This is a genomic window from Leucobacter sp. GX0328, assembly GCF_053567315.1.
In genome coordinates, this window is sequence record NZ_JBSGPC010000002.1 from 507,220 (window position 1) to 562,796 (window position 55,577).

Here is a 55,577-nt window from a genome sequence, read left to right on the forward strand (position 1 = left end):
GAAGAGGCTCTCGCAGCCTCGGCCGGCGAGAAGTCGGTCGACGCGACCATCACCGACGAGGCCGCCATCATCGGCGAGCGCATCGTCCTCCGCAAGGTCTCGCGCATCGAGGCCCCCGCGACCTCGGTGTACCTGCACCAGACCTCGAAGGATCTGCCCCCGCAGATCGGCGTGATCGTCGGGTACGAGGGCGACGACGCGGATGCTGCTCTCAGCATCGCCCGTCACATCTCGTTCGCCGACCCGGTGTACCTCAGCCGTGAGGACGTGCCGGAGGCCGACGTCGAGAAGGAGCGCGCGCTCGTCACCGAGATCTCGAAGAACGAGGGCAAGCCCGAGGCCGCACTGCCGAAGATCGTCGAAGGTCGCCTCACCGCGTTCTTCAAGCAGGTCGCGCTCAACGAGCAGGTCCACGCGCTCGACGCCGACAAGCGCGAGGTGAAGAAGTTCGCCGAAGCCGCAGGTATCACCGTGACCGGTTTCGTTCGCGGCAAGGTCGGGGCCTAACCCCGCATTCAGACCCGGGTCGGTCGGGATATCATCCCGCCGGCCCGGGTCTTGTGCTGCCAGGTGACGGCAGCGCGCCTACAATTGTCTGAGCCTCGCCGCAGGCGCGCCCGCAGGCCGCAGCCTCGGCCCGGGCCGAGATCGATCCGCATCATCCCGAAGGAGATCACATGTCCGAGACCCCCGATCGCAAGCGCCGAGTACTGCTGAAGCTCTCGGGCGAGGCATTCGGAGGGGGCACGCTCGGCGTGAACCCGGACGTGGTGAGCCAGATCGCCCGTGAGATCGCCGCGGCGACCGACGAGGTCGAGGTCGCGATCGTCGTCGGCGGCGGCAACTTCTTCCGCGGCGCCGAACTCTCGCAGCGGGGCATGGACCGTGCCCGCGCCGACTACATGGGCATGCTCGGCACCGTCATGAACGCGCTCGCGCTCCAGGACTTCCTCGAACAGGCCGGGGTGAGCAGCCGCGTGCAGTCGGCGATCACCATGACGCAGGTCGCCGAGACCTACATCCCGCTGCGCGCCATCCGCCACATGGAGAAGGGCCGCGTCGTGATCTTCGGCGCCGGCGCCGGCCTGCCGTACTTCTCGACCGATACGGTCGCGGCGCAGCGCGCGCTCGAGATCCACGCCGAAGAGGTGCTCGTCGCGAAGAACGGCGTCGACGGCGTCTACACCGCCGACCCCAACAAGGATCCGAACGCGACGCTCATCGAGGACATCTCGTACAGCGACGCCCTCGTGCGCGGCCTCAAGGTCGTCGACTCGACCTCGTTCAGCCTCTGCATGGACAACGGCATGCCGATGCGCGTGTTCGGTATGGAGCCTGCGGGCAACGTCACCGCCGCGATCCGGGGCGAGAAGCTCGGTACGCTGGTGCACCGCTAAGCGCTGCACGGCACCGCTAGACTGGGAATATTGACCACAGGAGCAAGGAGAACACCGTGATCGAAGAGGTCTTCGCAGACGTCAAGGACCGCATGAACAAGGCCGTCGAGTCCGCGAAGGAGGGCTTCGCCACGGTGCGCACCGGCCGCGCGAATCCCGCGCTGCTGCAGAACGTCCTCGTCGATTACTACGGTACGCCGACTCCGCTGCCGCAGCTCGCCTCCGTGCAGAACCAGGACGCCCGCAGCCTGCTCGTCACCCCCTACGACAAGGGCGCGATGAAGGACATCGAGCAGGCCATCCGCGACATGCCGAACCTCGGCGCGAATCCCTCCAACGACGGCACCGTCATCCGTCTCGCACTGCCCGAGCTGACGCAGGAACGCCGTAAGGAGTTCGTCAAGATCGTCAAGAGCAAGGCCGAGGATGCACGCGTCGCGATCCGCAATGTGCGCCGCCATGGCAAGGACGAGTTCGACGCGCTCAAGAGCGAGGTCGGCGAGGACGAGGTCGCGCGCGCCGAAAAGGAGCTCGAAGCGGTGACCAAGCAGTTCATCGACCAGATCGATGACGCGCTCAAGCGCAAAGAAGCCGAACTCCTGGAGGTCTGACACGTGGCGGGCTCGGAGCGGCGCGACGATATCCGGGCGCATTTCGAATCGACTCGGGCGCAGCTCGAGGAGACGAACGCCCGCATCGAAGCACGCGCCGGTCGCAATCTGGTCTTCGCGGTCGGCACGGGCCTGCTCTTCGGCGCGGTCTTCCTCGCCAGCCTGTTCTTCCTGAAAGAGCTCTTCGTCGTGCTGGTCGCGGCGCTGGTCGCCGTCGCGCTCGTAGAGCTCGCGGCCGCCTTCCGCACCGCGGGCAGGCGCGTGCCCCGCGTCGGGGTCGTGCTCGGCGGGCTCCTGGTCGTCGGCGGCGCCTACTTCTTCGGAGCGGAGGGCATGCTGCTCGGCCTCTTCGCCGGCTCGGCGCTGCTCATCCTGTGGCGGGTGCTCGAAGGCGTTCTGCCGGGCGGCATCGTTCCGCGCCGCACGCTCGTGCGCGACGTGTTCTCGGGCCTGTTCACGCTCGTCTACGTCGCGTTCCTCGCGTCGTTCACAGTGCTGCTCGTCGACGGCGCCCGCGGGGAGTGGTGGGTGTTCTCGCTCGTCGCGGTCGTGGTCTCGGTCGATGTCGGCGCGTACGCCGCCGGCGTGACGATGGGCAAGCACAAGATGACGCCGCGCATCAGCCCGAACAAGACGTGGGAGGGCTTCGCGGGAGCGGCCGTCGTCGCGATGGGCGTCGGAGTGCTCACGTCGGTGTTCGCACTGCATCAGCCCTGGTGGCTCGGTCTCGTGCTCGGAGCGGTCGTGCTGCTGACCGCGACGGGCGGCGACCTCACCGAGTCGCTCATCAAGCGCAACCTGGGGGTAAAAGACATGAGCTCATGGATTCCGGGCCACGGCGGCTTCCTGGACCGCCTCGACTCGCTGCTGCCATCGGCAGTCGGCGTGTACGGCATCGCGCTGCTCGCGGGGGCCGTCCAATGAGCGGGAGCACTCAGCCTCGCACCGGGCGGACCCGGCACAATAGTGGGGTGCATACGGCTTTCCCCCTCGCGACCGCCCGTGAACTCGGCTACCAGCCCGACCAGGTCGAAGCGTTCCTCGAGCGCGCCCGATCGAGCTACGAAGGCGGCGCCGGCAGCGGCGGCGCCATGACGGCCTCCGAGGTGCGCAACGCCTCGTTTTCCGTGAAGAAGCGCGGCTACTCCGCGCGTTACGTGGACGCCGCGCTCGACCGGCTCGAAGAGGTCTTCTACGAGCGCGAACGCCGGGCCGAGGTGCGCGCCAACGGCGAAGAGGCGTGGTGGAACGAGACCCGCCGCCTGCTCTCCGAGGTCCGGGGGCGCATGCAGCGCCCGCGCGGCCGTCGCTTCCGACGCCGGGGCGTCTTCGCGACCGGATACCGCCGTTCGCAGGTCGACGCCTTCCTCGACCGCGTGGCCGACATGTTCGAACGCCGCGAGCTGAGCATCGCACCGGCAGAGGTGCGCGATGTGGTGTTCCATTCGCAGTGGCGGGGCTACGACGAGGATCAGGTCGATGCCGTGCTCGACGCCGTGGTGGAACTCATCCTCGCAACGCGGTAATGCGATTTCGTTGCCATACCGCGCCGTTTCGAGATAGAATCGTTACATTGTGTCTGTTGTGAACTCTCATCCCCGCTCATCCTGGTCGAAGATCCGTGCTGCGTTCGCGGTGACCGGGGTCATCGTGCTCTTCGGCACCGCAGTGGTCGCCCCCTTCGCGATGCCCGGCGGCGAGACCGATGCCGAGGCGCTCGCATTCGAGACCCGCATCAACCAGGAGTTCGTGCCGAACGAGTTCCCTGAAGACGACATCATCTACCCGGAGATCGAAACGGTCGAGCTGCCCGATCCCGCCGAAGTCGAGCGCCAGAAGCGCGAGGCCGAAGCCGCTGCCGCCGCCGAGAAGGCGGCGAAGGAGGCGTCCTCCTCGCAGGCGACCGCTCCCGCCCGGTACACGGGCGGCGGTGCGCCCGCGGAATGGATGGCGGCCGCCGGCATCGCGGAGAGCGACTGGGGCTACGTCGACTACATCGCGAGCCGCGAGAGCGGTTGGAACCCGAACGCCACGAACGCCTCCTCGGGCGCGTGCGGCGTGATCCAGGCGAACCCCTGCAGCAAGGTGCCGGGTAACGGATACGACCCCGTCGACAACCTGCGCTGGGCGAACGGCTACGCGGTCGGCCGCTACGGCAGCTGGGCGCAGGCCTACGCGTTCTGGACCACCAACCACTGGTGGTGAGCCGACCCGTGGCGCGCAATCGCCGCGTGAACAAGTATCAGCGCGCAGCGCAGGCGGAACCCCGCGACGTGACCCGCCTGGCCTACGGCGGCGCCCGCAAGGAGCGGCATCGCGGCTCGGAATGGTTCGTGCGCGACATCCCCGCGCATCGCGCCGAGAAGGTCTACCGCTGCCCGTCGTGCGGTACCGAGATCCCTGTCGGTCAGGCCCACGTCGTGGCCTGGAGCGCCGAGCACTTCTTCGGCGATGAGGCGGCGGTGCGAGACCGCAGGCACTATCACGCGCACTGCTGGCGACTGGGCTGAGCAGTCCCTGCAGGGATCGCCGGAGCGCGGGGCAGCCCGTCGGTGTGGCGGGGGAGCCCCGGCCTAGAAGAGCGTCGGCGGCGACGCCGGGGTCTCGAGGGAGACCTCCGGTGACGGGGGAGGCGGGGCGGCGCCTGCGAGACCGGGTCCGTGGTCGGGCGCCCGGCCCGCCTGGAACGCGGTGGCCGCAGCTCGCGCACGGTCGTCGGCCGCCTCGTTGAGCGGATGGCCGGCATGGCCCTTCACCCACTCGAACTGCACATCGCGGCCCGCGAGGGCGGCATCGAGCTGCTCGAGCAGGTCGCGGTTGAGCACCGGCTTGCCGTCGGCCTTGCGCCAACCACGCCGTTTCCATCCCGGCATCCACTGCGTCACGGAGTTGATGACGTACTGGCTGTCGCACAGGATGCGCAGCGGTTCCGCAGCGCGCGGTGCCGTCGCATGCAGCAGGTCGAGCACGGCCATGAGCTCGCCCTGGTTGTTCGTCGCGCGCGGCCATCCGCCGGCCCGCCACTGCGTTTCGTCGACGAACCAGGCCCAGCCCGCGGGGCCGGGATTGCCGAGGGCCGAGCCGTCGGCGGCCGCGATGATCCCCACCGTCACTCGCCGTTCTCGTCGGCGAGGGGCCGATCGACGGCATTGCCGGTCGCGGTGCTCATCTTCTGCGCGTTCGTGATGACTTCGCCGAGGCTCTCGAAGTAGCGGGCCACCGCGCCGCGCTCGACCTTCAGCTGGGTCATACGATCCTCCGCGGCGGCGAGCACGCGCTTCGCGCGCTCCTCTGCAGCGGCGAAGGCGACCTGCGAGCGTCGCTCGGCCTCGAGCTTTGTCTCGGCGGCCTGGCGCTCCGCTTCAGCCCGGATGTTCTGCGCGTCGCGCGTCGCCTCCGAAGTGATGCGCTGGTACTCCTCGCGTGCGGCATCCAATTGGGCCCGAAGCTCGGCGAGCTCCGTCGTCGTCGCCTCGATCTCGCGACGCGACGCCTCGTCGGCCGCGCGCTGGCTCTCGGCGAGACGCCGGGCGTGCTCCTCCTGCTCGCTGCTCGAACGCTGTGCGAAGGCGATGGACTCGGTATCGATCGATTCCCGCAGCGAACGCAGCTCGTCCTGCGCCGCCGCCCGCGCCTGCGCGAGATCGGTCTCTTCGCTGTGGCGGAACTCGGCGAGCTCCGCGACCGTGTTCGCCCGCAGCAGGTCAGTCTCCTCGATGACGGCGGCGCGCTTCGCGGCGACCTCGCGGTCGATCGCGGCACGGGCCGACTCGAGCTGCACGCGCAGCTCCTCCTGCTGCTGCTCCGCTGCTGCGGCGAGGGCGCGCTCGTGCTCCTCGCGCTCGCGGGCGATGTCGGCGTCGAGCTTCGCGCGCTCGCGTTCGATGCGCAGCTCGAGCGCCTCGCGCTCGTGCCCGAGGGCGGTGGCGGCTTCGTCGCGTTCGATGCGCAGCGCATCGGCGGCGGCGATGCGCTCGTCCTCCAGCTGCTGCCGATGCGTCGACAGCGCGGCGGCGACGCGCTCATCGTGCATGGTGCTCTCATCCGCGATGCGAGCGGCATGCGCCGCTGCGGCAGCGGCCAGTTCGCGCGCCTGCTCGGCCGCCTGCTTCGCGAGCCCGGCTTCGTGCTCCTCGCGCTCCGCCGCGATCAGCGTGCGGTGCTCGTCGCTTTCGGCCACCAGACGATCCTGATGCGCGGCGAGCTCGGCGCCGATGCGCGCGTCGTGGGCCGACCTCTCGGCCGCGAGCTCCGCGGCCTGCGCGTCTCGTTCAGCGGCGAGCGACTCCGTCTGCGCTTCGCGCGCAGCGCGGAGCTCCTCAGCCTGTGCGTCGCGCTCGGCGGCGAGGGCGGCGTCGTGCGCTTCGCGCTCCTCGAGAAGCGCGGCGTCGTGGGCCTCGCGCTCGTTCGTGAGATCGGCGCGATGCTGCACCCGCTCGCTGCGGAGGGCGTCGTCGTGGGCCTCGCGCTCCTGCGCGATCTTCGATTCGTGGGCTTCGTGCTCCTGCGCGATCTTCGATTCGTGCGCTTCGAGTTCCTGCGCGATCCGCGACTCGTGCTCCTCGCGCTCCACGGCGAGCGTGCGTTCGTGGGTGTCCCGCTCCGCGCCGATGGCCTCTCGGTGCGCCTCGAGCTCCGCCGCGATGCGCGCCTCGTGCCCCGTGCGCTGCGACGCGAGTTCGACTTCCTGCTCGGAGCGCAGGCGGTCCAGTTCGTTCTGCGCGGCCTCGGCCGCGCGCTCCCGTTCCCGCTGCGACTGCGCTGCGAGCGTCAGCGCCTCCGTGCGCTGGGCCTCGACCTCCCGGGCGATGGACGCCTCATGGGCCCCGCGCTCCTGCGCGATGCGGGCATCGTGAGTCTCCCGCTCCGCGGCGATCGCCTGCTCGTGCTGCTGCCGTTCGGCCGCGAGCGCGGCGTCGTGCTCCGCGCGTTCCTGGGCGATGCGCCCGGTCAGCGTCTCGATCTCGGCGCGCAACTCGCGCTGGTTCGCCTCGAAGCGCGCCTCGAGCTCGCGCTCGCGCTCGGTGTAGCGCTCCTCGAGCGCGGCCTCCTCGCGCTGGCGCTTCGCCTCGAACTCCGCGCGGGCCCGCTCGCCCTCCTGAGTCAGGCGGGCGCGTTCGCGCTCGGCCTCCCGCAGATCATCGGCGCGGCGGCGTTCGAGCTCGTCGGCGTGGCGCTCGGTCTCGCTCCGCAGCTCTTGCGCCGCACTGCGGGCTTCCCCCGAGATGCGTTCTGCTTCGGCGGTGGCCCGCGCGAGGGTCTCCTCGGCCGCGCGCCGTGCGGTCTCGAGAGCGGCAGACGCCTCGCGCTCCGCCGAACTGCGCACCAGCGCTGCGGAGCGCTCGGCTTCCGCGACCAGGCGTTCGCGCTCGTCGTTGGCCTCGCCGGTTTGGCGCGCCACGTCGTTGCGCGCGCCGGTGAGGATGATCTCGGACTGCTCGTGCGCGGTCGCGAGCAGCTCGTCGGCCTTCTGCCGCGCCTCCTCGAGCATGCGCGCGCTCTCCTCCTCCGAGGAGCGGCGCAGCTTCTCGGCATCGAGGTCCGCCTGCGCCATGAGGTGCTGGGCGTGATCCTCGGCGACCTTGAGGCTCTTCTCGACGCGCAGCCCCAGCCCCGAATAGCCGCTCGCCCCGAGCTCGGCCACCTGCTCCTGCAGCTCGGCGATCAGCCGTCGCTGCTCATCCCCGGTGCGGGTGGCCTCCTGGTGCGCCGCCTGCATCGACGCGAGATGCGTCTGCAGATTCGCGACCTGACCGGTGAGCGCGCCGACGCGCACGTCGACCTCCTCCCGGTTGTAACCCCGGAAAGCAGGCGAGAACTGCTGAGCTGATTCGGACAAGTGTCCTCCGAACGAGATGTGTGGTGGCGTCGTACGCTGCGTCCGCGATGCAGGTAACCCGTCGAACATGATAGTTCACTTCGCTGCCCGGGGGCCGGGACGGTGAACGGTTTCCACGACATACACCGATTCCTCCGCTACCGTTGTAGGGATCAAGATCCATTGCCGTGCGCATCCGCGCCGGCAGGGCCCCGAACATTGCCAGTCGAGGGGTCGACGAAATTCTGAGGAGCCCTTTTGCGGTATGTGCTTGCGATAGTCGCGCTCGTGTTCTCGGGTGTGCTGCTGCTGCTCGGGATCGGTCAGCGCACCTTCCTCGCCGGGCCGGCCGAGATCCGCTACGAGGCCGCGGTCTCGACGGATGCCGGGTATGCGGTCATCGACGGCGCCGAGCTGAGGACCGTCGCCGGCCAGGCGAACGTGACGGCGTCAGGGAAGGACGCGTTCGTCGCCACCGGCGCGACCCGCGACGTGCAGGCCTGGGTCGAGGAGTTCGATCATGTCGCTCTCGTAGCCGACCGCGGCGAACGCGGGTTCGTCTCCGAGGAGATCGCTGGGGTCGCGCCCGAGGCCGAGCCGAGCGAAGCCGACCAGACCGCTCCGGCCGACGGCGTCGCGCCCGCCGAGAACGGCGAGGAAGAACAGGCGAAGCCGCTCGACCCGCGCGGCAGCGACCTGTGGCTGCAGGAGAAGTCGGCATCGGACTCCGGTTCGGTGCGCGTGCCGGTGAAGCTCGACGACGACCAGTCGGTGATCATCGCGACCGATGGCGAGGCGCTGCCGGAATCGATCGCCGTTACCTGGGTGCAGGATCGCAATACGCCCTGGGCCGGCCCCATGCTCGTCGGCGGCGGCGTGCTCGCGCTCATCGGAGCGCTGCTCTACATCCTCGCGATCGACCACGATCGTCGCGGCCTGGGCCCGCGCCGCGGCCGCAGAGGCCCGCTGCAGGGCATCCGCAACAGCTTCTCGCGCAAGCGGACGATCGCTCCCGCGGAAGCGGAGCAGACGAAGCAGGAGGGCGGCGCCGGGATGACGGGCTCGCGCCGGGGCGTGCGCCGACTCGCACTGCCTGCCGCAGGCGTGGCGCTGGCCCTCGGGCTGACCGGCTGCTCGGCGAGCTACTGGCCCCAGTTCGACGCGGGCGCGTCCGAGAGCACCGCGACCGACGAGCCGAAGTCGTCGTCGGCGCCGTTGCCGGTGACCGCCGCGCAGATCGACCGCATTCTCGACCGCATCGTCGAGGTCTCCGACACGGCGGACAAGGATATGGACGCCGAACTCCTGAAGGCCCGCTTCACGGGAGACGCGCTGCAGCAGCGCACCGCGAACTACGCGATCCGGGCTTCCGCAACCGAGTGGCTGATCCCGCCGCTCATCACCACCGACGAGCTCGACTACCAGCTCGTGCAGAGCACCGAGGGGTGGCCGCGCACGATGCTCGTGACGGTCGCATCCGAGAAGGGCGGCGCGCCCGCCGACACCGCGGATCAGGAGACCGGCGGTGAGGAGGCCTCGCCGTCGCTCGCGCTGGTGATGACGCAGGAGACGCCGCACGACAACTACCTCGTGTCGTCGGTCATCGCGCTGCGCGGCGGCATCGCCATGCCGCAGGCGGCACCGGCCGACGAAGGCACGGCGCTGCTCGCCAACGACATCGAGAGCTTCCTGGTGCAGCCCGGCGAGGTGGGCACGGCATTCGCCTCGGTGCTGCAGGACGGCGAGGCATCGCCCGACTTCGAGCTCTTCGACATGGGCGAGGACAAGATCCTGGAGAACTCGGGCAAGGCGCGCGTCGAACGACTCGCGGCCGATGCCGAGGCGAAGGGCAAGCCGATGGCGTTCTCGGTCACGGCGCGCCAGGGCGAAGAGCAGGCCGTCGCGCTCACCACCGGCGTCGAGGGCGCCCTCGTCGTGACGACGGTGCTCGAGGATCAGGTGGTCGACGGCAGCGCCGGACGCATCAAGCCGGTCGCGACCGGCCAGGTCACCGCGCTCTCGGGGCTCAGCGGGCAGCAGGAGCGGATCGTGCAGACCTTCGCGCACCAGATGCTCTTCTTCGTGCCGAGCAAATCCGACTCGGGGGCGAAGATCCAACTTCTCGGAGACACCAGCGAACTGATCGGAGCAGGGAACTAACCATGTCGCAGCAGATGCCCGAGCGCATTCCCGGCGGAGGCGTCGACCTCAGCCATCTCGCATCGCAGAACCGCGCGCCGCAGCCGCCGGCGGCCGCGGGCGCCGCACCGGCAGGTGCACTGGGCGCCGCGGCGCACGAGGGACGGGTCGTCGACGTGCCCTCCCTGGTGATGGACGTCACCGACGAGAGCTTCGAGCAGATCGCGCAGCTCTCGGCCGTGGTGCCGGTCGTGTTCGACCTGTGGGCCGAATGGTGCCAGCCGTGCAAGACGCTCAGCCCCATCATCGAGCAGGTGACCCGTGAACTCGAGGGGCGCGTGCTGCTCGCGAAGGTCGACGTCGACGCGAACCCCGGCCTGGCGCAGGCGTTCCAGGCCCAGTCGATCCCGACCGTGGTCGCCATGGTCGCCGGGCGGCCCGTGCCGCTCTTCCAGGGCGCGGTGCCCGTGGAGCAGGTGCGCCAGTTCTTCGCCCAGCTCGTGCAGCTCGCCGAGCAGCACGGCGTCGTCGGCAGAGTGAACGCCCCCGATGCCCAGGCAGCGGGCGAACAGCCCGAGGCCCCCGCGGAGCCCGAGATCCCTGAGGCGCATCGCGCGGCGGTCGACGCCGCCGAGCGCGGGGACTTCGTCGCGGCCGTGCGCGAGTGGGAGGCCGTACTCGCGAAGGCCCCCGCCGACGCGGCGGCGCGGGAGGCGCTCGTGCAGATGAAGCTCCTGCAGCGTCTGAGCGGTCGCACCGCCGACGAGATCCGCAGCGCCGCGGCAGCGGCGCCGACCGATGTCGCCGCGCAGCTCGGCGTGGCGGATCTCGACGTTTCGGGCGGTCACGTGGAAGACGCGTTCCTGCGTCTGCTCGAGCTCTTCGCCGCGACCCAGGACCCGGGGGAGCGCGGAACGATCCGCGAGCGCCTGCTCGAGCTCTTCGAGGTCGTCGGCGTCGCCGACCCCCGCGTCATCGCCGCGCGCGGCCGCCTCGCGAACCTCCTCTACTGAGCGAGCGGGAGGTGCGGATGGACGGCGGGCGCCGCGGCTACCTCGATCATGCGGCGACCTCGCCGATGCCCGATGACGTGCTCGAGGCGTATACGAGCGCGCTGCGCGTGATCGGCAACCCCGCGTCGACGCACGGCCACGGGCAGGGGGCGAGCGAGCTGCTCGAGGAGTCCCGGGCGCGCATCGCCCGCGCCCTCGGCAGCGACTATGCCGAACTCATCTTCACCGGCGGCGGTACCGAATCGATCAACCTTGCGCTGAAGGGCATGTACTGGGCACGCCGGCGCTCCGGAGCCGGCCCGGTAGTGCTCGTGGCCGACGGAGAGCACCACGCGACGCTCGAAGCGGCCGAATGGCTGCGCGATGCGCAGGGCGCCCGCCTGCGGCTGCTGCCCGTGGACGCCGACGGCGCGCTGCTCCCCGAGACCCTCGAAACCGCAATCGCGGAGGAGGGAACGGAGGAGATCGCGCTCCTGTCCTTCCTCTGGGCGAACAACGAGGTCGGCACGGTGCAGCCGGTGCGGGAGCTGTGCGCGATCGCCCGGCGCGCCGGCATCCCCGCGCACGTCGACGCGGTCTCGGCGCTCGGCCAGTTGCAGATCGATTTCCGCTCGTCCGGTGCTTCGGCGGTCTCGGTGTCGGCGCACAAGATCGGCGGTCCCGTCGGCATCGGTGCGCTCGTACTCGATCGCCGGGCCGAGACAGACGCCCTCATCCACGGCGGGTCGCAGCAGCGCTCCCGTTCGGGCACCCAGGATGCGGCGGGGGCCGCCGCCTTCGCCGCAGCGATCGCGCACTCGCTCGATGAGCACGGTACGCCGCGGCCCGAGCGGATCGAACGCCTCACCGCGCTGCGCGATGGCCTCATCGCCGGAGTGCGATCCCTCGCGCCCGATGCCGTACTGCGCGGGAGCGATCCCGCGGCAGGTGCGTCCGCTCGGCTGCCGGGCAATGCGCACTTCACATTCCCCGGATGCCAGGGCGATTCGCTGGTGTTCATGCTCGACGCCGCGGGCGTCTCGGTCTCGGTCGGGTCGGCCTGCCGGGCCGGGGTGGCCGAGATCTCGCATGTGCTGCTCGCCATGGGCCTGTCCGAAGCCGAAGCCGCCGGCGCCCTCCGGTTCACGCTCTCGCCCGAGACCGGGGCATCCGAGATCGATGCGCTGCTCGAAGCGCTGCCCGCAGCCCTCGAGCGCGCACGCGCGGCCGGTCTTTCATAGGCCCCGCAGAGCCTCTGCGTATCGACCGCGCAGCCCCCGCGAGCGCCGCATCCGCGGGGCTGCGAGACCACGCCGGTCGGCGTAAGATGGTGCGAATGAAGGTTCTGGCGGCGATGAGCGGAGGGGTGGACTCGGCTGTAGCGGCGGCCCGAGCGGTCGAAGCGGGGCACGAAGTCGTGGGCGTGCATCTCGCGCTCAGCCGCATGCCGGGCACGATCCGCACCGGGTCTCGCGGCTGCTGCACGATCGAGGACGCCATGGACGCCCGACGCGTCGCGAACCTGCTCGGCATCCCCTTCTACGTATGGGATCTCAGCGAGCGCTTCAAGGAAGACGTGGTCGACGATTTCATCGCCGAGTACGCTGCCGGCCGCACTCCGAACCCCTGCATGCGCTGCAACGAGAAGATCAAGTTCCAGGCGCTGCTCGACAAGGCGATCGCTCTCGGGTTCGACGCCGTCGCGACGGGTCACTACGCGAGCCTCGTCGATGGTGAGAACGGGCGCGAACTGCACCGCGCGAGTGCCTGGACGAAGGATCAGTCGTACGTGCTCGGCGTGCTTACCGAGAGCCAGCTCGCGCACTGCTACTTCCCGCTCGGCGATACGCCGTCGAAGGAGCTCATCCGCGCCGAGGCCGAGGAGCGCGGGTTGCAGGTGGCGCAGAAGCCCGACAGCTACGACATCTGTTTCATCCCCGACGGCGATACGCGCGGGTGGCTCTCCGACCACGTGCAGCGCGAGCCGGGCGAGATTCTTGACGAATCGGGCGAGGTCGTCGGCCGTCACGACGGCGCCCACGGGTACACGGTGGGGCAGCGTCGCGGGCTGCAGCTCGGGCGCCCGGCGCCGGACGGCGAACCGCGCTACGTGCTCTCGATCCGGCCGGTATCGAACCAGGTCGTGGTCGGGCCCCGCGAGAGCCTGCAGATCGGACGCATCGCCGGCGGGCGTTTCAGCTGGGCGGGCGAACCGGGGTTCGAACCGGCAGAGGAATTCGCCTGCGAGGTGCAGATCAGGGCGCATGCCGATCCGGTGCCGGCGAAGGCGCGGTTGGTCCCGATCCTGGACGCGGAGCGCACCGAGCAGCATCGCGTCGATGCGAGTCACGAGATCGTGGTCGACGTCGATCTGAAGCTCGCGGAGCCGCTCTCGGGCGTCGCTCCCGGTCAGACCGCCGTGCTCTACATCGGCACGCGCGTGCTCGGTCAGTTCACGATCGACCGCGCGCTGCCGGTCGACGCCGAGCGTTCGGCGGCCTGACCGGCCCGAGTGGTGTCGCCGACGCCATCGGGTGCGAACGCCGAGGCGGCGCGCTCTGGAAGCACGCCGCTGAGTTCTTTCTCCGAGGCCGAACCGAGCGGTAGCGGATGACGCAGGTCGCGTGCATACTGGGGCTGACGCCGATACCGGCAGCGGTATCGATCCGACGGAGGAGAAGGCAGCATGACGCACTCGATTGCGACGTACATCGCGCTTCCCGGTACGACCGGCGAGGCCATGGAGCACTGGCACGAGGTGTTCGGCGGTGATCTGCGGATCCTCCGCTACGGCGACATGCCGCCGATGGAGGGCATGCCCTTCACCCCGGACCCGCAGGCGGTCGCGCACGCGACGCTCGTGACGCCCGTCGGCACGATCGCGGGCGGCGACGCGATGGACGACGGCACCGACTACAACGTGCGGGGCAGCGCGTATTCGATGCTGGTCACCACGGATACCCCCGAGGAGGCCCGCGACCTCATCGCGAAGCTGCTCACCGGCGGCGGCGAGGTCGGCATGCCGTTCGAGCGGGCTCCGTGGGGCGACTGGTACGGGCAGGCCTACGATCGCTTCGGCGTGATGTGGGCGTTCTCGTGCGAGGCGGCGTAACCGGGTCGCCGGGGCGATATGCGTCACCGGCGCGCCGCGCATGAGCTTCAGAACCTGATGGCCTCCGCGGCAGAACGGGGGCATCGGCTCATGAGATGCTGCGGCGACGGCTCGAGCATGCCGCCGCCGCAGGATCGGACGGTGTCAGTGCTCGACCGGGGGCTCCGCGCCGAAACCGGTGAGCTCGCGCACCTCCATCTCGGCCGCCAGCTTCTTCGACTCGCGGCCTGGGTCGGTCAGCGACCCGACCCAGCCGGGGATGAATCCGAGCGGGATCGACACGATGCCCGGGTTGGTGAGCGGGAACCACGCGAAGTCGGCTCCCGGGATCATCGAGGTCTCGGTGCCCGACACGACCGGCGAGAACGCGATCAGGCCGATCGCCGAGACGAGGCCGCCGATCATCGACCACACCGCGCCGCGGGTGGTGAACTTGCTCCAGAAGAGCGAGTAGAGGATCGTCGGCAGGTTCGCGCTCGCGGCGACCGCGAAGGCGAGGGCCACGAGGAAGGCGACGTTCTGATCCTTCGCTCCGATACCGCCGATGATCGCGGCCGCGCCGATGACGAGGGTCGTGATCTTCGCGACCTTCATCTCCTGCTTCTGCGTCGCCTTGCCCTTCTTGATGACGCTCGCGTACACGTCGTGCGCGAACGAGGCCGAGGCCGTGATGGTGAGGCCCGCGACGACCGCGAGGATCGTGGCGAACGCCACGGCCGAGATGAGGCCGAGCAGAATCGGGCCGCCGAGGTGGAATGCGAGGAGCGGGGCCGCTGAGTTGACGCCACCCGGAGCGTTCGCGATCTCCTCGGGCCCGACGAGGGCGCCGGCGCCGAAGCCCAGCACGAGGGTGAAGAGGGAGAAGATGCCGATGAGCCAGATCGCCCACACGACCGAACGGCGCGCCTCCTTCGCCGTGGGCACGGTGTAGAAGCGCATGAGCACATGGGGGAGGCCGGCGGTGCCGAGCACGAGCGCGAGGGCGAGCGAGATGAAGTCGAGCGGGTTCGCTCCGTACTTCAGGCCCGGCGCGAGGATAGCGGCGCCTTCGGCCGACTTCTCGACGGCGGTCTGCAGCAGCTGCGAGAAGTTGAAGCCGGAGAGCGCGAGCGTCCACACCGTCATGATCGCGACGCCGGCGATGAGCAGCACCGCCTTGATGATCTGCACCCAGGTCGTGCCCTTCAAGCCGCCGATCAGCACGTAGATGATCATCACGACGCCGACGCCGACGCCGACGCCGACGGCGACGCCGACGGCGACGATGACGAGCGACTGCCCGATCGAGCTGTCGAGCCCGAGCAGCAGCGACACGAGCGCTCCCGCTCCCGCCATCTGCGCCAGCAGGTAGAAGAAGCTCACTGCGAGCGTCGTTGTGGCGGCGGCCATGCGCACCGGCTTCTGCTTGAGGCGGAACGAGAGCACGTCGGCCATGGTGAACTTCGCGGTATTGCGCATGAGCTCGGCGACGAGCAGCAGGGCGACGAGCCATGCGACGAGGAATCCGATCGAGTAGAGGAATCCGTCGTAGCCGGTGAGCGCGATGGCGCCGCAGATGCCGAGGAAGGATGCGGCCGAGAGGTAGTCGCCCGCGATCGCGAGACCGTTCTGGCGCCCGCTGAACGAACGACCGCCGGCGTAGAAGTCGGCGGCGCTCTTGTTGTTGCGGCTCGCGCGGATCACGATGACCATCGTCACCGCGACGAACGCGAGGAAGATCGAGATGTTCAGAACCGGGTTGTTGCCCTGCATGTCATGCCTCCCCGTCGGTGGTGCTCGAACCGCCTCGGGCGGCCTGCGCCTCGAGATCGGCGCGGATCCCGACGCTGATCGGGTCGAGGCGCTTGTTGGCGAACCGTACGTAGATCATGGTGATCGCGAACGTCGTCACGAACTGACCGAGGCCGAGGACGATGCCGAGGTTCACATTGCCGATGACCGGAGTGGCCATGAAATCGTGCGCGTAGGCCGAGAGCAGCACGTACGCGAGGAACCACACCATGAAGAGTGCGGAGACGGGGAAGACGAACGTGCGAAACCTCCGTTTGAGCTCCTGGAACTCGGGGGAGCGCTGCACCGCCTCGTAATCGATGTCGGGCGGTGCTTCTTCGGGGAATCCGGGTTGATCAGGTGAACTGTTCATACGACCTCCTCGTCGATGGTGTGCCGAGCGCCCGAGAGTCGGCGTTCGATATTCCGGAACTGGAGGTCCCCGCAGCACTGCGGTCTGGGGTAGTCAGTATTCCGACACGAATGCGCGCCTGTCAAACGCCGACCGCGGGCGATCGGCGCTCGCCGGGCGCTGGCTCCGTAGACTGGGGGCGTGAGCAATTCTTCCGCGATCCCTGCAGATTTCGACGCCGCACGTGCCGAGGCGGAGCGCCTCACCGCCGAGATCGAGCGCCTGCGCACCGCCTACTATTCGGAGGCCGCGAGCCTCGTCTCGGACGCCGAGTACGACGAGATGTTCCATCGCCTCGAGGCGATCGAGCGCGCGTTCCCCGAGCTCGCCGGGCAGGACAGCCCGACGCAGGAGGTCGGCGCGGCCGTCGTCTCCGCAGGCTTCCCCGAGCACGAGCACGCAGAGCGCATGCTGAGCCTCGACAACGTGTTCTCGCTCGACGAGTTCCGCGAGTGGGCGGCGAAGGCGCGGGCCGCTGCGGGAGGACCGGTGCGCTGGCTGTCCGAGCTGAAGATCGACGGTCTCGCCATCAATCTCGCGTATCGCAGGGGAGTGCTCGAGACCGCCACCACCCGAGGCGACGGCCGGGTCGGCGAGGACATCACCGAGAACGTGCGCTTCATCCCGGCGATCCCGGTCGAACTGACGGGCGACGACGTGCCCGAGTTCTTCGAGGCGCGCGGCGAGGTGTTCCTCTCGGGCGAGGATTTCGCGGCGCTGAACGAACGCCAGCACGATCTGCAGAGCCGCTTCGCCGACGAGCAGCGCGCGAAGGGCGTGCCCGACGAGAAGATCTCGATCCGCTTCCCCGAATTCGCGAACGCCCGCAATACGGCCGCCGGCAGCCTGCGGCAGCGGGCCGAGAAGAAGAGCGAGGCCGAGCTCGAGCTGATGAGCGATCGCCTGGGCCGCCTGTCGCTCTACGTGCACGGCATCGGAGCCTGGCAGCATCCGGGGCTCGAGAACCAGTCCGACGCGTATGCCGCGCTTCAGGGCTGGGGTCTTCCGGTCTCGCCGTACTCCCGCGTGTTCGACGATGTCGAGGAGGTGGTCGCGTTCATCGAGGATCGCGGCGAGCATCGCCACGACGTCGAGCACGAGATCGACGGCATCGTCGTCAAGATCGACGAGCTCGCGCTGCACGCCGAGCTCGGCGAGACGAGCCGCGCGCCGCGCTGGGCGATCGCCTACAAGTACCCTCCGGAGGAGGTGCACACGAAGCTCCTCGACATCCGCATCGGCGTCGGACGCACCGGCCGGGCGACACCGTACGCGGTGATGGAGCCCGTGAAGGTCGCCGGCTCGACCGTGCGCCAGGCAACGCTGCACAACCAGGAGGTCGTGCAGGCGAAGGGGGTGCTGATCGGGGATACGGTCGTGCTGCGCAAGGCGGGCGACGTGATTCCCGAGGTGCTCGGCGCCGTGCTCGAACGACGCGACGGCAGCGAAGTCGAATGGAAGATGCCGAAGGACTGCCCCGAGTGCGGCACCGAGCTGCGCGCGATGAAGGAGGGCGATATCGATCTGCGCTGCCCGAACGCCCGGGGATGCCCGGCGCAGGTGCGCGGCCGGGTCGAGCACATCGGCTCGCGCGGTGCCCTCGACATCGAGGTGCTCGGCGAGATCACGGCCGCGGCGCTGACCCAGCCCGAGGTGCCGTCGGACCCGCCGCTCGAGACGGAGGCCGGGCTCTTCGAACTGACCCGCGAACAGCTCGTGCCCATCGTGGTCGTGGTGCGCGACAGCGAGACCGGCGAACCGGTGATCGATGAGGAGACTGGGGAGCCGCGAAGGCGCACGCCGTTCCAGAAACTGGGGCCGGCGAGCTACCCGCCGGGCTGGGAGGAGGCGAGCGCCGCCGAACGGCGACGGGCCGGCATCAAGAAGAACTACCGCGAGGCCCAGCCGTCGAAGGACGTCGATACCCTGCTCGCCGAACTCGAGAAGGCGAAGACGAAGCCGCTGTGGCGCCTGCTCGTCTCATTGAACATCCGGCACGTCGGGCCCGTGGCCGCGCGTGCGCTCGCCGACTGGTTCGGTTCGCTCGACGCCATCCGATCCGCCTCCCTCGAAGAGATCTCGGCCGTCGACGGGGTCGGCGGCATCATCGCCGAGTCGCTGCTCGGCTGGTTCGAAGTCGGTTGGCACCGGGAGATCGTCGACCGCTGGGCGGCGGCGGGGGTGCAGTGGGTCACTCCCGGGCATCCGGGGCCGGGGGCCGCGGCGGCCGCGGGTGGGGTGCTCGCCGGGCTCACGGTGGTCGCGACCGGCGCTCTCGACGGGTTCACCCGCGAGGGGGCGAAGGAGGCGATCATCCAGGCCGGCGGCAAGGCCGCGTCGAGCGTTTCGAAGAAGACCGACTTCGTCGCCGCCGGGCCGGGCGCCGGTTCGAAGCTCGCCAAGGCCGAGGAGCTCGGCATCCCGGTGCTCGACGCCGAGCAGTTCGCGGTGCTCGTGACGTCCGGCCCCGACGCGCTCGAACTCTCCTCCACAGAGGAGTAGAGAAGCGAGTTATCCACAGATTGCGCTTCCTCGCCCCGCGCCGCTCGGTGCCGACCTAGGCTGAGCAGTCACACACGGGCGCTGAATGGAACGGAGCGACGGAGGTACCGAGATGCTGGATGCGAATCTGAACGGAACACGGGGGAGCCGGACGGGCGCAGGGCACCCGCCCGTGCGCGCCGCGTGGGCGGAGCAGGACCCGCTGCTCACCGACTACTACGACGCCGAATGGGGCATGCCGGTCACCGACGATGTCGGCGTATTCGAACGGCTGAGTCTCGAAGCCTTCCAGTCCGGGCTGTCGTGGCTCACGGTGCTGCGCAAGCGCGAGGCCTTCCGCGACGCGTTCTCGGAGTTCGACCCGGAGCGCGTCGCGGCCTTCGCCGAGCCCGACATCGATCGGCTCATGCAGAACGCGGGCATCATCCGCAACGCGGCCAAGATCAGGGCGACGGTCGGCAATGCGGCGGCGACGCTGCGGCTGCGGGCCGAGGGGCCGGGGCTCGCGCACCTCGTCTGGTCGTTCAGGCCCGAGCGATCGCCGTCGCCCCGCACGGCAGCAGAGGTGCCGACCACCTCGCCCGAGTCGGTCGCGCTCGCGAAGGAGCTGCGGCGTCTCGGGTTCCGCTTCGTCGGGCCGACGACCTCGTACGCGCTGATGACCGCCATCGGCATCGCCGACGTGCACCTCGTCGACAGCCACCGGCGCGGCTGCTCGGGGCTGTGGGCCCGCGACGGAACGCGGATCGGGGACGCCCTGCCTCCGGAGCTCCGGGCCGTACCGTCGCACTGAGCCCGGGGCCGCCCGGCGCTCCCGTGCGCCGGGCGGCCCCGCGTTCTCGGTAGGATGGACGGGTTCGTAGAATTCACCCACTCATGGAGCAGCATGCCTGAAACGACTGCGGCAGCGGGCGAGTCGGCGGCAAGCGAGATCACGGCCGAGTCCGTGCAGCATCTCGCTGGCCTGGCCCGGATCGCCCTCACCGATGCCGAAGTCGAGTCGCTCACCAGCGAACTCGGCTCGATCCTCTTGAACATCGCGAAGGTGAGCGAGGTCGCGACGGCAGATGTGCCCGCGACGAGCCACCCGACCCCGCTGAACAACGTGACGAGGCCCGACGTGGTCGCCGACGTGCTCACGCGCGAGGAGGCGCTCGCGAATGCGCCCGAGGAGGCGGACGGCATGTTCCGCGTGTCATCGATTCTCGGCGAGGAGCAGTAGTAGCGACATGAGTGAACTGATCAATCTCACGGCGGCCGACCTCGCCGCGAAGCTCGCTTCGGGCGAGGTCTCCTCGGTCGAAGCCACCCGGGCGCACCTCGACCGCATCTCCGCCGTCGACGGCGAGCTCCACGCGTTCCTCGCCACCGACGCCGAGCGCTCGCTCGCGGCTGCCCGATCCGTCGACGAGCGCCGCGCCGCGGGCGAGGACCTCGGAGCGCTCGCGGGCGTGCCGCTCGCGGTGAAGGACGTGCTCGTGACGACCGACATGCCGTCGACGTCGGGCTCGAAGATGCTCGAGGGCTACCGCTCGCCCTACGACGCCACCGCCGTCGCGAAGGCCCGCGCGGCCGGCCTTGTGAACATCGGCAAGACCAACATGGACGAGTTCGCGATGGGCTCGTCGACCGAGAACTCGGCCTACGGGCCGACGTTCAACCAGTGGAACACCGAGCGCGTGCCCGGCGGCTCGGGCGGCGGCTCCGCCGTCGCGGTCGGCGCGTTCGAAGCCCCGCTCGCGCTCGGCTCCGACACCGGCGGCTCGATCCGCCAGCCCGCTGCGCTCACCGGCACCGTAGGGGCGAAGCCGACCTACGGCGGCGTCAGCCGCTACGGCGCGATCGCGCTCGCATCGTCGCTCGACCAGATCGGCCCGTGCGCCCGCACCGTGCTCGACACCGCACTGCTGCACGATGTCGTCGTCGGCCACGACCGTCACGATGCGACCTCGCTCGACATGCAGTGGCCGTCGATGGCGGAGGCGGCCCGCGGCGGCGTCGATCCCTCGACCCTCAAGGGGCTGCGCGTCGGCGTGGTGAAGCAGCTGATGCTCGATGGCGCGCAGGCGGGCGTGAAGTCGAGCTTCGAAGAAGCGCTCGCGCTGCTCGAGGCCCAGGGCGCCGAGATCGTCGAGATCGATGCTCCGCACTTCGAGTACGCGGTCGCCGCGTACTACCTCATCCTCCCGGCCGAAGCCTCGAGCAACCTCGCGAAGTACGACTCGGTGCGCTTCGGGCTGCGGGTCAGCCCCGAAGGCGGCGGCACCGTCGAGAGCGTGATGAGCGAGACGCGTGCGGCGGGCTTCGGCGCCGAGGTGAAGCGACGCATCATCCTCGGCACCTACGCGCTGTCGGCCGGCTACTACGACGCCTACTACGGGAGCGCGCAGAAGGTGCGCACCCTCATCCAGCGCGACTTCGCGAACGCGTTCGACCGGGTCGATGTCATCGCATCGCCGACCGCGCCCACCACGGCGTGGAAGGTCGGCACGCACGATGCCGATCCGATGCAGGACTACCTGAACGACGCCACGACGATTCCCGCGAACCTCGCCGGCATCCCGGGCCTCAGCCTGCCGATCGGCCTCGCCGCCGAAGACGGGCTCCCCGTCGGGCTGCAGCTCATGGCCCCCGCTTTCGAAGACGCGCGACTGTACCGCGCCGGCGCCGCCGTCGAGAGCCTGATCGCCGACCGCGACGGCCGGGCGTTCTGGCAGCAGAGCCCGATGTTCGGTGCAGTGAACGTTGAAGGGGGAGCCCGCTGATGGCCAAGACCAAGCTGATGGACTACGAACGGGCCCTCGAACTCTTCGAGCCCGTCATCGGGCTCGAAGTGCACGTCGAGCTGAACACGAAGACCAAGATGTTCTCGTCGGCCCCGAACGTGTTCGGCTCCGAGCCGAACACGAACCTGACGCCGGTGTGCCTCGGCCTTCCCGGTTCGCTGCCCGTCGTGAACGAGCAGGCCGTGCGCTACTCGATCAGCCTCGGGCTCGCGCTCGGCTGCGAGATCGCCGAGACCTCGGGCTTCGCCCGGAAGAACTACTTCTACCCCGACATGGCGAAGAACTACCAGATCTCGCAGTACGACGACCCCATCGCCCATGACGGCTCCGTCGAGATCGAGCTCGCCTCGGGCCGCGTCGTGCACGTGCCGATCGAGCGCGCGCATATGGAGGAGGACGCGGGCAAGCTCAACCACGTCGGCGGTTCGACCGGTCGCATCCAGGGCGCGGAGTACTCGCTCGTCGACTATAATCGCGCGGGTGTGCCGCTCGTCGAGATCGTCACGCGTCCCGTGTTCGGCGGCGAGGCGGATACGCCCGAGATCGCGGCGGCCTACGTCGCGACGATCCGCGAGATGGTGGTCGCGCTCGGCATCTCCGATGCCCGCATGGAGCGCGGCAACCTCCGCTGCGACGCGAACGTGTCGCTGCGCCCCCGCGGCAACGAGGGCGCCGGCATGTCGGTGCTCGGCACGCGCACTGAGACGAAGAACGTGAATTCGCTGCGCTCGATCGAGCGCGCCGTGCGCTTCGAGATCCAGCGCCAGGCTCAGATCCTCGCCGACGGCGGGTCGATCACGCAGGAGACCCGTCACTGGCACGAGGACACGGGGGAGACCTCGCCGGGCCGCCCGAAGAGCGACGCCGACGACTACCGGTACTTCCCCGAGCCCGACCTCGCGCCGCTCACCCCATCGCGCGATCTGGTCGAGGAGCTGCGTGCCGCGCTGCCCGAGCACCCGACGCTGCGCACCCGCCGGCTGAAGGCCGACTGGAAGTTCTCGGCGCTCGAGTTCCAGGATGTCGTGAACTCGGGCCTCACCGCCACCATCGAGGCGACCGTGGCGGCGGGCGTGCCCCCGCAGACGGCGCGCAAGTGGTGGACCGGAGAGATCGCGCGCATCGCCAACGAGCGTTCGACGGCCGCGCCCGACCTCATCACCCCCGAGCAGCTGGCCTCGGTGGTCGCGCTCGTCGACGAGGGCACGCTGAACGACAAGATGGCGCGCCAGGTGATCGCCGGCATCATCGACGGCGAGGGCACGGCGGCCGAGATCGTCGAAGCCCGCGGGCTCGCGATCGTCTCCGACGACGGTGCGCTCATCGAGGCGGTCGATGCGGCACTCGCCGAGCAGCCCGACGTGCTCGCCAAGATCCGCGACGGCAAGGTGCAGGCCGCCGGCGCCATCATCGGCGCCGTGATGAAGGCGATGCGCGGCCAGGCCGATGCGGCCCGCGTGCGCGAACTGGTGCTGGAGCGGGCCGCGGGCTGACCGGCCCGTGCACGTCTCGAAGGGCGAGAAATCAGGCAGGGATCGCGAAGACCCCTGGATTTCTCGCCCTTCGGCCGTCTCCGGGCGGTGCCCCGTGCGCGGGGCGGCCCCGTCGGGGCACAATGGAGGCATGAGCGAGAACGAGCAGTATTCGACCCGGGGCGCCTACGTGACCGGCGGCGCCGAGTTCACGAGAGACACGAACTACATCGAGGATCGCATCGTCGCCGACCCCGAGGCGACGCGCGCCCTGCCCGCGCCGCCGCCCTCGAAGGTCGGGTCGCTCGGCTTCGGGCTCAGCGCTGGCGCCGAGGCCTGGCCGGTCGAGGTGGGCCGCTACCGGCTTGTCGCCGCGAACGCGTGCCCGTGGGCGAACCGCACCGTCATCGTGCGCCGCCTGCTCGGTCTCGAAGACGCGATCTCGCTCGGCCGGCCGGGGCCTGTGCACGATGTGCGCTCGTGGACCTTCGACCTCGAGGGCACGGCGCTCAACGTCGGCGACGTCGACCCGGTGCTCGGATCGGCGCGGTTGCAGCAGAACTACTTCAAGCGGTTCCCCGCCTATCCGCGCGGCATCACGGTACCCGCGATCGTCGAGGTGTCGAGCGGCGAGGTCGTCACGAACGACTACCCGCAGATCACGCTCGACTTCTCCACCGAGTGGCGCGAGTTCCACCGGGAGGGGGCGCCCGATCTGCTGCCGGGGCTGGGCACGGGCAGCGGCGAGCTCGAGGAGATGTGGCCGGTCATCACCCGCATCTTCACCGAGGTGAACAACGGCGTCTACCGCTGCGGGTTCGCGGGCAGCCAGGACGCCTACGAGGCCGCGTACGCCCGCCTGTGGGAGGCGCTCGATTGGCTGGAGGAGCGCCTCGCGACCCGCCGCTACCTCATGGGCGGCACCATCACCGAGGCCGACGTGCGGCTCTTCACGACCCTCACCCGCTTCGACCCGGTCTACCACGGGCACTTCAAGACGAACCGCAACCGGCTCATCGAGATGGAGCACCTCTGGGGGTACGCGCGCGACCTCTTCCAGACCCCGGGGTTCGGCGACACCACCGATTTCGTGCAGATCAAGCGCCACTACTACGTCACCCACGAGGACATCAATCCGACAGGGATCGTGCCCGCGGGCCCCGAGCTCGAGAACTGGCTCGACCCGCACGACCGCGAACGGCTCGGCGGCGAGCCGTTCGGCGACGGCACGCCGCCGCCCGAGGTACGCGAGGAGGAGCGGATCGCGGCGGGCCACAATCCGCTGGTTCCGGCCTGAGCCCGGTCAGCGCGTGTCGGTGTCGACCCAGTCCATCGACTTGGTGACCGCCTTGCGCCACTGCCGCAGCAGGCGATCGCGCTCGTCCGCGGCGAGCTGCGGCTCCCACCGGTGCGCCTCCTGCCGGTTCGCGCGCAGCTCGTCGAGTCCCGACCAGAACCCCACTGCGAGCCCTGCCGCGTAGGCGGCGCCGAGCGCCGTCGTCTCGGCGATGCGCGGGCGCACGACGGGCACGCCGAGCATGTCGGCCTGGAACTGCATGAGGGTCTCGTTGGCGACCATGCCCCCGTCGACATGCAGCTCGCTCAGGTGGATGCCGCCGCCGGCCGCGACATCGGCGTTGACGGCATCGAGCACATCGCGGGTCTGGTAGGCGACGGCCTCGAGCGCGGCGCGCGCGATGTGGCCGCGGTTCGAATAGCGGGTAAGCCCGACGAGGGCACCGCGCGCATCCGGGCGCCAGTAGGGTGCGAAGAGTCCCGAGAACGCCGGTACGAAGTAGACGCCGCCGTTGCCCTCGACCGACTTCGCGAGCCGCTCGACCTCGGACGACGACGAGATGAGCCCGAGCTGGTCGCGCAGCCACTGGATGAGCGATCCGGTGACCGCGATCGACCCTTCGAGCGCGTAGTGCACCGGCGCATCGCCGAGCTTGTAGCCGACAGTCGTGAGCAGCCCGCTCACCGAGTGCACGATCTCCGTGCCGGTCTGGAAGATCAGGAAGCAGCCGGTGCCGTACGTGTTCTTCGATTCGCCGGCGTCGAACGCCGCCTGCCCGAACGTGGCGGCCTGCTGATCGCCGAGGATGCCCGAGATCGGAGTGCCGTGCAGCAGCGACGAGGCCTCCGCCTCGGCGTAGACCTCCGAGGAGGACCGGATCTCGGGCATCATCGAACGCGGGATGCGGAACGCCTCGAGCAGGTCGTCGCGCCACTCGAGCGTCTCGAGATCCATGAGCAGCGTGCGCGACGCGTTCGTCACGTCGGTCGCGTGCACGCCCCCGTCGGGGCCGCCGCTGAGGTTCCACAGGATCCAGCTGTCGGTCGTGCCGAACATCAGCTCGCCGGCCTCGGCCCGCTCGCGAGCGCCGTCGACGTGCTCCAGGATCCAGGCGATCTTGGTCGCCGAGAAGTAGCTGGCGAGGGGAAGGCCCGTGATCGCTTTGAAGCGATCGACGCCGCCGTCGGCCGCGAGCGCATCGACGAGCGGCTGCGTCCGCGTGTCCTGCCAGACGATCGCGTGGTGCACGGGTTCGCCGGTGCGCCGGTCCCAGACGACCGCGGTCTCGCGCTGGTTCGTGATGCCGATCGCGGCGATGTCGCGTCCGGTGAGGTCGGCGGTGCCGAGCGCGGTGCCGATCACCTCCTGCACGTTGCGCCAGATCTCGAGCGCATCGTGCTCGACCCAGCCGGCCTCCGGCATGATCTGCTCGTGCTCTTTCTGGCCGACCGCGACGATCGAGCCGTCGTGGTCGAAGATGATGGCGCGCGATGACGTCGTGCCCTGGTCGATCGCGATCACGTACTGGGACATGGCGTGCTCCTTCGTCTCTGAAGTTCGGGTGCGGCGCGGGCCCGGGAGGCCCGGCGTCAATCGAGGGGTGCGATGCCGGGCTCGCCGAGCACGACGCGATGGGCGTCATGCAGGAGGCGCTCGGTCCGTTCGATCTCCTGCTGCTGCGCGTCGGCATTCCAGCCGAGCACCGGGGCGATGGCGTCGGCCGCCTCGGCGAGGGTCTCGCGGGTGAGGCCGCCAACGAACGCCAGCGAGGTGCGTCGCAGCAGCAGGTCGTCGAGGTGCAGCACGTCCTCGGTGCGCGCGAGGTGCGCCAGTTCCGCCGCGAAGTAGCCGGGGGCGTGCTCCAGCTCCGATGCGTCGGTCGGGATCGCGGCGAGCACCTCGGCGGCCGCGGTGCCGTAGCGCTCGAGCAGGGCCTCGACGGTCCGCGGGTCGTGGCCCTGGGCGTGCTTCGAGACCCAGATGCGCTTCGCCGCGGCATCTCGCGGGTAGCCGGCTCCGCCGCCGATGACCGTGCGGCGGGTGCTCATGCTGCGGCGGGCCCCGAGCAGCTTCAGCGTCTCGTCGCCGAGGTGCTCGGCGAGCGCGCGGAAGGTCGTCCACTTGCCGCCGACGAGGCTGAGCGTGCGCACATCGCCGAGCCAGCCGTGCTCGATGCGGTAGTCGCGCGACACGAACCCCGGCGCGGTGTCGTCGTGCCGGGGGAGCGGCCGGATGCCCGAGAACGAGTACACGATCTGCGACCGGTCGACGGGGATCGCGGGGAACACGTGCGGGATGAGGTTGAAGAAGTAGTCGACCTCGTCGTCGGTGCAGACCATCGGCTCGGCGGGGTCGGCATCGATGTCGGTCGTGCCGACCATCACCCGGCCCTTGAGCGGATAGATGAGCACGATGCGGCCGTCGGAGTGCTCGAAGAACATCTCGCGGCCCGCCGTCGCCTCGAACAGCTCGGGGTGGTCGAGCACGATGTGCGAGCCCTTCGTGCCGCCCATGTAGCGGGTCGGGCGGCCGAGCGCCTCGTTGGTGAGGTCGGTCCACGGGCCGCTCGCGTTCACGATGACGCGGGCGGCGAAGGGGAACTCCTCGCCGCTCGCCTCGTCGCGCAGGGTCGCCTTCCCGTTCGAGAACCCCACGGCCGAGACGTAGTTCGCGGCGCGCGCCGTGCGGTCTCCGCGGGCGCCCGTGCCCGCGCTGATGCCGTCGGCGAGCACGTCGAGCGCGAGGCGTTCGGGGTCGTGCATCGATGCGTCGAAGTAGGTGGCGGTGTACTTGATGCGGGGGTTCAGGCGCGGGAGCTCGCGGAGCGAACGATCGCTGCCGAGGAAGCGGTGCCGGGGCACCTGGCCGCCCGCGCGCGAGAAGAGGTCGTAGATGACGAGCCCGATCTTGATGAGCAGCGCCCCGCGCTCGCGCGGTTCTCCGCGACCGTGGGTGACGAGCAGCCGGAACGGCGCCGTGAGGATTCCCGAGAACGTCTTGAAGATCGGGATCGTGGTGCGCAGCGGGCGCACGTAGTGGGGCGCATTGCGGATGAGGCGATTGCGTTCCTGCACCGCCTCCTTCACGAGGCGGAACTCGCCGTTCTCGAGGTAGCGGATGCCGCCGTGGACCATGTGGCTCGAGGCGGAGGATGCGCCCGAGACGAAGTCTCCCCGTTCGACGAGAGCCACATCGACGCCCTGCAGAGCGAGTTCGCGGAAGGTCGCGATGCCGTTGATGCCGCCGCCGATGATGAGCACGTCGGCCTGCGCTCGCGCGCGCAGGGCCGCGACGGCGTCGTCCCGGGAGGATCCCGAGGGCTGCGGAGAAGTTGAGGGCTGCTGCTTCGCCAAGATAGATCGCCTTCCTGCCGCCCGGATCCGGGCCACCCGACTGATGACACCACGCTACCAAGACGCGGCCGATCGAGCCGGTGAATTCGTAGGGCCGGCGGGCGGCGATGCCGGGCGGTTCACCAGCCGCGCGCCCCCGGAATATGGTGCAATGGGGGCATGACGGGACAGCAGCGCGAGGTCGCTTCGATGCTGCACGTCGACATGGATTCGTTCTTCGTCTCGGTGGAGCTGCTCGACCGGCCCGAGCTCCGCGGGCGTCCAGTCGCGGCGGCCCACGACACGGCGCGCTCCGTGGTGTCGAGCGCGAGCTACGAGGCGCGCCGATACGGTGTGCGTTCGGCGATGCCGGTCGCACGGGCGAAGCAGCTCTGCCCGCAGCTCGTGCTCGTGCCGCCGACGTTCGAGAAGTACCGGCGGGCCTCGCGCCGGGTCATGCAGATCTTCGAGGAGTTCACGCCGCTCGTCGAGCCGCTCAGCATCGACGAGGCGTTCCTCGATGTCGCGGGCACCGTGCGGCTCTTCGGCGAGCCGGTCGAGATCGCGCGCCGGCTGCGCGAACGGGTGCGCGAGGAGACCGGGCTGCCGGCATCGGTCGGGCTCGCGGGCACGAAGTTCGTCGCCAAGCTCGCCTCGCAGCGCGCGAAGCCCGACGGCCTCCTCGAGATCCCGCCGCAGCGCACCCTCGAGTTCTTGCACCCGCTGCCGATCGAGGCGATGTGGGGCGTCGGTCGAGCCACGGCGAAGGCGCTCGGGTCGCGGGCGATCCATACGGTGGCCGACCTCGCCGCGGAGCCGCTCGCCTCGCTCGAGCGCATCGTCGGCGTGGCGAGCGCGCGTCGCCTGCACGATCTCGCGAACGGACGCGATGCCCGCGGCGTCGAGACGGAGCGCACGGAGAAGAGCATCGGCCACGAGGAGACGTTCGCCCGCGATGAGGTCGACGCGGCGCTGCTCGAGCGCGAACTGCTGCGGCTCGCCACGCGCACGGGGGAACGGCTGCGGGGCGCTGGCCTCGAAGCCCGTACCGTGTCGATCAAGGTGCGCTGGTCGGACTTCGAGACGGTCACCCGATCGCGCACGCTCGCCGAGGCTACGGATGCGACGCAGCGCATCTATCAGACCGCGCGCGAGCTGTTCGCGGGGCTCCCGGCCGGCCGGCCGGTGCGCCTCATCGGGGTGCGCGCCGAGCAGCTGCTCCCCGCTGGGGCCGACCCGGCCGGGCTGTGGAGCGACGACGACGAGTGGCGGGCCGTCGACCAGGCGGTCGACGAGGTGCGCGGCAGGTTCGGGGCGGGAGGCGTGGTCGCCGCGAGCCTGCTCGGCGGGCGCGGCGCGGTGGTGGACCACCGGTCCCTGCAGCCGCCGACCTGAGGTTCGCCGCGACCGGGCCGGGTCACAGCTCGATCACGAATGCAGAATCTGCGATTCCACTGGACTAGTTCGCTCTTGACTAGTATAAATTAGAGCCAGATCTTGACTAAGAGATTCCTGCTCATCATGACGAAAGGCGGACGGACGATGAAGTCCTCGGTATCCCATAAGCGAACGGGCTTCGCGATCATCGGCGCACTTGCCGGCGTCGCCCTCCTGGCCGGCTGCAGCGGCGCCTCCGAGGCGCCCGCCGCGAACAACGACAAGTCGATCATCGACCAGGCGGCGTGCGATCGCAATGCCGCCGAGAAGATCACCTACATCTCGGGCTACGGCTACTCGGCGAGCGCCAGCCAGATCGACGTCTTCATGGCGCAGGAGCTCGGCTACTTCGACGAGTTGTGCCTGAACGTCGAGATCAACGCGGCCGGCGGCAACGGGCAGCAGCTCGTCTCGTCGGGCAAGGCCCAGTTCAGCAGCCTCGGCTCTGCCGAGGACGTGCTGATGGCGGCCGCCAACAGCAAGAACCTCACCGCGGTCGCCACCTACGGGACGACCTCGCCGTTCTGCCTGTTCGCCAATAAGGACATCAAGAGCCTGAAGGATCTCGAGGGCAAGCAGCTCGGCTACTTCATCAACCTGACGCCGGTCGCCGCGGCCATGCTCGATGCCGCCGGCGCCGACATCAATAAGGTCGAACTGGTCAAGATGACCAACTACGACCCGACCGTGGTGCTGCGCAGCCAGCCCGATGCGATCGTCGGCTACGCGTCGAACCAGTGCGAAACGCTGCGCGCCATGGGCGAGGAGTTCTCGGAGTTCGTCCCGGCCGAGTTCGATCTCAGCGGCACGTACAACGTGATGGAGACCAACGCCGAGTTCTACCAGAAGAATCCCGAAGTGGTCGCGGACTTCATGCGCGCCGACCTGAAGGCGCTGCAGTACTGCCTCGACAACGAGGCCGATTGCGTCGAGCGCCTCGCGAAGCTCGCGAAGGACAACGGCCAGGGCGACGCGTTCCCGAAGGAGCAGCTCGAGCGCACCTGGAAGGTCGAGTCCCAGTGGGTGCGCGACAGCCAGGCCGGAGCGCCCGGCGTGCAGACCGTCGAGCAGTGGCAGGGCGCGGCCGACATGGTGAAGAAGTTCGGCAACGTCACGGACATCCCGCCGGTCGAGGACGTCATGGATCCGGAGCTCGTCGCGGGCCTCTACGACGCCGACGGCGCGCTGATCTGGCCGGGAGACGCCCAGTGACAGTCGGTCTGAGCGAAGGCCACGGCGTCGAGGTCTCGCACCTCGTCAAGAAATTCGGCAAGCCGGGCCAGGAGATGCTGGCGCTCAGCGATGTGAACCTCACGGTGAACCCGGGAGAGTTCGTCTCGGTGATCGGGCCGAGCGGCTGCGGCAAGTCGACCCTGCTGAAGGTCGTCGCGGGCCTCTACGAGGCGAACGGAGGCTCGGTGACGATCGGCGGCGAGAGCGTGCGCGCCGCCGCGAAGAAGAAGCGCATCGGCCTGGTGCCCCAGGCCCCCGCCCTCCTGCCGTGGAAGAGCGTGCGCGACAACGTGAAGCTGCCGGTGCGCATCAATCCGAAGGCGAACGAGGGGCGCACGCTGAGGGATCCGGACGAGCTGCTGCGCTCGTTCGGCCTCGGCGCCGCACTCGATAAGTTCCCGAAGCAGCTCTCGGGCGGCATGCAGCAGCGCGTCGCGATCGCGCGGGCGTTCTCGTTCGACCCCGACATCCTGCTCATGGACGAGCCGTTCTCGGCGCTCGACGAGATCAACCGAGACCAGCAGCGCCTCGGCCTGCTCGAATTCTGGCAGTCGAACCGCAAATCCGTGATGTTCGTCACGCACTCCGTGCCCGAGGCGATCGTGCTCTCGGACCGCATCGTGCTGATGGCGGCCCACCCCGGCCGTATCGAGGAGATCATCGACGTGAATCTTCCGCGCCCGCGCACCTCCGAGTCCTACGCGAGCGATGAGTTCCGCGACCTCGAGGGCTACGTGCGCCAGCGGCTGAGCGATGTCATGGAGGCGAATGCACATGTCGGTTGAATCGAATGACGTGACAGCCACGCGCGCGGTCGCCGTGCAAGAGGCGCAGCAGTCGACGGCGCCGCGCTCCGCGAACCTCGCCTGGGCGCACCCGCGCGTATGGGCGCCGACAGCTGTCGTGTTCGCCATCGTCGCAGTGCTCTGGCACGTGATCGCGATCACGAACCCGTACATCCTGCCGACGTTCGGGCAGGTCGGCGAGAGCTTCGCGTCAGACCCCGGCATGTACTGGAAGAACTTCCTGATCACCCTGCAGGAGGTCGCGATCGGCGCCGGGTCGGCGATCGTGCTCGGCTTCGTGATCGCCGTCATCATGAGCGAGTTCGAGATCGTGGAGCGCGCCGTGATGCCGCTCATCGTGCTCATCATGGTCACCCCGGTCATCGCAATCGCCCCGGCGCTCGTGGTCGCGTTCGGCTTCGGCATGCTGCCGAAGTACATCGTGACCGGCATCGTCGTGTTCTTCCCGGTGCTCGTCAACTCGCTCGCCGGGCTGCGCAGCGTCGATCCGCGTACGAAGGACGTCTTCCAGACGCTCCACGCCTCGCGCTGGGAGATCTTCCGCGACCTGCGCTTCCCGGGGAGCATGCCGTACTTCTTCGCCGGCCTCCGCATCAGTCTGCCGCTCGCGGTCGTCGGTGCCGCGGTCGCGGAGTTCGTCGCGGCGGGCACGGCCGCGGGCCTCGGTTCGCTCGTCACCACCGCCGCCGCGCAGGCGAACCTCGCCGTGACGTGGGCCGCGATCTTCATGCTCTGCCTGATGGGCATCCTGCTCATCGCGCTGCTCGCCATCGTGCGCAAGCGGGTGCTGTGGTGGAGCGACGAAGTCAGCGCCCGCTGAGACACAGAATTGAATTTGGGAGAGAGGAACCCCATGAAGAAGCTGCACTTCGGCCTGTTCGAGAACGCGCAGGCCAACGACAGCGGCCGGGCCACCTGGCGTCACCCCGATAACCAGCGGGATCAGTACGACACGCTGGAGTACTGGACGAGGCTCGCGAAGATCTGCGAGGAGGGCGGGCTCGACTTCCTGTTCCTCGCAGATGCCTGGGGCTGGGCAGAGGTCAACGGCGTGCGCCCCGATATCGCGTCGGTCGAGGGGCTCGATCTGCCGCGCCTCGACCCGTTCATCGTCGCATCGGCGATCCTCGCGCACACGAAGCAGCTCGGCGTCGTCATGACCGGGTCGACCCTGCTCGAGCAGCCGTACGCGTTCGCGCGCCGCATGGCGACGCTCGATCAGCTGTCGGGCGGGCGCACCGGATGGAACATCGTCACCACAGGCACCGCGGATACGGCGGTCAAGGCGTTCGGCGTGCCCATGGTGGCGCACGACGAGCGCTACGAGATGGCCGACGACTTCGTGCGCCTGGTCTACAAGCTGTGGGAGGGCGCATGGGAGCCCGACGCGCTGACGAAGGACAAGCAGGGCAATTTCGCCGACCCGGCGAAGGTGCACACGATTAAGCACGAGGGCCCGTACTTCAAGAGCGAGGGCTACGGCAACTCATCGTATTCGCCGCAGGGCACTCCCGTGCTCTTCCAGGCCGGCGCATCGCCCGCGGGCCGTTCGTTCGGCGGCCGCCACGGCGAATGCATGTTCGTGGGCGGCGGCACCGCCGAGCAGCTCGCGGCGCATAGCACGGCGATTCGGCAGGCCGCCGTCGATTCGGGGCGCAGCGCCGACTCGGTGAAGGTTATGGCCGAGTTCCGCTGCGTCATCGGCGAGACGACCGAGGACGCGCAGCGCCGGTACGACGAGGTGCTCGCCTCGCAGACCGCCGAGGTGACCGTCGCCTCGTACGCATGGTTCACGGGTCTCGACCTCTCGGCGTACGACCCCGAGACGCCGATGACCGATCTGCACACCGAACTGTCGCAGTCGCAGGTATCGCGCTTCGCCGGCATGACCGTCGGCGATGTGCTGAAGGATTGGCACGAGCACGGCGTCGGTTCGAAGGCGTTCGTGGGCACCGCGGAGGAGGTCGCCGATCACGTGATCGCGCTGGCCGAGGGCGGCGACCTCGACGGCTTCCTGCTCTCGCCGGTCATCCAGCCCGGTTCGACGATCGACTTCGTCGAGCAGGTGCTGCCGATCCTGCGCGAGCGCGGGGCGGTCGCCGCCAGCGAGGGCGCGACGCTGCGCGAGCGGCTCACCGAGTCGGGCACCGCGACGCTTCCCGATGAGCACCCCGCCGCTGCGGCCCGCGCCTACTGAGCGGTAGTCTGTTCGTCATGAACGATGCAGCGGTATGCGTGGTCGGCAGTCTGAATGCGGATCGCTACCTCGGTCTCACCCGGCTCCCGGAGCCGGGTGAGACCATCATCGGCGAGGCGCTCGGGCTGTACCCCGGCGGCAAGGGCCTGAATCAGGCGGTCGCCGCGGCACGGTGCGGGGCCGCGACGCGCATGTGCGGAGCGATCGGCGACGATGCGGAGGGCCGCTTGCTCGTCGACGCCATGCGCGAGGCGGGAGTCGACGACTCCGCGGTCGCGGTGCAGACGGTGCCGAGCGGCATCGCGCACATCATGTCGCTCGCCGAAGGCGAGAACAGCATCATCGTGATCCCCGGTGCCAATGCGCGGGTCGAGGCGGGGGCCGCAACGCGCGGCATCGCGGGGGCCCGCGTCGTGCTCGTGCAGCTCGAGATCAATATCGATGCCGCAGGCGAGGCGCTGGCGGCCGGCCGCGCCGCCGGGGCCACGACGGTGCTCAACGCCGCACCGGCGCACGATGCGGTGCTCGGCCTGCTGCCGAATGTGGACATCCTCATCGTGAACGATTCGGAGCTCGCGATGCTCGGTGGGCTCGAGGCTCTCTCGCCGCTGGTCACCGTCGTGCACACGCAGGGCGGGGACGGCCTGACCGTGCATCCGTTGGGTGCTGAGCCGTTCTCCGTCGACGCGTTCCCCATCGACGTCGTGGATACGACGGGTGCGGGCGATGCGTTCTGCGGCGGGTTCGTCGCTGCTCTCGCCGCCGGCGAGTCCCTCGAGACCGCAGCGCGCCGCGGCGCGGCCGCCGGCGCGATCGTCGCGTGCCACCGCGGGGCGCAGACCGACGCCCTGTCGGCGGAGGCGGTGTCCGAGCTCGTCGGGTTCTAGAACGCATGCGCAACGCCCCGCCTCCGGTATCGAGGGCGGGGCGTTCGCGCGTTTCAGGACGCGGCGACGGCCTCTTCGTCCGCGAAGCGGTACTCGCCGACGCGCAGCCGTTCGATGAGCTCGCGGGCCCAGACCTGTTCGGCCCTCAGGCGGGCCGAGGAGAGCTCGAAGATCTCGCGCACGTACTTCGGCGTGGTCTCCGACCGCAGGGTGTCCGTGATCTGGAACGAGTTCGTCGTGATGAGCGCGTCGATCTTGCTGACGCGATTCTCGAGGCCCGCGATGACCTCGCTGCGGCTGAGCGCGAACATGAACGAGGTGAGCGCCATGACCGAGTTCGTGTCGAACGCCTCGACCCGCCAGAGCGTATCGCGCAGCATGCGCAGCAGTTCGACCTTGCCGGTCGGGGTGACGCTGTACACGGTCCGCGCCGGGTACTTGCCATCGGTCTCGGTGCCGTCATCGATGATGTACCCGTCTCGCATGAGCGACTTCAGTGCGTTGTAGATCGAACCCGGCTGGGTGTTCGCCCACTCGTCGACGTGCCAGGTCGACAGTTCGCGCCGCAGGAAATACCCGTGCACGGGCTGGAACTGGTAGACAGCTCCGAGCACGATGAGACGTGTGTATGAGGCCATCCCATCATGCTAGGGCGCTCGACAGAATTGATCAAGATTGACGATTATCTGTGCTAATCTCTAATAGACAAATTTGACTATGTTGATTCATGGAGGGTCACATATGAACGTTCAGCAGGCATCCGACGCCGGAGTCGGCACGCAGCTGCGCCGCGCTTTCTCCGCCTTCCCGACCGGCGTCGTCGCCGTCGGGGCCGTCGGGGCCGTCGGGGCGCCGATCGGCATGGCGGTGAACTCCTTCACCTCGATCTCCCTCGATCCGCCGCTCGTGGCGATCAGCGTCGCGAACACCTCGCGCACCTGGCCGCAGTTCGAGAACGTCGCCTCCATCGGCCTGAGCGTGCTCGGGCATGCGCAGGAGGGCGTGAGCCGGCAGCTCTCGGCGCGCGAGGGCGATCGCTTCGCGAACATCGACTGGCAGGCGGGCGACGACGGTGCCGTCCACTTCCCGGGCGCCGCGCTCTGGCTGAGCTGCTCGGTGCACTCCCTGCTGCCCGGCGGCGATCACACCATCGTGCTGCTCGAGGTCAGCGACGTCGAGTACTTCGCCGATGTCGAGCCGCTGGTCTTCCACCACAGTCGATACCGCACCATCGGGGAATGAGCGCGCTCGACTGGCGGGTCGCGGGCGTCGTCGTGCACGGCGACGGCCGCGGGCGTGAGCTCGGCTATCCGACGGCGAACCTCGACACGCACGACCCGCTGCCCCCGGCCGGCGTCTACGCCGCCTGGGTGCGTGTGCCCCGCCCGGAGAGCCGCGCGCTCTGGCACGAGGCGACCGTCAGCGTCGGCGACAACCCGACCTTCGGCGATGTCGCCGCCGATCGGGCCGAGTGCTTTCTTCATGATTTCTCGGGCGACCTGTACGGCCTCGAGCTCGAAGTGGCGTTCGTGGCGTACATTCGAGAGATGGCCGCATTCTCCGTACTCGACGAACTGATCGAGAACGCCGCAAGCGACGTCGAACGATCGCGCGAGCTGCTGCGGCTCAATCCGCGGACGGCGGGCTGAGGCATGGTCGACGAGGTGCGGCGGGCTGCGGAGCCGTTCGACGGCTCGGCGCCGGCGCGCGCGGCTGCGCCCGCCGATGATCCCTGGCTGATTTTCCTGGACGTCGACGGTACGCTCGTCGACGGCACCCACCGGCCCCGACCATCGGCCACCCGGGCCGTACGGCAGGCGCGGGCTCGCGGTCACCGCGTCTACCTGTCGACCGGGCGATCGCGTTCGGGCATCTCCGACGAGATCATGGAGATCGGCTTCGACGGGGTGGTGACGGCGAGCGGCGGCTTCATCGAAACGGCAGAAGCGCTCATCGCCACCGAGACCATGCCCGATGCGGATGTCTCGTATCTGATCGACCTGTTCGGCACGCTCGACCTCGAGTTCACGCTGCAAGCCAGGGATCGCACCTATGCGAGCATCGGGCTCGCCGAACGGATGCGCCCGCTGCTGCGCGAGCAGCGCCGCATCGCCGCCGGTGGTGCGAGCGCGCTCGCCCACCTGGAGCAGCTCGAACGCCGTTTCGTGTACGCGGGCCCCCCGCCGCTCGTCGGCATCGCGAAAGCCACGTTCGTCGGCCCGGATACGCTGGCGTACGGGCGGCTGTGCGATGTCATCGACGCCCGCTTCCTCCCCGTCACCGGCACGATCCCGTACCTCGGCGAACTCGGGGGAGAGGTCGGGCTGCGCACGACCAACAAGGGGCGCGCCCTGCACAGCGTCGCCGAGTTCCACGGCATTCCGATGCGCCGCACGATGGCCGTGGGCGATAGCGCCAACGATCTCGAGATGGTCGTCGAGGCCGCCGCCGGGGTCGCGATGGGCGACGCGCCGCCCGCGCTGCTCGATGCGGCGGACTATACGACGGGCACGGTGGCGGAGGACGGCATCTGGCGCGCCTTCGTGCGTTACGGCCTCGTCGAGGACCGGGACTGACGCACTCGGCAGCGCAGACCGCCCGCGAACCGGTGCGGCTTCAGGCCGACTTGCCGGCCCCCGCCGTACGCGCGCGCATCACGGCATCGAGTATGGCCGCGAGCCAGTCGAAGACGAGCACGGTGCTGCGGGCCTCGTCGTCGGCTTCGAGACGGGCGTGATCCGACTCCTGTTCGAGGCCGATGCGGGCGGCGATCGCGAGGCGCAGCGCCGTGAGGGTGCGCGCCCAGGTCGGCAGTTCGTCGAAAGCGATATCGACCTCGATCTCCAGATCGTCGTCCTCGAGCGACGAGAACGGGTCGCCTCCGAGCCCGATCGCCGAAGTCACCGCGAGGGCATCCTGCACCTTCCGGTTCAGGATGCCCTGCTCGGACACGCGACGGAAGCGGTCGGCGTCATCGCTCTGGTCGTACGCATCGGGGAAGAGCCTGGCGAGCGCCGGGTCCTCGGGCTTCGACTCCGACCCGCCGACCTCCAGGCTCGCGAAGAGCGGGTCGGCGTCGAGCGCCATCGAGCTGTGGCTCTGCAGGAGCTGCAGCAGCTGGGTGACCAGCTGGTCGAGCATGGCCGCCTCGTCCGTCTGCAGCACCATGCGCAGGCCGCCCTCGGGCAGCTGCACGAGCATCATTCCGACCCCACCTCTCTCACCGTCGCCCACAGGCCGTAATCGTGCATCGCCTCGACGTGCATCTCCATCGCGTGCCGCCCGCCCTCGGCGACCACGGCGCTGCCGCGATGATGCACCTGCAGCATGAGTTCGTGAGCGCGCTCCTCGCTGAACCCGAAGTGCGTCTGGAAGACGTACGAGACGTACGACATGAGGTTCACCGGATCATCCCATACGACCGTCTGCCAGGGACGTTCGGCGACGGCCGCCGGTTGACCCTGGCCGTCGATCTTCGGCTGCACGCCCGCCACCGCCATCAGCCCCACCCGAGCTCATGGATGCGCGCTTCCGAGATGCCGTAGAAGTGAGCGATCTCGTGCACCAGCGTGATGCGGATCTCGGAGACCAGCTCGGAGCGGTCGGCGCAGTGCCGCAACAGGTTCAGCCGGAAGAGGATGATGCGGTCGGGCTCTTCGCCGAAGCCGTACGCGCCGCGCTCGGCGAGCGAGAACCCCTCGTAGACGCCCAGAATGTCGCTGCCGTCTGCCGGTTCGTCTTCGACGAGGAAGATGACGTTGTCGAGCTGTTCGAGCATCTCATCATGCAGAGAATCGAGGCCATCAGACACGAGTTCTTCGAACTCCTCAGGCGATATCTCGAGCATGCCCCCAGCCTAACCGTCCCGTGCGGTTCGCGGGCGGAACATCCAGCTCCGCCCCAGTCGAGCGCCCATTGACTCCGGTCGACCGGTGGGCCAAGCTGAGAGAGAAGGGGGTGCCGGAATGCACGAGTACGCGTTCGTCAGCATCAGAATGCTACGCCGTCGCGAGGGCTCCGACTGGGAGGCGGACTATCGGGCCGCGATCCGCGAGCGCGCAGCGGCCGGGTGGCGGTTCGTGCAGGCAATTCCGTTCGAGTCGAGCGCGAACCCGCGCCTCGATCTGGTGTTCGAGCGAAAGGTAGTGCGATGAAGCATCCGCTCCGCTTGCTGCAGGCGTTCACGCTGTTCTCGGCCGGCCTCTTCGGCCTCTTCGTATTCATGGGAAACCTCATGGACTACGACTCCAACTACCAGTTCGTGAAGCACGTGCTCTCGATGGATACGACCTTCGAGGGCAACGCGCTCATGTGGCGCGCTATCACGGTGCCGTGGGTGTGGACCGTCGGCTACATTGGCATCATTCTCGCGGAGGGCGTGTTCGCCGCGCTCGGCCTCATCGGGGGAGTGAAGCTGTTCCTGCGCCGCAATGCCGATGCCGATGCCTACAACGGCGTGCGCGGGTGGGGCTACGCGGCCTACGGGCTCGGATTCCTCATCTGGTTCATCGGCTTCATCGTCATCGGCTCCGAGTGGTTCGCGATGTGGCAGTCGAGCAGCTGGAACGGCAAGGACACCGCGATGCCGCTCGCGATCCTCTGGGCCGGTTTCGCCGTGCTGCTCGCCCAGAACGAGCCGAGCGAGGCGGACACTGCCTGAGCGCGTAGGCGTCGCAGAAGGACGAAGGTCCCGGACTCGTACGAGTCCGGGACCTTCTCTCGGGGTGGACAACGGGACTTGAACCCGCGACCACCGGCACCACAAGCCGGTGCTCTACCAACTGAGCTATGCCCACCATGCTGACCTGCCGCTCGGGCGAGGCAACCCTACGATCATAACCCAAGATCCGCCCGAGTTGCACATCGAGGCGATCCCGCGCGAGTGCGACGCTCGAGAAGGCTCCGGCCCCACCGAGAACAGGCAACGCGCAGGGTTCGACTCGGAGTATTCGGTAGCGTGATCGGTATGTCGCCGCGCACGCTTTTTCGCACCTTCGCCTTCGCCGAAGTCGTCACCTGGGCGGGCCTGATCACCGCCATGATCCTCCGCGGTACCGGCGTGACCGACGCGGCGATGCCGATCGCCGGCGGCGTGCACGGCTTCGTGTTCCTCTGCTACGGCGTGACGACCGTATTCGTGTGGGTGAACCAGCGCTGGAAGGCGGGCACCGGCATTCTCGGGCTGATCACGGCGGTCGTGCCCTTCGCCACGGTTCCCTTCGAGTTCGCGATCGACCGCAAGGGTCTGCTGGCCGGCGGGTGGCGGCTGGTGCCCGGCGGCGACGCTCCGCGCGGCTTCATCGAGCACGTGCAGGCCTGGGTGCTGCGGCATCCGCTGCTCGCGATCGTGCTGCTCGTCGTGCTCGTGGCCGTCGTATTCACGGTGCTCCTGATCCTCGGCCCGCCCGTGCCGCGCGGCTAGCGAGTCGAGATCGGAGCCGCGCAGTACGATGTCCGTGTGAGTGATCGGGAGCGCATCCGGGAGAAGCTGCCCGATGTCGCGCTGGTCGCTCTGGGCGGCGCGGTCGGAACGCTCATGCGGTATCTGCTCGACGGCGCGATCGAACGCGGCGTCGGGGGAGCGGTGGCCGGAGTTCCCGTCGGCATCCTCGCCATCAACGTGCTCGGTGCATTCGCGCTCGCCCTGCTCGTCGAGGGCCTCTCGCCGCGCGGCGAGGATCGCTGGCGAGCGACCCGTCTGCTCGTCGGCACCGGCATGCTCGGCGGATTCACGACCTACAGCAGCCTCGCTGCCGGCACGGTCGGGCTTATGCGCAACGGCGGGGTGATCTCGGGCGCCTCCGTCGGTCTCGCTGCGGGTTACGCGCTCGCGACGGTGGTCATCGGGGGTCTTGCGAGCTGGGCGGGCATCATCGTCGGCGCACGGCTGCACGCGCGCCGATCCGACGCTTCCGCGAGTGCCGATGGGGCGGTGGGCGATGAGTGAACTGATGATCGCGCTCGGCGTCGCGGTGGGCGGCGGCCTCGGGGCAGCGACGCGCTACCTGATCGACCTCAGCATTCCCGATCGCGTTCGCGCTCGTTTCCCGTGGGGCGTGATGCTGATCAACCTCAGCGGATCGTTCGCGCTCGGGCTGCTCACCGGAGCGGCGCTCGACGCTCCGATCGTCGCCACGATCTCCATCGGATTCCTCGGCGGGTATACGACGTTCAGCACTGCGAGCCTCGACACCGTGCAGCTGCTGCGACGCAAGCGCACTGCTGCAGCGCTGTTGAACGGTATCGGCATGCTCGTCGCCGCGGTCGCCCTCGCAGCGCTCGGCATCGCCTGGGGCAGCTCGCTCTAGCGGACCCGCGTCACTTCGAAGCGCATGCTCGGAGCCGCATACGCTTCTTGCGACTCGATCAGCTGCAGCTCGCGCTGCCCGGACGCGAGGGTGTTCTCGAGCAGTTCGAAGACGCTGGCCGAAGTGCGCGCCAGAGCTTCTGCGGCGTCGCCGGTGCGCACGAAGTGCGCCGTGAACAGCGCGGCGGTGACGTCTCCGGAACCGTTCCACTTCCCGGCGAGATGCGGCGTCTGCACGATCCAGGCGCCGTCGCCGTCGACCGCGAGCATCTCGATGGTGCCCTCGGGGCGCTCCGGCCGCTCCAGGCTCGTGACGAGCACCGTCTTCGGGCCGCGTTCGCGCGCGAGGTCGACCGATGTGAGCGTCGACTCGAGCGTGTCGGGGGAGGTGCCGGTGATGAAGCCGAGCTCGAACTGGTTCGGCGTGATGAGGTCGGCCGCGGGCACGACCCGGTCGCGAATCAGGTTCTGCACCTCGGGTGCGACATGGCAGCCCGATTTCGCGTTGCCGAGCACGGGGTCGCAGGCGTAGACCGCATTCGGGCTGCGGCGCTTGACCCGGGCGACGGCGTCGAGGATGGCGTCGCCGATGCTGTCGCCGCCCTGATACCCCGAGAGCACGGCGTCGACGCGCTCGAGCCCGCCCCGCTCCTCGATTCCCATGACGATCTCCCGCACGTCGTCGCCGGTCAGGAGCGGCCCGCGCCAGGCGCCATATCCGGTGTGGTTCGAGAAGCAGACGGTATACACGGGCATGACCTCGACGCCGATGCGCTGCAACGGGAACACCGCAGCCGAGTTGCCGACATGACCGTACGATACGGAGGACTGGATCGAGAGAACACGCATGGAACGATCCTCCCACTGGACCACTCGCTGAACCACTTTCAGCAGGTCGCAATGGGCCATTCGGTGGTGCGTCGGAAGGATGCCGCGAGCCCGCGGTGCCGTGGGAGGATGGTCGGATGGAAGAGGAGCGCGAGATCGAGATCGCGGAGACCGGCGCCGGACGCTACGCGCCGAGCCCGTCGGGAGACCTGCACCTCGGAAACCTGCGGACCGCGCTCATCGCCTGGCTCTTCGCCCGCACCAGCGGCCGCCGTTTCCTCATGCGCATCGAAGACCTCGACCGAGCGCGCGACTCGGGCGGCGCGCAGCGGCAGCTCGACGACCTCGAGAGCCTCGGCATCGACTGGGACGGCGAGGCAGTGCTGCAGACCGAGCGGGGTTCCGACCACGATGCGGCACTCGCCGCGCTCGTGGATGCGGGCCTCGTCTACGAGTGCACGTGCACGCGGCGCGACATCCTCGCCGCCCCCAGTGCTCCCCACGCCCCGCCCGGAGCCTACCCCGGTACCTGTCGGAACTTGAGCGAGGCCGAACGACGAGCCGCGCGCCAACGCATCGCGCCCCGCGAACCCGCACTGCGGCTCCGGGCTCCCGAGGGGCTGACCGAGCTCGGGTTCGACGACCGCCTGATGGGTCGGGTCACCGGCGACATCGACGATTTCGTACTGCGCCGCGGCGACGGCACCATTGCCTACAATCTTGCGGTCGTCGTCGACGATGCCGCGATGGGCGTCGACCAGATCGTGCGCGGCGACGACCTCGCACCGTCCACGCCGCGTCAGATTCTGCTGCAGCGGCTCCTCGGCGCGGCTTCGCCGCCCGACGTCGAATACGCGCATGTGCCGCTGGTGCTGGGGCCGAGCGGAGCGCGGCTCGCGAAGCGCGATGGCGCCGTCACGCTCGCCCAGCTGCGGGAGCGAGGCGTCGATCCGGTCGACGTGCTGGGTTGGCTCGCGACCTCGCTCGGACTGGCCGCGGCGGGCGAGCGCATCGGCGTCGATACGCTGCGGGCGCGCTTCGACCCGGCCGCACTGCCGCGCGATCCCTGGAGATGGAGCGGCTGAAGGCTACTTCTTCAGTGCACGGATGATGCGGGCGAGCGCGCGGCCCGCGACCCACACGAAGGGCACGCCGACCGCGAGCAGCGCGATCAGGTTCGGCTCGAAGCGGGTGAAGCCGTCGCGGGTGACATAGGCGCCGACAGGGATCGACATGCCGCCCCCGCCACCGCCGGAGCCCTCGCCGTGCTGCGCCTTGCCGTCGAGTTCACCGGCGCCTTCGCCGGCTCCGAATCCGAACGAGGTGCAGGCCACGGGGATGATGGTCGTGCCGTCGACCTCGAGCGGATCGCCGAAGGCCGAGTTCACCCCGACCTGGGTGACGGTGTCTGCGAGCTGCTGCGTGAGATGTGCCATGAGGTCAGCCTAACTGCTCCGGTTCTTCGTCGACAGCCCCGTAGCGCCCGCGACGCGCGCGCGTCGGCTGGGGACGCTTCGGTTCGATGTCGTCGCCCGACGAGACGTGCTTGATGCGGCGGATCACCCACGGGACCAGATACTCGCGCGCCCAGACGACATCTTCCGTGCGCGCCTCGCGCCAGCTGCGCTCGGGCAGCGACGGCGGATCGAGCGGCGTGAGCTCGTTCGGCACGTTCAACGCCGCGAGCGCCGCGCGTGCGATCGTATGGTGGCCGAGCGCGTTCAGGTGCAGCCGGTCGCCGGCCCAGTAGCGCCCGTCCTTCAATTCGTCGATCGCCCACTGGTCGACGACGATGCAGTCGTGGCGCTGGGCGACCTTGCGCACGTTCTCGTTGTAGATGGCGACCTTGCCGCGGATGGAACGGAAAACGGGCTGGAACGCGGTGTCGACACCGGTGAACAGCACTACGGTCGCACCGCCGGCCTTCAGGCGGGTGACGATCTGCTCGAGCTGCTCGGCCACCTCGTCGGGGTCCGAGCCGGGGCGGATCACGTCATTGCCGCCCGCGCACAGGCTGATGAGATCGGGGCGCAGTTCGAGCGCCTGCTCCACCTGCTCCTCCGAGATCTGGCGGATCAGCTTGCCGCGCACCGCGAGGTTCGCGTACGAGAAGTTCTCGTCGATCGCGGCGAGCGCTTCGGCGAAGCGGTCAGCCCAACCGCGCAGGCCGCCTGGGCTATCGGCATCGGGGTCGCCGACGCCCTCGGTGAACGAATCGCCGATCGCGACGAATCGCGACCAGGGGAGTTCGACGCCGTTCGCGTCACTCGAATCAGACGATGGATGCTCAGCCAATGTCTACCCCTGCCTTTTGCCGTGCGAGGAGCGCGGCGCATTACGGATACGAAGATCCATCATATCGAGCGCCGCGCGGTGGACGCGCTCGTGCATCTCCGGCGATGCATAGAATGCATTCCATGTCGGTGACGGTGCGCGAACTCGCGGAAATGTCTCATCTGCAGCTGTCGATCGCGGCCGGCTCGACTGGCCTCGATCGCGTCGTCGCGTGGGCGCACACCAGTGATATCGAGGAGCCGTGGCGGTTTCTCGTCGGCGGCGAGCTGCTCATGACCAACGGGCTCTCAGTGCCCAAGGCGGCGGCGGCGCAGGGGCGGTTCGTGCGTCAGCTCCATGAAAACGGGGCCGTCGCGCTCGTGATCGGCGAGGAGATGTATGCCCCGCCGATCTCGCGTACGATGCTGCGCACCTGCGACGAACTCGGGTTTCCGCTCCTCTGGATCGCGTACCCGAAGCCGTTCGTGGCGGTCGCCCGCGAGATCGCCGAGGCGACCCAGGTCGAGCAGTCGAGCCGGCTGCGTCGCACGGAGCGCATGTATCGGGCGATGCATCGCGCGGCAGACGAGGAGACGGGGTTCCCGGGGCTCATCGATGCGATCTCGGCGGAGCTCGAGTGCGAGGTGCGTGTCTGCATCGGGGAGACTGGCGAGAATTGGGCGCCCGGGCAGCCGCCGATGCCGGCCGTCGTGCGCGAAGCGATCGGGCAGCACGAGGGGAGCGTGCGGGCGGGGGCCACGAGCATCGATCTTCCCGATGGTCGTCGCGCGCTGCTGCTCGACCTGCCGGCGCAGCCGGACGCCGTGCTGGTGGCCCTGCCCGATGCGGGCAGAATGCCCGACCTGCTGCTCCTGCAGCACGCGGCGACCATCGGGGCGCTCGCGGTCTCTCAGCTGCGCCTCGGCATCGAGTATCGACGCCGCTTCGGCGCCGAGCTGCTGAACCAGATGCTCGATGGCAAGGCCGACAGCGCCGAGGCCGCCCGCGCGCTCGAAGACGCCGGTATCGACCTCGCACAGGCGGTACTCGTCGCTGCCCGCAACGAGCAGCGGCCGGAGCGCCTGGCCGAGCTGCATGTGCGGCTGTGGCAGGCGGAAAGCCCTCACCTTACGATACGTCGAGGCGAGACCTCGTTCGTGGTGCTGCCGGCGGAGCCGCGTATGCTCGACGCGCTCGGGCACGCGGTCGGCGATGCGGGGTGCGCCGGAGCGAGCAATCCGATCGGCAGCATCGGTCGACTGGTCCGGGCGCGCGAAGAAGCGGGCTGGGCCCTGCGTGCGGCAGAAGGCCGCAACGCGCGATGGGTCGCATACGCCGACACTTCGCTCGAACTCGGGCCGCGCGGCCCGGAGGAGGCCCGGCTGCTGATCGACCGCGTGCTCGGACCGGTGCTCGGCAACGCGGGCGGCCCGGCCGAGCTGATGGCGACGCTCGAAGCCTTCCTCGAGCACGGCCGCTCGTGGCGGGCGACCGCAGAGACCCTGCATCTGCATCGTCACACGGTGATGTACCGCATCCGCAAGATCGAAGAGCTCACCGGCCACGATCTATCGGAGACCGGCGATCTCGCACGACTGTGGCTGGCGGTGCAGGCCTACCGGCAGCTCCGCGACGAGCGGTAGCAGTTGGACGAAAGTCGAGACTAGAACAGCCGAGCTGTGCAATCGTCGATTGTTGGCTGCGGTACCGGTGCTCGACAATGAATGCGGCACCGAGTCCAAAGGGGGACCTATGAGTCGCAACGACACCACCGCCGGCACCACGCAACTTCCCGGGTCGACAGACCGACTGAAACGCGGCTTCGGATTCGGATCCGCGCTCTCCCTCGCCTTCGCTGACATCTCGCCGATCGTGGCGCTCTACGCGATCTTCGCGCTCGGGCTCTTCGCGGCGGGGCCGCGCTTCTTCTGGGCCTTCCCGATCGTGATGTTCGGTCAGCTGCTGGTGTCGCTCGTCTTCGGAGAACTCGCCTCGCGCTGGCCCTACGCCGGCAGCGTCTACCAGTGGGCGCGGCACGCGAAGGGCATCGGCTGGGGCTGGACCGCCGCCTGGGCGTACATGTGGGGCCTCACCATTACACTGGCGACGCTCGCGCACGGCGGCGCAGGCTTCCTGCTCGCCGTCTTCGGGCAGGGGGATGCCGCGCCGTGGGTGCACACCCTCGTCGCGTTCGGCATCATCGCCCTCGGCACCGCCGCGAACATGATCGGGCGCCAGATCCTGAAGATCATGATTATCGCGAGCATCATCTGCGAGCTCGTGGGGTCGATCGGACTCAGCATCGTGCTCCTCATCTTCCACCGGGTGAACCCGGTGTCGACGCTGTTCGAGGGGCTCCCCGGGCCGGATGCCGGCGGCTTCAGTACCATGCTGCTGGCCATCGCGTTCGTCGGCTGGGCCTTCCTCGGCTTCGAGTCCGCCGGCTCGATCGCCGAAGAGGTCGAACAGCCCGAGCGCAATGTGCCCAAGGCGATCGTCTTCGGCCTGCTGCTCGTCGGCACCACCGTCATGATCTCTGCAGTCGCCGTGATCCTCGCTATCCCCGACATCGGAGCGGTGCTGGCGAACCCCATGGGCGATCCCGTCTCCGCGACGCTCGAGGCGCAGCTCGGCCCGGCGATCGCCAAGCCCCTGCTCATCATGTTCGTCATCGGGTTCGTCTCCTGCTTCCTCGCCGTGCAATCCGCGGTGTCGCGAGGCGTCTACGGCATGGCCCGCGACGGCGGACTGCCGGGTGCGGCATGGCTGTCGCGCCTCAGCGGCGCGGAGAAGCTGCCCAGCCGGTCGATCCTGCTCACCGCGATCATCGCGGCCGCGTTCGTGCTCCTCGTCGGTTCCCAGCTCTACAACGTGCTCGTTAGCTTCTCGGTCATGGGCCCCTACATCGCCTTCGCGGTGCCGGTGTTCGCCGCTGCCGCGGTGCGGCTGAGCGGCAAGTGGAAGCCGGGCAAGTTCACGCTCGGCCGCCTTGGCGCACCCGTGACCTACGGCGCTGCGATCTGGTTGACGTTCCAGGTCGTGAACGTGATGTGGCCGCGCGACATCCCGGACCAGCCCTGGTTCATCGACTGGAGCATGGTGATCAGCCTCGTCGCGCTCGGCATCATCGGCGCCGTCGTCTACCGCACGAGGCGACACCACATCAGGCAGCCCATCAGCGAAGTGCATGACGACCTGCGGGTCGCGGCAGAGATCGAAATGAAGGAGGAACGATCGTGACACGTGTGGCAGTCGTCACCGGAGCGGCATCGGGCATCGGCATGGCCGTCTGCCGAGCCCTGCAGGAGAGCGGGTGGACAGTGTGCGGGTTCGACCTCGCGCCGATTGCGGACCTCGAGCACTCGTTCGTGTGCGATGTCGCGGATCGCGACGCCGTCGACGCGGCCGTCGCCGAGGTGCAGCGTACCGTCGGCCCGATCGACGCGCTCGTTACCGCCGCCGGCTACTACGAGTTCTCGCCTTTCAGCGAGATCACGGAGGAGAGCTGGAACCGCATGATGCGCGTGCACATCGGCGGCCTCGTCGGCCCCGTGCGGGCCGTGCTGCCGGGCATGGTCGAGCGGGGCGCCGGCGCGATCGTCGCCATCTCGTCGGAGCTCGGTATCGCCGGCACCGAGAGCGAGGCGCACTACTCCGCTGCGAAGGGCGCCATTCTCGGCTTCGTGCGCAGTCTCGGCAGTGAGGTTGCGGGCCAGGGGGTGCGCGTGAACGCCGTCGCGCCCGGGCCGACCGACACCCCGCTGCTGCCCGCCGAGCAGCGCACACCCGAATACTTGGAATCGCTGCCGGCCCGGGCGCTCGCGCAGCCGGGGGACATTGCGCAGGCGGTGCACTTCTTGATCGATGAGGGAGGCTTCTGCTTCGGCGAAGTGATCTCCCCGAACATGGGAGCGGTGATCTGATGAGCGAGCAGTTGAAGCAGCGCCAGCAGGGGCGCATCGCGGTGGTCACCGGTGCGACGCAGGGCATCGGCCGGGCCATCGCGATACGGCTCGCGGCAGAGGGCGCACGGGTCGGTATCAACGGCCGGTCCGACACGCCCCAGCTGCGCGAGGTCGTCGGGGCGACCGGGGGGTTCCCGGTCATCGCCGACATCTCGAAGCCCGACGAGGTGCGCGAAGCCTTCGACGCCGTCGCCGTCGAACAGGGCCCCGTCGACGTGCTCGTCTGCAACGCGGCCTACATGTCGATGAGCCCGCTGCTCGAGCACGATGCCGACGACTGGTGGCGCAATATCGACACGAACCTCTCGGGCGCCTTCCGGTGCGTGCAGGCGGTCGTGCCCGGCATGCGCCGCACCGGCCGCGGCAACATCGTCATCGTCGCATCGGAATGGGGGGTCGTCGGCTGGCCGAATGCGACCGCGTACGCATCGTCGAAGTCGGGGCTCATCGCGCTGACGAAGTCGCTGGGGCGCGAACTCGCTCCCGAGAACATCACCGTGAACGGCATCGCACCCGGCATCATCGACACCCCGCAGCTGCAGGTCGATGCCGACGATGCCGGCATCCCGCTGCACGAGATGCACGAACGATACGGAGCCGAGATCCCTGCCGGCAGAATCGGGCGGCCCGAGGAGATCGCCGAAGTCGCGGCCCTCCTCTCGCGCCCCGATACGCGGGCGTTCGTCGGCCAGACGCTGCAGGCCAATGGCGGCAGCACGCGGGCGCGCGTGTGAACGAGCCGCAGCACCGAGAGAGGACGCAGTCATGACCCAGCAGTTCACCGCAGACGCCACGAGGCCTGCCGCACCGATCGCCTGGCCGAAGGGATTCCGCTCGGCCGCCAACCTCGGGTTCGACCTCGATTCCGAGGATGTCGCGCTCACGATTGATCGGGGCACCCGCGACCGCCTGTCGGTCATGAGCCACCAGGCCTACGGTGCGCTCACCGGCGTGCCGCGCGTGCTCGATCTGCTCCAGCGCTTCGACGTGCGCGCCACCTTCTTCGCCCCCGGCTACACCGTCGAGCGATATCCCGACCTCCTGAAGCGCATCCGCGATGCCGGGCACGAGATCGCCCACCACGGGTACATGCACGAGGCGATGGCCGGGCTCTCGTACGATGAGGAGGCCGCCATCATCGACCGCGGTCTCGAATCGCTCGAACGGGTGCTCGGTATCCGCCCGGTCGGATACCGGGCGCCGCTCTGGGAGACGTCGTACTCGACCGCCGAGATCCTGCTCGACCGCGGCTTCCTGTACGACTCGAGCATGATGGACTCCGACCTGCCGTACGAGCTCGCGGAGCGCCCCGGAGCCGGCGCACGCTCCCTCGTCGAGATCCCGGTGTCGTGGGCCCTCGACGACTGGGAGCAGTTCGCATTCGTACCCGATGTGTTCGGGCCCGGCGTCATCGAGGACCCGGCGAAGGCGCTCTCGATGTGGCAGGGCGAGCTCGCAGAGTCGCACCGCTACGAATCCTGCTTCACGCTGACCATCCACCCCTTCCTCAGCGGGAGGCTCGGTCGAATGCGCGCGCTCGAAACCCTGCTCGAGACGATGGCGGGGATGTCCGATCTCTGGCTCACGAGCTGTGGCGAGATCGCCGAGCACGTGCGCTCGCTCGACCTCGAACCACGGGTGTTCCCGAGGCCCGAGATCGACTGAACGTGCGACAGGGGTCGCGCTCCGCACAGCGATCCGTCGCAGACGACCGGTGCTGCCCGATGCCGGGGGCTGCACCGGCCGTCAGTACTCCGCCCGCTGAGGCAGTGTGTCGGCCGCCTCGGATACACTAGAACGCTGTGACAGAAACCGGCCCGCTCCATCTCCCCGGGACGAGTGCCGCCGAACACCTGCCCCCGGCATACCCCGAACGCGCCGCCCACGGCACCGCCGGCACACTGCGGAAATGGCAGGAGGAGGCGATTCGCCTCTACCTCGACGAGAACCCGCGCGACTTCCTCGCCTCCGCAACACCCGGCGCCGGCAAAACGACCTTCGCGCTCCGCCTCGCCGCGATCCTCCGCTCCACCCACGTGGTGAGCCAGATCATCGTCGTCGCTCCGACCGAGCACCTGAAGACCCAGTGGGCCGACGCCGCGGCACGCGCGGGCATCCGCTTGAACCCGAACTACTCGAACAGCGACGGCCTCGGCTACGGTCGCCACTACCACGGCGTCGCCGTGACCTACGCGCAGATCGCCATGAAGCCGGTGCAGCACCGGCGGCTCACCGAGAGCGCCGACACGCTCGTCATCCTCGACGAGGTGCACCACGGCGGCGACGCCCTCAGCTGGGGCGACGCGATCCGCGAGGCCTACGGCACTGCGAAGCGCCGCCTCTCGCTGACCGGCACGCCCTTCCGCTCCGACGAGGCGCCCATCCCGTTCGTGCAGTACCAGCCGCAGGGCGATGGCTCGCGCGTCTCGCTCACCGACTACGACTACGGCTACGGCCGCGCGCTCGCCGACGGGATCGTGCGGCCCGTCATCTTCATGGTCTACGCCGGCAAGATGCGCTGGCAGACGTCGGCCGGCGAAGAGATGGAGGCCGCCCTCGGCGAGGGCAACACGAAAGACATCACCTCGCAGGCCTGGCGCACGGCGCTCGACCCCGCCGGTGAATGGATCTCGAAGGTGCTGCGCGCCGCCGACCGCAGACTCACCGAGGTGCGTCTGCAGATTCCGGACGCCGGTGGTCTCGTCATCGCGACCGATCATGCCGCCGCCAAATCCTATGCGGCCCAGCTGCACGAGATCACCGGGGAGCCGGTCGCGCTCATCCTCTCGGACGACGCGACGGCATCGGAGCAGATCGACGAGTTCTCGATGGGCAAGAACAAGATGCGGCGCTGGATGGTCGCCGTGCGCATGGTGTCGGAGGGCGTGGACGTACCGCGCCTCGCCGTCGGCGTGTACGCGACGAGCTCGTCGACGCCGCTCTTCTTCGCACAGGCGATCGGCCGCTTCGTGCGTTCGCGCCGTCGCGGCGAGGTCGCCTCCGTGTTCATTCCGAACGTTCCGGCCCTCATGCAGCTCGCGGCAGAGCTGGAGAAGGAGCGCGGCCATGTGCTCGAGGGCCCGAAGAGCGCCGAGGAGATGTGGGACGCCGAGGCGGCGCTCATGGCGGAGGCGGAGCGCGAGGATCGCGCCTCGGGGGAGCTCGAAGGCGAAGGGTTCGTCTACCAGGCCCTCGCCTCGGATGCGCACTTCGACCGCGCCGTCTTCGACGGGGCGGAGTTCGGCGGCTATGCAGAGGTCGAGAGCGAGGAGGAGCTCGACTTCCTCGGATTCCCCGGGCTGCTCGAACCGCAGGAGGTGAAGGCCCTGCTGCAGCAGCGGCAGGCGCGACAGGCGAGGCGCAGCGCCGGCCGGCAGGGGCTGCTCGAGCATCCGCCCGAGAAGGCCGAGGCCCCCGAGGCGCTGCACCGCACGCTCGGCGAGCAGCGCAAGCTGCTGAGCTCGCTTGTCGGCATGTACGCCAAGGTGTCGGGAGAGTTCCATAAGGACATCCACACCGAGCTGCGCCGCGTCTGCGGCGGACCCGCCGTGCCGCAGGCGTCGGTGACCCAGCTGCAGAAGCGTATCGACCTGCTGCGTCGTCGACTGCGGCCGTAGCGGCGCGCCGTATCCTGGAACGATGGCGAAGAAGCGAGCAGGATCGGCGACACCGGCGACGAAAGCCCTCGATACTCTGGGGGTTCCGTACACCGTGCGCGCGTACGCGCACGACCCCGCCGTCACCGATTTCGGGGGAGAAGCCTCGGCAATGCTCGGCATCTCACCGGAACGGGTGTTCAAAACGCTGCTCGCGGACGTCGACGGGGCGCTCGTCGTGGGCATCGTGCCGGTGTCGGGCAAACTCGATCTGAAGGCCCTCGCCGCCGCGGTCGGGGGCAAACGCGCATCGATGGCCGACCCGGCGGTCGCGGAGCGCCGCACCGGGTACGTCGTCGGCGGCATCAGCCCGATCGGGCAGCGTGCGCGGCTGCCGACCGTGCTGGATCGGAGCGCCGAGGAGCATGAAACGGTGCTCGTCTCGGGCGGTCGCCGCGGCCTCGACCTCGAACTCGCGCCCGCGCACCTCGTCGCCGCGACCGGAGCGCAGATCGCCGCCATCGGGCGCCCGGACTGACCCCCGAGTCGGGGTGCGAAGGTGCGGCGCGCGCGAGTTCCGGAAGCGATTCGCATTGCTCGCCGGAACCGTGCTAAGTTATTCTCTGTTCGGCCGATGAAAGTCCGAACAAGATTCGCGCGGGTGGCGGAATGGCAGACGCGCTAGCTTGAGGTGCTAGTGCCCGTATTAGGGCGTGGGGGTTCAAGTCCCCCTCCGCGCACGCGAATCGAGAATGGCGGGATCGAAAGATCTCGCCATTCTTGTTTTCCCGCCGTCTCGCCGCGGTCCCGAGCCGCGGGTATGCGGCGCCGCGCCGCACCGAGCCCATCCTGGTGGCCGGGCGAGCCCGAGGTCTACACTGAGCAATGACTGCACTGCCGCGGTTTCATGCGGGTGCGCAGTCATCGTTCGCGAGACGTGCGGCGCAGGTGCACCGCACGTGACGAAGAAGTCAGAGTGTTGCTGAAGGAGCGAGTGCGGTGCAGAAGATCGACGTCCTGGAAATGAGCATCTCCGAGATGCTGGATGAACTCGATTCGGGGAAGGTGACCAGCGTCGACCTGGTCTGCGCCTACCTGAACCGCATCGCATATTACGACCGGTCGGGCCAATGCCTCAAGGCCGTGCCGCTGATCAACCCCGATTGCATGGCGGAGGCCATCGCCTCGGACGAGCGCCGGCGGCGCGGCGAGGCCGGCAAGCTCGAGGGCGTTCCCTTCACGGTGAAGGACAGCTACAAGGTCAGGGGGATGACGGTCGCCTCGGGCAGCGAGGCGCTCGTCGACCTCGTCTCGAACGAGGACGCGGCATCGGTCGCCCAACTGCGCGCGGCGGGTGCGGTGCTCATCGGCAAGACCAACATGCCGCCGATGGCGGCGGGCGGCATCCAGCCCGGCGTCTACGACTACGCGCGCAGCCCGTACAATCCGCTCTACCTCACCGGAGCGTATGGTTCGGGCTCGTCGAACGGCTCGGCGACCGCGACGGCATCGAGCATGTGCGCCTTCGGTATGGCCGAGGAGACGGTGTCGTCGGGCCGCTCGCCCGCCTCGAACAACGGACTCGTCGCGTACACGCCGTCGCGCGGCATGCTGTCGCTGCGGGGCAACTGGCCGCTGCGCCCGAGCTGCGACGTCGTGGTGCCGCACACGCGCACGGTCGATGACCTGCTGCTGCTGCTCGACGTGCTCACCGAGGCTGACGAGAATCAGGAGGGCGAGTTCTGGCGCCAGCAGAATGTGGTCTCGCTGCCGCAGCCCGACCAGGTGTTCCGCCGCCCCATCGCCCGCCCGCGCCCGGAGCGCCTCGACGGTATGCGCATCGGTGTGCCGAAGATGTACATCGGCGAAGACCCCGATGCGATCGACCCGCCGGTGATCCGCCCCAGCGTCCGTCGGCTCTGGGATGCGGCCGCCGCAGAGCTCCGCGATCTCGGGGCCGAAGTGGTCGAGGTCGACTTCCCGGTCGTCTCGAACTACGAGGTCGACCGGCCGGGGGCCCAGGGACTGCCCGAACGCGGCCTGGTGCCGAAGGACTGGCGGGCGATCGAGGGCGGCGTCGTCACCGCGATGGCGCTCGACATGTTCCTGCGCGAGAACGCCGACCCCAATCTCAACACCTGGGCCGACGTCGACGGCGACACCGTGTTCCCGGAGAAGGACGAGCCCATTCCCGTATGGGTGACGCGGGCGCGCGCCGGGTTCGACTGGCAGCGCCTCGCCGAGATCGTGAAGGGCGGCATCCCCGACTCCTACGACGACGTGCCGGGCCTCGACCACCTGCTGCGCGGCCTCGAGGAGGCGCGCAAGCTCGACTTCGAGGATTGGCTGGTGGCAGAGGGACTCGACTTCGTCGTATTCCCGGCGGCGGGCGATGTCGGCCGCGACGATCTGTTCACGCGGGTGGAGAGCCTCGAGTACGCCTCGCTGAACGGCGTCGTCTACTCGAACGGCAACCGCGTGCTGCGCCATCTCGGCATTCCGACCGTGACGGTGCCGATGGGCCACATGCACGACACGCAGATGCCGGTCGGGCTCACATTCGCGGGCGCCGCCTACACCGATGACGCCCTGCTCGACTACGCCTACGCCTACGAGCAGGCCACGCACCACCGTCAGCCGGCTTTCCTGACGCCGTCGCTGCCGAGCAACCAGATCACGGCGGGCGAGGCTGCGCCGATTCCGGACGAGATCGACTATACGGTGAAGATCGACCAGCACGGGCGGTCGTGGGATGTCGAGGTGCGCATCGACGGAGAGACGGGCACGCGCGCCGAGGTGTGGGCCGACGGGCACATCTTGCTGCCGGTCGATGATCAGCCCGGAGTGTATCGCGGCAGGATCTCGCTCTCGCGCGAGCGCGTCGAGGACGAGGTCATGGTCGTGATCAACGCCGGCCACTCCGTCGGCCTGGTCGGCACCGTACCTCTTCCCTGAGCTTCGGCGCGCGGGACACGGTGCTCTCTGCGAGCAGAACGTCCCGCGCGCCTACCCGGGTGCATCGGCGGCAGTCGGCGCGTTTGACAGCTCCGGCATTGCGGGGTCGAGCCGTTCGGCGAGCGCATCGGTGAGCGTCTCGGCGTAGGCCCAGCTGATGTGATGCGAATCGCGATAGACCAGTACGCCGCCGAGCACCGGAGGGTGCTCCTCGCCCGAGCGGAAGTACTGGCCCATGTCGACGGTTTCGACATTGCGGCTGACCGCCGCGGCGCGCAGCAGCGGGTCGTCCTCCGGCTGCTCCGTCGCGGGTGCCGCGCACGCGCTCGCGGCCTTCTCGCCGTTCTCGCCCACGCATTGCAGCACGTCCTCGGGCATCTGCGGGGTGTCGGCGATCGCCACGACGCCGCGCACGCTTCCGGGCAGCTGCTGCCAGCGCTCCTCGTAGCCGAGTACGGCGGCATCCTGCCAATCCTCCGCATTCGAGACGACGCGGTTCGCGGCTTTCGCGGAGGTCACGATCGTGTCGATCTCGGGGCGCTCCTCGAGAGCCTCGATGACCTGATCGTTCCAACTGCTGCAGTCGGCCCGCAGCTTCTCGTTCTGGGCCTCCGGTTTCGTGACGTAGTCGCGCTCGGCGGTCGTGAACGGGCACGATCCCTTCGCCATCACCACGAGATGCCAGTTCTCGCGCTCGGCGATGCGCTTGAGCGGGGTGAGCCACTGCTCGGCGTGGGAATCGCCGAGGAGCGCGACCGTGCGCTCGGCCTCGCCCACCGGTGCGCCGTACTCGCAAACGAGCAGCTGATCGCCCGCGACGTTCGACAGACAGCTCTCGGGGCGGTCGGCGACCAGGTCGATGCCCGGCGTCGGCTCGAGATCGGGCACTGCCTCGCATCCCGATCCGGTGTCGAGCGCGCCTGCACCCGTGCACCGATCGGCGACGCGGAGGTCCGCGGCGATGCTCTGCTGCGCCGCCGCGACATCCTGCTTCGCGACCCCGAAGCCGCCGAGCGTGAGCCCGATCAGCACGGCCATGCCGCCTCCCGCGAAGGCGAGCGAGCGCCGGTTGCTCCATCGTCGGGCAGGGCCGAAGCGGAACGGGTCTTCGACGTATCGTTTCGACAGGGCCGCAGCGCCGAGCGTCGCCACGACGACGATGCAGCCGGTCCAGAAATCGAGCGGGCGGCCGAGCAGGTACGGGGCGAGCACGATGAATGGGAAGTGCCAGAGATAGATGCCGTACGAGGCGTCGCCGAGCCACTGCATCGGCCGTGAGGCGAGGAGCGGCTGGAGCGATCCGGGGCCGCCCGGTTCTGCTGCAGCGACGATGAGCAGGGTCGATACGACGGGGAGCAGGGCCGTCGCGCCGGGGAACGGTGTCGCATCCGAATAAACGAGCGCGGTGACGACGATGCCCGCCACGCCCGCCCACACCGCGCCCATGCGCAG

The 55,577-nt window shown here is 69.3% G+C and carries 55 protein-coding genes and 2 tRNA genes (2 of these 57 only partly in view); 42 read left to right on the top strand and 15 right to left on the bottom strand.

What is annotated here, in order from left to right; translation table 11 throughout:
• The 7 genes from tsf to ACUYTF_RS10540 all read left to right on the top strand — a co-directional run.
• Positions 1 to 507, top strand: partial view of a translation elongation factor Ts gene (gene tsf, locus ACUYTF_RS10510; RefSeq protein WP_449279758.1) — the 3' portion only. 324 nt of this gene lie to the left of the window's left edge; the window shows 507 of its 831 coding nt (coding positions 325-831); its start codon lies off the left edge, out of view; its stop codon occupies positions 505 to 507.
• Between the two features lie 170 nt (positions 508 to 677).
• Positions 678 to 1,397 carry a UMP kinase gene (pyrH, locus tag ACUYTF_RS10515; RefSeq protein ID WP_434144175.1) on the top strand — a complete coding sequence of 240 codons (720 nt, stop codon included), beginning with the start codon at positions 678 to 680 and terminating at the stop codon, positions 1,395 to 1,397.
• A gap of 56 nt (positions 1,398 to 1,453) precedes the next feature.
• Positions 1,454 to 2,008 carry a ribosome recycling factor gene (gene frr / locus ACUYTF_RS10520; RefSeq protein ID WP_434144177.1) on the top strand — a complete coding sequence of 185 codons (555 nt, stop codon included), beginning with the start codon at positions 1,454 to 1,456 and terminating at the stop codon, positions 2,006 to 2,008.
• 3 nt (positions 2,009 to 2,011) lie between these two features.
• Positions 2,012 to 2,932, top strand: coding sequence for a phosphatidate cytidylyltransferase (locus tag ACUYTF_RS10525; protein WP_449279759.1), 921 nt, complete (start codon positions 2,012 to 2,014; stop codon positions 2,930 to 2,932).
• Between the two features lie 47 nt (positions 2,933 to 2,979).
• Complete coding sequence (locus ACUYTF_RS10530; RefSeq protein ID WP_449279760.1) at positions 2,980 to 3,534, top strand: DivIVA domain-containing protein; 555 nt, start codon at positions 2,980 to 2,982, stop codon at positions 3,532 to 3,534.
• A gap of 58 nt (positions 3,535 to 3,592) precedes the next feature.
• Positions 3,593 to 4,213, top strand: a complete 621-nt coding sequence (locus ACUYTF_RS10535) for an aggregation-promoting factor C-terminal-like domain-containing protein (protein WP_449279761.1) — start codon at positions 3,593 to 3,595, stop codon at positions 4,211 to 4,213.
• A 26-nt stretch (positions 4,214 to 4,239) separates the two neighbouring features.
• Complete coding sequence (locus tag ACUYTF_RS10540; protein WP_449279762.1) at positions 4,240 to 4,518, top strand: ATP/GTP-binding protein; 279 nt, start codon at positions 4,240 to 4,242, stop codon at positions 4,516 to 4,518.
• Between the two features lie 63 nt (positions 4,519 to 4,581).
• Here the strand turns inward: ACUYTF_RS10540 and ACUYTF_RS10545 are convergent, their stop codons facing one another.
• Positions 4,582 to 5,121, bottom strand: coding sequence for an RNase H family protein (locus ACUYTF_RS10545; protein ID WP_434144184.1), 540 nt, complete (start codon positions 5,119 to 5,121; stop codon positions 4,582 to 4,584).
• Positions 5,118 to 7,847, bottom strand: coding sequence for a hypothetical protein (locus tag ACUYTF_RS10550; protein WP_449279763.1), 2,730 nt, complete (start codon positions 7,845 to 7,847; stop codon positions 5,118 to 5,120). Before ACUYTF_RS10550 ends, ACUYTF_RS10545 begins: the two co-directional genes overlap by 4 nt.
• Positions 7,848 to 8,093: 246 nt before the next feature.
• On the opposite strand from ACUYTF_RS10550, the gene ACUYTF_RS10555 reads away from it, so the two are divergent.
• From ACUYTF_RS10555 to ACUYTF_RS10575, 5 genes are all read left to right on the top strand, one after another.
• On the top strand, positions 8,094 to 9,986 hold the full coding sequence (locus ACUYTF_RS10555; RefSeq protein WP_449279764.1) for a glycosyltransferase: 1,893 nt from the start codon (positions 8,094 to 8,096) through the stop codon (positions 9,984 to 9,986).
• Positions 9,987 to 9,988: 2 nt separating this feature from the next.
• The gene (locus ACUYTF_RS10560) at positions 9,989 to 10,978 is read left to right on the top strand and encodes a tetratricopeptide repeat protein (RefSeq protein WP_449279765.1); all 990 of its coding nucleotides are present in this window, start codon (positions 9,989 to 9,991) and stop codon (positions 10,976 to 10,978) included.
• Between the two features lie 17 nt (positions 10,979 to 10,995).
• Positions 10,996 to 12,198 carry a cysteine desulfurase family protein gene (locus ACUYTF_RS10565; RefSeq protein WP_449279766.1) on the top strand — a complete coding sequence of 401 codons (1,203 nt, stop codon included), beginning with the start codon at positions 10,996 to 10,998 and terminating at the stop codon, positions 12,196 to 12,198.
• Positions 12,199 to 12,293: 95 nt separating this feature from the next.
• A complete protein-coding gene (gene mnmA / locus ACUYTF_RS10570; RefSeq protein WP_449279767.1) occupies positions 12,294 to 13,460 on the top strand; it encodes a tRNA 2-thiouridine(34) synthase MnmA in 1,167 nt (388 codons plus the stop codon).
• 183 nt (positions 13,461 to 13,643) lie between these two features.
• Positions 13,644 to 14,069 carry a VOC family protein gene (locus tag ACUYTF_RS10575; protein ID WP_434144196.1) on the top strand — a complete coding sequence of 142 codons (426 nt, stop codon included), beginning with the start codon at positions 13,644 to 13,646 and terminating at the stop codon, positions 14,067 to 14,069.
• Between the two features lie 144 nt (positions 14,070 to 14,213).
• Here the strand turns inward: ACUYTF_RS10575 and ACUYTF_RS10580 are convergent, their stop codons facing one another.
• Complete coding sequence (locus ACUYTF_RS10580; RefSeq protein WP_449279768.1) at positions 14,214 to 15,821, bottom strand: solute symporter family protein; 1,608 nt, start codon at positions 15,819 to 15,821, stop codon at positions 14,214 to 14,216.
• A gap of 1 nt (position 15,822) precedes the next feature.
• Positions 15,823 to 16,212: a DUF485 domain-containing protein gene (locus tag ACUYTF_RS10585; protein ID WP_434144199.1), complete on the bottom strand. Its 390-nt coding sequence runs from the start codon at positions 16,210 to 16,212 to the stop codon at positions 15,823 to 15,825.
• Between the two features lie 180 nt (positions 16,213 to 16,392).
• On the opposite strand from ACUYTF_RS10585, the gene ligA reads away from it, so the two are divergent.
• From ligA to ACUYTF_RS10615, 6 genes are all read left to right on the top strand, one after another.
• Positions 16,393 to 18,753, top strand: a complete 2,361-nt coding sequence (gene ligA / locus ACUYTF_RS10590) for an NAD-dependent DNA ligase LigA (protein ID WP_449279769.1) — start codon at positions 16,393 to 16,395, stop codon at positions 18,751 to 18,753.
• Between the two features lie 112 nt (positions 18,754 to 18,865).
• Positions 18,866 to 19,546 (top strand): DNA-3-methyladenine glycosylase I, encoded by a 681-nt coding sequence (locus tag ACUYTF_RS10595; RefSeq protein ID WP_449279770.1) that lies wholly within the window; start codon positions 18,866 to 18,868, stop codon positions 19,544 to 19,546.
• 93 nt (positions 19,547 to 19,639) lie between these two features.
• Positions 19,640 to 19,975, top strand: coding sequence for an Asp-tRNA(Asn)/Glu-tRNA(Gln) amidotransferase subunit GatC (gene gatC, locus ACUYTF_RS10600; RefSeq protein WP_434144203.1), 336 nt, complete (start codon positions 19,640 to 19,642; stop codon positions 19,973 to 19,975).
• A 7-nt stretch (positions 19,976 to 19,982) separates the two neighbouring features.
• Positions 19,983 to 21,518, top strand: coding sequence for an Asp-tRNA(Asn)/Glu-tRNA(Gln) amidotransferase subunit GatA (gatA, locus tag ACUYTF_RS10605; protein ID WP_449279771.1), 1,536 nt, complete (start codon positions 19,983 to 19,985; stop codon positions 21,516 to 21,518).
• Positions 21,518 to 23,032 (top strand): Asp-tRNA(Asn)/Glu-tRNA(Gln) amidotransferase subunit GatB, encoded by a 1,515-nt coding sequence (gene gatB / locus ACUYTF_RS10610; protein ID WP_434144207.1) that lies wholly within the window; start codon positions 21,518 to 21,520, stop codon positions 23,030 to 23,032. The genes gatA and gatB overlap by 1 nt, the downstream gene beginning before the upstream one ends.
• A 130-nt stretch (positions 23,033 to 23,162) precedes the next feature.
• On the top strand, positions 23,163 to 24,308 hold the full coding sequence (locus ACUYTF_RS10615; protein ID WP_449279772.1) for a glutathione S-transferase C-terminal domain-containing protein: 1,146 nt from the start codon (positions 23,163 to 23,165) through the stop codon (positions 24,306 to 24,308).
• Positions 24,309 to 24,314: 6 nt separating this feature from the next.
• Here the strand turns inward: ACUYTF_RS10615 and glpK are convergent, their stop codons facing one another.
• A complete protein-coding gene (gene glpK / locus ACUYTF_RS10620; protein WP_449279773.1) occupies positions 24,315 to 25,841 on the bottom strand; it encodes a glycerol kinase GlpK in 1,527 nt (508 codons plus the stop codon).
• A gap of 56 nt (positions 25,842 to 25,897) precedes the next feature.
• On the bottom strand, positions 25,898 to 27,661 hold the full coding sequence (locus ACUYTF_RS10625) for a glycerol-3-phosphate dehydrogenase/oxidase (protein WP_449279774.1): 1,764 nt from the start codon (positions 27,659 to 27,661) through the stop codon (positions 25,898 to 25,900).
• A 159-nt stretch (positions 27,662 to 27,820) separates the two neighbouring features.
• Here ACUYTF_RS10625 and dinB point away from each other — a divergent pair, with 159 nt between their 5' ends.
• The 6 genes from dinB to ACUYTF_RS10655 all read left to right on the top strand — a co-directional run bounded on the left by dinB (position 27,821) and on the right by ACUYTF_RS10655 (position 34,200).
• Positions 27,821 to 29,035, top strand: coding sequence for a DNA polymerase IV (gene dinB, locus ACUYTF_RS10630; protein ID WP_449279775.1), 1,215 nt, complete (start codon positions 27,821 to 27,823; stop codon positions 29,033 to 29,035).
• Between the two features lie 147 nt (positions 29,036 to 29,182).
• A complete protein-coding gene (locus tag ACUYTF_RS10635) occupies positions 29,183 to 30,289 on the top strand; it encodes an ABC transporter substrate-binding protein (protein ID WP_449279776.1) in 1,107 nt (368 codons plus the stop codon).
• Positions 30,286 to 31,095: an ATP-binding cassette domain-containing protein gene (locus ACUYTF_RS10640; RefSeq protein ID WP_434144216.1), complete on the top strand. Its 810-nt coding sequence runs from the start codon at positions 30,286 to 30,288 to the stop codon at positions 31,093 to 31,095. The genes ACUYTF_RS10635 and ACUYTF_RS10640 overlap by 4 nt, the downstream gene beginning before the upstream one ends.
• A gap of 10 nt (positions 31,096 to 31,105) precedes the next feature.
• Complete coding sequence (locus ACUYTF_RS10645) at positions 31,106 to 31,936, top strand: ABC transporter permease (protein WP_449279777.1); 831 nt, start codon at positions 31,106 to 31,108, stop codon at positions 31,934 to 31,936.
• 33 nt (positions 31,937 to 31,969) lie between these two features.
• On the top strand, positions 31,970 to 33,313 hold the full coding sequence (locus tag ACUYTF_RS10650) for an NtaA/DmoA family FMN-dependent monooxygenase (RefSeq protein WP_449279778.1): 1,344 nt from the start codon (positions 31,970 to 31,972) through the stop codon (positions 33,311 to 33,313).
• A gap of 17 nt (positions 33,314 to 33,330) precedes the next feature.
• A complete protein-coding gene (locus ACUYTF_RS10655) occupies positions 33,331 to 34,200 on the top strand; it encodes a PfkB family carbohydrate kinase (protein WP_449279779.1) in 870 nt (289 codons plus the stop codon).
• A gap of 53 nt (positions 34,201 to 34,253) precedes the next feature.
• Here ACUYTF_RS10655 and ACUYTF_RS10660 read toward each other — a convergent pair whose 3' ends face one another.
• A complete protein-coding gene (locus ACUYTF_RS10660; RefSeq protein ID WP_449279780.1) occupies positions 34,254 to 34,838 on the bottom strand; it encodes a PadR family transcriptional regulator in 585 nt (194 codons plus the stop codon).
• A 103-nt stretch (positions 34,839 to 34,941) separates the two neighbouring features.
• On the opposite strand from ACUYTF_RS10660, the gene ACUYTF_RS10665 reads away from it, so the two are divergent.
• The 3 genes from ACUYTF_RS10665 to ACUYTF_RS10675 are packed head-to-tail and all read left to right on the top strand — an operon-like array spanning position 34,942 to position 36,776.
• The gene (locus ACUYTF_RS10665) at positions 34,942 to 35,442 is read left to right on the top strand and encodes a flavin reductase family protein (protein ID WP_449279781.1); all 501 of its coding nucleotides are present in this window, start codon (positions 34,942 to 34,944) and stop codon (positions 35,440 to 35,442) included.
• Positions 35,439 to 35,849, top strand: coding sequence for a riboflavin kinase (locus tag ACUYTF_RS10670; RefSeq protein ID WP_449279782.1), 411 nt, complete (start codon positions 35,439 to 35,441; stop codon positions 35,847 to 35,849). Before ACUYTF_RS10665 ends, ACUYTF_RS10670 begins: the two co-directional genes overlap by 4 nt.
• Before the next feature lie 3 nt (positions 35,850 to 35,852).
• Positions 35,853 to 36,776, top strand: a complete 924-nt coding sequence (locus ACUYTF_RS10675; protein ID WP_449279783.1) for an HAD hydrolase family protein — start codon at positions 35,853 to 35,855, stop codon at positions 36,774 to 36,776.
• Positions 36,777 to 36,816: 40 nt separating this feature from the next.
• On the opposite strand, the gene ACUYTF_RS10680 is transcribed toward ACUYTF_RS10675, so the two are convergent.
• From ACUYTF_RS10680 to ACUYTF_RS10690, 3 genes are read right to left on the bottom strand one after another with little or no spacing between them, the layout of a single operon-like run.
• On the bottom strand, positions 36,817 to 37,404 hold the full coding sequence (locus ACUYTF_RS10680; RefSeq protein ID WP_449279784.1) for a DUF2017 family protein: 588 nt from the start codon (positions 37,402 to 37,404) through the stop codon (positions 36,817 to 36,819).
• Entirely contained in the window at positions 37,401 to 37,700 is a 300-nt protein-coding gene (gene clpS / locus ACUYTF_RS10685) for an ATP-dependent Clp protease adapter ClpS (RefSeq protein WP_449279785.1), read from the bottom strand. The genes ACUYTF_RS10680 and clpS overlap by 4 nt, the downstream gene beginning before the upstream one ends.
• Positions 37,700 to 38,047, bottom strand: a complete 348-nt coding sequence (locus tag ACUYTF_RS10690; protein ID WP_449279786.1) for a metallopeptidase family protein — start codon at positions 38,045 to 38,047, stop codon at positions 37,700 to 37,702. Before ACUYTF_RS10690 ends, clpS begins: the two co-directional genes overlap by 1 nt.
• 118 nt (positions 38,048 to 38,165) lie before the next feature.
• Here ACUYTF_RS10690 and ACUYTF_RS10695 point away from each other — a divergent pair, with 118 nt between their 5' ends.
• The gene (locus tag ACUYTF_RS10695) at positions 38,166 to 38,354 is read left to right on the top strand and encodes a DUF4177 domain-containing protein (RefSeq protein ID WP_449279787.1); all 189 of its coding nucleotides are present in this window, start codon (positions 38,166 to 38,168) and stop codon (positions 38,352 to 38,354) included.
• The gene (locus ACUYTF_RS10700; RefSeq protein ID WP_449279788.1) at positions 38,351 to 38,860 is read left to right on the top strand and encodes a DUF2165 family protein; all 510 of its coding nucleotides are present in this window, start codon (positions 38,351 to 38,353) and stop codon (positions 38,858 to 38,860) included. Before ACUYTF_RS10695 ends, ACUYTF_RS10700 begins: the two co-directional genes overlap by 4 nt.
• A gap of 63 nt (positions 38,861 to 38,923) precedes the next feature.
• On the opposite strand, the gene ACUYTF_RS10705 is transcribed toward ACUYTF_RS10700, so the two are convergent.
• Positions 38,924 to 38,996, bottom strand: a tRNA-His gene (locus tag ACUYTF_RS10705).
• Positions 38,997 to 39,166: 170 nt separating this feature from the next.
• Here ACUYTF_RS10705 and ACUYTF_RS10710 point away from each other — a divergent pair.
• Genes ACUYTF_RS10710 through crcB form a run of 3 tightly spaced genes read left to right on the top strand, consistent with a single transcriptional unit; the run spans position 39,167 to position 40,508 of the window.
• Positions 39,167 to 39,622, top strand: a complete 456-nt coding sequence (locus tag ACUYTF_RS10710) for a DUF3817 domain-containing protein (RefSeq protein WP_449279789.1) — start codon at positions 39,167 to 39,169, stop codon at positions 39,620 to 39,622.
• A gap of 36 nt (positions 39,623 to 39,658) precedes the next feature.
• Positions 39,659 to 40,147, top strand: coding sequence for a fluoride efflux transporter FluC (locus tag ACUYTF_RS10715; RefSeq protein ID WP_449279790.1), 489 nt, complete (start codon positions 39,659 to 39,661; stop codon positions 40,145 to 40,147).
• Positions 40,140 to 40,508: a fluoride efflux transporter CrcB gene (crcB, locus tag ACUYTF_RS10720; RefSeq protein ID WP_449279791.1), complete on the top strand. Its 369-nt coding sequence runs from the start codon at positions 40,140 to 40,142 to the stop codon at positions 40,506 to 40,508. The genes ACUYTF_RS10715 and crcB overlap by 8 nt, the downstream gene beginning before the upstream one ends.
• Here crcB and pdxY read toward each other — a convergent pair.
• Complete coding sequence (gene pdxY, locus ACUYTF_RS10725) at positions 40,505 to 41,356, bottom strand: pyridoxal kinase PdxY (RefSeq protein ID WP_449279792.1); 852 nt, start codon at positions 41,354 to 41,356, stop codon at positions 40,505 to 40,507. The two genes, crcB and pdxY, sit on opposite strands and share 4 nt — an antisense overlap.
• 116 nt (positions 41,357 to 41,472) lie before the next feature.
• Between pdxY and gluQRS the strand changes: the two genes are divergently transcribed.
• Complete coding sequence (gene gluQRS, locus ACUYTF_RS10730; RefSeq protein WP_434143638.1) at positions 41,473 to 42,420, top strand: tRNA glutamyl-Q(34) synthetase GluQRS; 948 nt, start codon at positions 41,473 to 41,475, stop codon at positions 42,418 to 42,420.
• Positions 42,421 to 42,423: 3 nt separating this feature from the next.
• On the opposite strand, the gene ACUYTF_RS10735 is transcribed toward gluQRS, so the two are convergent.
• Positions 42,424 to 42,771, bottom strand: a complete 348-nt coding sequence (locus ACUYTF_RS10735) for a spore germination protein GerW family protein (RefSeq protein WP_434143640.1) — start codon at positions 42,769 to 42,771, stop codon at positions 42,424 to 42,426.
• 4 nt (positions 42,772 to 42,775) lie between these two features.
• The gene (locus tag ACUYTF_RS10740) at positions 42,776 to 43,630 is read right to left on the bottom strand and encodes a GDSL-type esterase/lipase family protein (protein ID WP_434143641.1); all 855 of its coding nucleotides are present in this window, start codon (positions 43,628 to 43,630) and stop codon (positions 42,776 to 42,778) included.
• 122 nt (positions 43,631 to 43,752) lie between these two features.
• On the opposite strand from ACUYTF_RS10740, the gene ACUYTF_RS10745 reads away from it, so the two are divergent.
• The 9 genes from ACUYTF_RS10745 to ACUYTF_RS10785 all read left to right on the top strand — a co-directional run bounded on the left by ACUYTF_RS10745 (position 43,753) and on the right by ACUYTF_RS10785 (position 54,125).
• On the top strand, positions 43,753 to 45,252 hold the full coding sequence (locus tag ACUYTF_RS10745) for a PucR family transcriptional regulator (protein WP_449279793.1): 1,500 nt from the start codon (positions 43,753 to 43,755) through the stop codon (positions 45,250 to 45,252).
• Between the two features lie 109 nt (positions 45,253 to 45,361).
• Positions 45,362 to 46,849, top strand: a complete 1,488-nt coding sequence (locus ACUYTF_RS10750) for an amino acid permease (RefSeq protein WP_434143645.1) — start codon at positions 45,362 to 45,364, stop codon at positions 46,847 to 46,849.
• Complete coding sequence (locus tag ACUYTF_RS10755; protein ID WP_449279794.1) at positions 46,846 to 47,532, top strand: SDR family NAD(P)-dependent oxidoreductase; 687 nt, start codon at positions 46,846 to 46,848, stop codon at positions 47,530 to 47,532. Before ACUYTF_RS10750 ends, ACUYTF_RS10755 begins: the two co-directional genes overlap by 4 nt.
• Positions 47,532 to 48,308 (top strand): SDR family NAD(P)-dependent oxidoreductase, encoded by a 777-nt coding sequence (locus tag ACUYTF_RS10760; protein ID WP_449279795.1) that lies wholly within the window; start codon positions 47,532 to 47,534, stop codon positions 48,306 to 48,308. The genes ACUYTF_RS10755 and ACUYTF_RS10760 overlap by 1 nt, the downstream gene beginning before the upstream one ends.
• Before the next feature lie 31 nt (positions 48,309 to 48,339).
• The gene (locus ACUYTF_RS10765; protein ID WP_434143650.1) at positions 48,340 to 49,239 is read left to right on the top strand and encodes a polysaccharide deacetylase family protein; all 900 of its coding nucleotides are present in this window, start codon (positions 48,340 to 48,342) and stop codon (positions 49,237 to 49,239) included.
• 137 nt (positions 49,240 to 49,376) lie between these two features.
• Positions 49,377 to 51,191 (top strand): DEAD/DEAH box helicase family protein, encoded by a 1,815-nt coding sequence (locus ACUYTF_RS10770; protein WP_434143651.1) that lies wholly within the window; start codon positions 49,377 to 49,379, stop codon positions 51,189 to 51,191.
• 22 nt (positions 51,192 to 51,213) lie between these two features.
• On the top strand, positions 51,214 to 51,708 hold the full coding sequence (gene ybaK, locus ACUYTF_RS10775; protein ID WP_434143652.1) for a Cys-tRNA(Pro) deacylase: 495 nt from the start codon (positions 51,214 to 51,216) through the stop codon (positions 51,706 to 51,708).
• A gap of 117 nt (positions 51,709 to 51,825) precedes the next feature.
• Positions 51,826 to 51,910: transfer RNA gene (locus ACUYTF_RS10780), tRNA-Leu, on the top strand.
• A gap of 259 nt (positions 51,911 to 52,169) precedes the next feature.
• Positions 52,170 to 54,125: an amidase gene (locus ACUYTF_RS10785; protein WP_434143654.1), complete on the top strand. Its 1,956-nt coding sequence runs from the start codon at positions 52,170 to 52,172 to the stop codon at positions 54,123 to 54,125.
• A 51-nt stretch (positions 54,126 to 54,176) separates the two neighbouring features.
• Here ACUYTF_RS10785 and ACUYTF_RS10790 read toward each other — a convergent pair whose 3' ends face one another.
• Positions 54,177 to 55,577 carry the 3' portion of an acyltransferase family protein gene (locus tag ACUYTF_RS10790; RefSeq protein ID WP_449279796.1) on the bottom strand. It continues 792 nt past the right edge of the window, so only the last 1,401 of its 2,193 coding nucleotides appear in the window; its start codon lies beyond the right edge, outside the window; its stop codon occupies positions 54,177 to 54,179.

Bases quoted from the DNA above. Each gene is read 5' to 3' on its own strand.
- ACUYTF_RS10650 (WP_449279778.1), top strand. From the start codon at position 31,970: ATGAAGAAGCTGCACTTCGGCCTGTTCGAGAACGCGCAGGCCAACGAC.
- ACUYTF_RS10695 (WP_449279787.1), top strand. From the start codon at position 38,166: ATGCACGAGTACGCGTTCGTCAGCATCAGAATGCTACGCCGTCGCGAG.
- ACUYTF_RS10660 (WP_449279780.1), bottom strand. From the start codon at position 34,838: ATGGCCTCATACACACGTCTCATCGTGCTCGGAGCTGTCTACCAGTTC.
- ACUYTF_RS10745 (WP_449279793.1), top strand. From the start codon at position 43,753: ATGTCGGTGACGGTGCGCGAACTCGCGGAAATGTCTCATCTGCAGCTG.
- ybaK (WP_434143652.1), top strand. From the start codon at position 51,214: ATGGCGAAGAAGCGAGCAGGATCGGCGACACCGGCGACGAAAGCCCTC.
- ACUYTF_RS10595 (WP_449279770.1), top strand. From the start codon at position 18,866: ATGCTGGATGCGAATCTGAACGGAACACGGGGGAGCCGGACGGGCGCA.
- ACUYTF_RS10615 (WP_449279772.1), top strand. From the start codon at position 23,163: ATGAGCGAGAACGAGCAGTATTCGACCCGGGGCGCCTACGTGACCGGC.
- ACUYTF_RS10575 (WP_434144196.1), top strand. From the start codon at position 13,644: ATGACGCACTCGATTGCGACGTACATCGCGCTTCCCGGTACGACCGGC.
- ACUYTF_RS10690 (WP_449279786.1), bottom strand. From the start codon at position 38,047: ATGCTCGAGATATCGCCTGAGGAGTTCGAAGAACTCGTGTCTGATGGC.
- glpK (WP_449279773.1), bottom strand. From the start codon at position 25,841: ATGTCCCAGTACGTGATCGCGATCGACCAGGGCACGACGTCATCGCGC.
- ACUYTF_RS10565 (WP_449279766.1), top strand. From the start codon at position 10,996: ATGGACGGCGGGCGCCGCGGCTACCTCGATCATGCGGCGACCTCGCCG.
- ACUYTF_RS10680 (WP_449279784.1), bottom strand. From the start codon at position 37,404: ATGATGCTCGTGCAGCTGCCCGAGGGCGGCCTGCGCATGGTGCTGCAG.
- mnmA (WP_449279767.1), top strand. From the start codon at position 12,294: ATGAAGGTTCTGGCGGCGATGAGCGGAGGGGTGGACTCGGCTGTAGCG.
- ACUYTF_RS10560 (WP_449279765.1), top strand. From the start codon at position 9,989: ATGTCGCAGCAGATGCCCGAGCGCATTCCCGGCGGAGGCGTCGACCTC.
- gatC (WP_434144203.1), top strand. From the start codon at position 19,640: ATGCCTGAAACGACTGCGGCAGCGGGCGAGTCGGCGGCAAGCGAGATC.
- ACUYTF_RS10760 (WP_449279795.1), top strand. From the start codon at position 47,532: ATGAGCGAGCAGTTGAAGCAGCGCCAGCAGGGGCGCATCGCGGTGGTC.
- gatA (WP_449279771.1), top strand. From the start codon at position 19,983: ATGAGTGAACTGATCAATCTCACGGCGGCCGACCTCGCCGCGAAGCTC.
- ACUYTF_RS10750 (WP_434143645.1), top strand. From the start codon at position 45,362: ATGAGTCGCAACGACACCACCGCCGGCACCACGCAACTTCCCGGGTCG.
- dinB (WP_449279775.1), top strand. From the start codon at position 27,821: ATGACGGGACAGCAGCGCGAGGTCGCTTCGATGCTGCACGTCGACATG.
- gatB (WP_434144207.1), top strand. From the start codon at position 21,518: ATGGCCAAGACCAAGCTGATGGACTACGAACGGGCCCTCGAACTCTTC.
- ACUYTF_RS10580 (WP_449279768.1), bottom strand. From the start codon at position 15,821: ATGCAGGGCAACAACCCGGTTCTGAACATCTCGATCTTCCTCGCGTTC.
- clpS (WP_449279785.1), bottom strand. From the start codon at position 37,700: ATGGCGGTGGCGGGCGTGCAGCCGAAGATCGACGGCCAGGGTCAACCG.
- ACUYTF_RS10655 (WP_449279779.1), top strand. From the start codon at position 33,331: ATGAACGATGCAGCGGTATGCGTGGTCGGCAGTCTGAATGCGGATCGC.
- crcB (WP_449279791.1), top strand. From the start codon at position 40,140: ATGAGTGAACTGATGATCGCGCTCGGCGTCGCGGTGGGCGGCGGCCTC.
- ACUYTF_RS10710 (WP_449279789.1), top strand. From the start codon at position 39,167: ATGTCGCCGCGCACGCTTTTTCGCACCTTCGCCTTCGCCGAAGTCGTC.
- ACUYTF_RS10585 (WP_434144199.1), bottom strand. From the start codon at position 16,212: ATGAACAGTTCACCTGATCAACCCGGATTCCCCGAAGAAGCACCGCCC.
- gluQRS (WP_434143638.1), top strand. From the start codon at position 41,473: ATGGAAGAGGAGCGCGAGATCGAGATCGCGGAGACCGGCGCCGGACGC.
- pdxY (WP_449279792.1), bottom strand. From the start codon at position 41,356: ATGCGTGTTCTCTCGATCCAGTCCTCCGTATCGTACGGTCATGTCGGC.
- ACUYTF_RS10675 (WP_449279783.1), top strand. From the start codon at position 35,853: ATGGTCGACGAGGTGCGGCGGGCTGCGGAGCCGTTCGACGGCTCGGCG.
- ACUYTF_RS10765 (WP_434143650.1), top strand. From the start codon at position 48,340: ATGACCCAGCAGTTCACCGCAGACGCCACGAGGCCTGCCGCACCGATC.
- pyrH (WP_434144175.1), top strand. From the start codon at position 678: ATGTCCGAGACCCCCGATCGCAAGCGCCGAGTACTGCTGAAGCTCTCG.
- ACUYTF_RS10700 (WP_449279788.1), top strand. From the start codon at position 38,351: ATGAAGCATCCGCTCCGCTTGCTGCAGGCGTTCACGCTGTTCTCGGCC.
- ACUYTF_RS10735 (WP_434143640.1), bottom strand. From the start codon at position 42,771: ATGGCACATCTCACGCAGCAGCTCGCAGACACCGTCACCCAGGTCGGG.
- ACUYTF_RS10635 (WP_449279776.1), top strand. From the start codon at position 29,183: ATGAAGTCCTCGGTATCCCATAAGCGAACGGGCTTCGCGATCATCGGC.
- ACUYTF_RS10665 (WP_449279781.1), top strand. From the start codon at position 34,942: ATGAACGTTCAGCAGGCATCCGACGCCGGAGTCGGCACGCAGCTGCGC.
- ACUYTF_RS10670 (WP_449279782.1), top strand. From the start codon at position 35,439: ATGAGCGCGCTCGACTGGCGGGTCGCGGGCGTCGTCGTGCACGGCGAC.